Source organism: Clostridium sp., assembly GCF_050717545.1.
GTDB lineage: Bacteria > Bacillota > Clostridia > Clostridiales > Clostridiaceae > Clostridium_AD.
The window spans coordinates 115,343-173,013 of sequence record NZ_JBOITN010000017.1 but is presented as its reverse complement, the minus strand read 5'-3'; the positions used below and the strand labels follow the sequence as shown (position 1 = coordinate 173,013).

The 57,671-nt window shown below is 30.3% G+C and carries 59 protein-coding genes and 1 pseudogene (2 of these 60 running past the window's edge); 8 read left to right on the top strand and 52 right to left on the bottom strand.

The annotated features are described in order from the left end of the window. Window positions 1-738 carry the 5' portion of a phosphate acetyltransferase gene (pta, locus tag ACREVX_RS04050; RefSeq protein ID WP_431542883.1) on the bottom strand. 264 nt of this gene lie to the left of the window's left edge, so only the first 738 of its 1,002 coding nucleotides appear in the window; it begins with the start codon at window positions 736-738; its stop codon lies off the left edge, out of view. Between the two features lie 363 nt (window positions 739-1,101). On the opposite strand from pta, the gene ACREVX_RS04045 reads away from it, so the two are divergent. Together ACREVX_RS04045 and spoVV are read left to right on the top strand one after the other, a co-directional pair. Then, window positions 1,102-2,325 (top strand): nucleotidyltransferase, encoded by a 1,224-nt coding sequence (locus ACREVX_RS04045; protein ID WP_431542882.1) that lies wholly within the window; start codon window positions 1,102-1,104, stop codon window positions 2,323-2,325. A gap of 160 nt (window positions 2,326-2,485) precedes the next feature. Beyond that, on the top strand, window positions 2,486-3,628 hold the full coding sequence (gene spoVV / locus ACREVX_RS04040; RefSeq protein ID WP_431542907.1) for a dipicolinic acid transporter SpoVV: 1,143 nt from the start codon (window positions 2,486-2,488) through the stop codon (window positions 3,626-3,628). On the opposite strand, the gene ACREVX_RS04035 is transcribed toward spoVV, so the two are convergent. The 6 genes from ACREVX_RS04035 to ACREVX_RS04010 form a co-directional block, all read right to left on the bottom strand. Continuing rightward, a complete protein-coding gene (locus ACREVX_RS04035) occupies window positions 3,611-4,135 on the bottom strand; it encodes an ATPase (protein WP_431542881.1) in 525 nt (174 codons plus the stop codon). The genes spoVV and ACREVX_RS04035 overlap by 18 nt on opposite strands. A gap of 9 nt (window positions 4,136-4,144) precedes the next feature. Continuing rightward, the gene (gene coaD / locus ACREVX_RS04030) at window positions 4,145-4,627 is read right to left on the bottom strand and encodes a pantetheine-phosphate adenylyltransferase (protein WP_431542880.1); all 483 of its coding nucleotides are present in this window, start codon (window positions 4,625-4,627) and stop codon (window positions 4,145-4,147) included. 99 nt (window positions 4,628-4,726) lie between these two features. Continuing rightward, window positions 4,727-5,278 (bottom strand): 16S rRNA (guanine(966)-N(2))-methyltransferase RsmD, encoded by a 552-nt coding sequence (gene rsmD / locus ACREVX_RS04025; RefSeq protein ID WP_431542879.1) that lies wholly within the window; start codon window positions 5,276-5,278, stop codon window positions 4,727-4,729. 77 nt (window positions 5,279-5,355) lie between these two features. After that, window positions 5,356-7,392, bottom strand: a complete 2,037-nt coding sequence (recG, locus tag ACREVX_RS04020; RefSeq protein ID WP_431542878.1) for an ATP-dependent DNA helicase RecG — start codon at window positions 7,390-7,392, stop codon at window positions 5,356-5,358. Between the two features lie 97 nt (window positions 7,393-7,489). Next, the gene (locus ACREVX_RS04015; protein ID WP_431542877.1) at window positions 7,490-9,133 is read right to left on the bottom strand and encodes a DAK2 domain-containing protein; all 1,644 of its coding nucleotides are present in this window, start codon (window positions 9,131-9,133) and stop codon (window positions 7,490-7,492) included. 13 nt (window positions 9,134-9,146) lie between these two features. Continuing rightward, the gene (locus ACREVX_RS04010) at window positions 9,147-9,497 is read right to left on the bottom strand and encodes an Asp23/Gls24 family envelope stress response protein (protein WP_431542876.1); all 351 of its coding nucleotides are present in this window, start codon (window positions 9,495-9,497) and stop codon (window positions 9,147-9,149) included. Window positions 9,498-9,693: 196 nt separating this feature from the next. Between ACREVX_RS04010 and rpmB the strand changes: the two genes are divergently transcribed. Further along, on the top strand, window positions 9,694-9,885 hold the full coding sequence (gene rpmB, locus ACREVX_RS04005; protein ID WP_165413696.1) for a 50S ribosomal protein L28: 192 nt from the start codon (window positions 9,694-9,696) through the stop codon (window positions 9,883-9,885). Between the two features lie 343 nt (window positions 9,886-10,228). Here the strand turns inward: rpmB and ACREVX_RS04000 are convergent, their stop codons facing one another. The 22 genes from ACREVX_RS04000 to ACREVX_RS03895 all read right to left on the bottom strand — a co-directional run bounded on the left by ACREVX_RS04000 (window position 10,229) and on the right by ACREVX_RS03895 (window position 30,036). After that, entirely contained in the window at window positions 10,229-10,399 is a 171-nt protein-coding gene (locus ACREVX_RS04000) for a hypothetical protein (protein ID WP_431542875.1), read from the bottom strand. Window positions 10,400-10,511: 112 nt separating this feature from the next. Beyond that, window positions 10,512-11,147, bottom strand: a complete 636-nt coding sequence (locus tag ACREVX_RS03995) for a thiamine diphosphokinase (RefSeq protein ID WP_431542874.1) — start codon at window positions 11,145-11,147, stop codon at window positions 10,512-10,514. A 1-nt stretch (window position 11,148) separates the two neighbouring features. Further along, a complete protein-coding gene (gene rpe / locus ACREVX_RS03990; RefSeq protein WP_431542873.1) occupies window positions 11,149-11,799 on the bottom strand; it encodes a ribulose-phosphate 3-epimerase in 651 nt (216 codons plus the stop codon). Beyond that, window positions 11,796-12,665, bottom strand: a complete 870-nt coding sequence (gene rsgA, locus ACREVX_RS03985; protein WP_431542872.1) for a ribosome small subunit-dependent GTPase A — start codon at window positions 12,663-12,665, stop codon at window positions 11,796-11,798. Before rsgA ends, rpe begins: the two co-directional genes overlap by 4 nt. Window positions 12,666-12,701: 36 nt before the next feature. Further along, window positions 12,702-14,660: a Stk1 family PASTA domain-containing Ser/Thr kinase gene (gene pknB, locus ACREVX_RS03980; protein ID WP_431542871.1), complete on the bottom strand. Its 1,959-nt coding sequence runs from the start codon at window positions 14,658-14,660 to the stop codon at window positions 12,702-12,704. Continuing rightward, window positions 14,635-15,381: a Stp1/IreP family PP2C-type Ser/Thr phosphatase gene (locus ACREVX_RS03975; RefSeq protein ID WP_431542870.1), complete on the bottom strand. Its 747-nt coding sequence runs from the start codon at window positions 15,379-15,381 to the stop codon at window positions 14,635-14,637. The genes pknB and ACREVX_RS03975 overlap by 26 nt, the downstream gene beginning before the upstream one ends. Before the next feature lie 12 nt (window positions 15,382-15,393). Beyond that, on the bottom strand, window positions 15,394-16,431 hold the full coding sequence (gene rlmN / locus ACREVX_RS03970; RefSeq protein WP_431542869.1) for a dual-specificity RNA methyltransferase RlmN: 1,038 nt from the start codon (window positions 16,429-16,431) through the stop codon (window positions 15,394-15,396). Window positions 16,432-16,443: 12 nt separating this feature from the next. Further along, a complete protein-coding gene (rsmB, locus tag ACREVX_RS03965; protein ID WP_431542868.1) occupies window positions 16,444-17,772 on the bottom strand; it encodes a 16S rRNA (cytosine(967)-C(5))-methyltransferase RsmB in 1,329 nt (442 codons plus the stop codon). A gap of 34 nt (window positions 17,773-17,806) precedes the next feature. Next, a complete protein-coding gene (locus tag ACREVX_RS03960; RefSeq protein WP_431542867.1) occupies window positions 17,807-18,484 on the bottom strand; it encodes a zinc metallopeptidase in 678 nt (225 codons plus the stop codon). 80 nt (window positions 18,485-18,564) lie between these two features. Beyond that, window positions 18,565-19,494, bottom strand: coding sequence for a methionyl-tRNA formyltransferase (gene fmt / locus ACREVX_RS03955; protein WP_431542866.1), 930 nt, complete (start codon window positions 19,492-19,494; stop codon window positions 18,565-18,567). 1 nt (window position 19,495) lies between these two features. After that, on the bottom strand, window positions 19,496-19,948 hold the full coding sequence (def, locus tag ACREVX_RS03950) for a peptide deformylase (protein WP_431542865.1): 453 nt from the start codon (window positions 19,946-19,948) through the stop codon (window positions 19,496-19,498). A gap of 63 nt (window positions 19,949-20,011) precedes the next feature. Continuing rightward, the gene (gene priA, locus ACREVX_RS03945) at window positions 20,012-22,213 is read right to left on the bottom strand and encodes a primosomal protein N' (protein ID WP_431542864.1); all 2,202 of its coding nucleotides are present in this window, start codon (window positions 22,211-22,213) and stop codon (window positions 20,012-20,014) included. A gap of 55 nt (window positions 22,214-22,268) precedes the next feature. Beyond that, complete coding sequence (gene coaBC, locus ACREVX_RS03940) at window positions 22,269-23,459, bottom strand: bifunctional phosphopantothenoylcysteine decarboxylase/phosphopantothenate--cysteine ligase CoaBC (protein ID WP_431542863.1); 1,191 nt, start codon at window positions 23,457-23,459, stop codon at window positions 22,269-22,271. Window position 23,460: 1 nt separating this feature from the next. Then, entirely contained in the window at window positions 23,461-23,679 is a 219-nt protein-coding gene (gene rpoZ / locus ACREVX_RS03935; RefSeq protein ID WP_431542862.1) for a DNA-directed RNA polymerase subunit omega, read from the bottom strand. Then, complete coding sequence (gmk, locus tag ACREVX_RS03930; RefSeq protein ID WP_431542861.1) at window positions 23,672-24,283, bottom strand: guanylate kinase; 612 nt, start codon at window positions 24,281-24,283, stop codon at window positions 23,672-23,674. Before gmk ends, rpoZ begins: the two co-directional genes overlap by 8 nt. Beyond that, the gene (remA, locus tag ACREVX_RS03925) at window positions 24,283-24,555 is read right to left on the bottom strand and encodes an extracellular matrix/biofilm regulator RemA (RefSeq protein WP_216104699.1); all 273 of its coding nucleotides are present in this window, start codon (window positions 24,553-24,555) and stop codon (window positions 24,283-24,285) included. Before remA ends, gmk begins: the two co-directional genes overlap by 1 nt. Before the next feature lie 14 nt (window positions 24,556-24,569). Next, window positions 24,570-25,448, bottom strand: coding sequence for a YicC/YloC family endoribonuclease (locus ACREVX_RS03920; RefSeq protein ID WP_431542860.1), 879 nt, complete (start codon window positions 25,446-25,448; stop codon window positions 24,570-24,572). Between the two features lie 222 nt (window positions 25,449-25,670). After that, the gene (locus ACREVX_RS03915; RefSeq protein ID WP_431542859.1) at window positions 25,671-26,825 is read right to left on the bottom strand and encodes an aminotransferase class I/II-fold pyridoxal phosphate-dependent enzyme; all 1,155 of its coding nucleotides are present in this window, start codon (window positions 26,823-26,825) and stop codon (window positions 25,671-25,673) included. A 146-nt stretch (window positions 26,826-26,971) separates the two neighbouring features. Next, window positions 26,972-28,327: an NCS2 family permease gene (locus tag ACREVX_RS03910; RefSeq protein ID WP_431542858.1), complete on the bottom strand. Its 1,356-nt coding sequence runs from the start codon at window positions 28,325-28,327 to the stop codon at window positions 26,972-26,974. A gap of 90 nt (window positions 28,328-28,417) precedes the next feature. Continuing rightward, a complete protein-coding gene (locus tag ACREVX_RS03905) occupies window positions 28,418-29,419 on the bottom strand; it encodes an asparaginase (RefSeq protein WP_431542857.1) in 1,002 nt (333 codons plus the stop codon). A 218-nt stretch (window positions 29,420-29,637) separates the two neighbouring features. Beyond that, window positions 29,638-29,838, bottom strand: coding sequence for a hypothetical protein (locus ACREVX_RS03900; protein ID WP_431542856.1), 201 nt, complete (start codon window positions 29,836-29,838; stop codon window positions 29,638-29,640). A gap of 54 nt (window positions 29,839-29,892) precedes the next feature. After that, complete coding sequence (locus ACREVX_RS03895) at window positions 29,893-30,036, bottom strand: hypothetical protein (RefSeq protein ID WP_431542855.1); 144 nt, start codon at window positions 30,034-30,036, stop codon at window positions 29,893-29,895. Between the two features lie 306 nt (window positions 30,037-30,342). Here ACREVX_RS03895 and ACREVX_RS03890 point away from each other — a divergent pair, with 306 nt between their 5' ends. Next, window positions 30,343-30,786: a MarR family winged helix-turn-helix transcriptional regulator gene (locus ACREVX_RS03890; protein WP_431542854.1), complete on the top strand. Its 444-nt coding sequence runs from the start codon at window positions 30,343-30,345 to the stop codon at window positions 30,784-30,786. 74 nt (window positions 30,787-30,860) lie between these two features. Here ACREVX_RS03890 and ACREVX_RS03885 read toward each other — a convergent pair whose 3' ends face one another. Genes ACREVX_RS03885 through ACREVX_RS03875 form a run of 3 tightly spaced genes read right to left on the bottom strand, consistent with a single transcriptional unit; the run spans window position 30,861 to window position 33,559 of the window. Then, window positions 30,861-31,283, bottom strand: a complete 423-nt coding sequence (locus ACREVX_RS03885; protein ID WP_431542853.1) for a putative ABC transporter permease — start codon at window positions 31,281-31,283, stop codon at window positions 30,861-30,863. Window positions 31,284-31,322: 39 nt separating this feature from the next. Continuing rightward, window positions 31,323-32,600: an FAD-dependent oxidoreductase gene (locus ACREVX_RS03880; RefSeq protein WP_431542852.1), complete on the bottom strand. Its 1,278-nt coding sequence runs from the start codon at window positions 32,598-32,600 to the stop codon at window positions 31,323-31,325. Next, window positions 32,597-33,559 (bottom strand): sulfide/dihydroorotate dehydrogenase-like FAD/NAD-binding protein, encoded by a 963-nt coding sequence (locus ACREVX_RS03875; protein ID WP_431542851.1) that lies wholly within the window; start codon window positions 33,557-33,559, stop codon window positions 32,597-32,599. The genes ACREVX_RS03880 and ACREVX_RS03875 overlap by 4 nt, the downstream gene beginning before the upstream one ends. Before the next feature lie 153 nt (window positions 33,560-33,712). On the opposite strand from ACREVX_RS03875, the gene ACREVX_RS03870 reads away from it, so the two are divergent. Continuing rightward, window positions 33,713-34,369 (top strand): phosphatase PAP2 family protein, encoded by a 657-nt coding sequence (locus ACREVX_RS03870; RefSeq protein WP_431542850.1) that lies wholly within the window; start codon window positions 33,713-33,715, stop codon window positions 34,367-34,369. A gap of 55 nt (window positions 34,370-34,424) precedes the next feature. Here the strand turns inward: ACREVX_RS03870 and ACREVX_RS03865 are convergent, their stop codons facing one another. Further along, on the bottom strand, window positions 34,425-36,770 hold the full coding sequence (locus tag ACREVX_RS03865; protein WP_431542849.1) for an ATP-dependent Clp protease ATP-binding subunit: 2,346 nt from the start codon (window positions 36,768-36,770) through the stop codon (window positions 34,425-34,427). Window positions 36,771-36,994: 224 nt separating this feature from the next. Further along, window positions 36,995-37,147 (bottom strand): hypothetical protein, encoded by a 153-nt coding sequence (locus tag ACREVX_RS03860; protein WP_431542848.1) that lies wholly within the window; start codon window positions 37,145-37,147, stop codon window positions 36,995-36,997. 121 nt (window positions 37,148-37,268) lie between these two features. Between ACREVX_RS03860 and ACREVX_RS03855 the strand changes: the two genes are divergently transcribed. Then, a complete protein-coding gene (locus tag ACREVX_RS03855) occupies window positions 37,269-38,861 on the top strand; it encodes a recombinase family protein (protein WP_431542847.1) in 1,593 nt (530 codons plus the stop codon). 233 nt (window positions 38,862-39,094) lie between these two features. On the opposite strand, the gene ACREVX_RS03850 is transcribed toward ACREVX_RS03855, so the two are convergent. Continuing rightward, window positions 39,095-40,222 carry a D-alanyl-D-alanine carboxypeptidase family protein gene (locus tag ACREVX_RS03850; protein ID WP_431542846.1) on the bottom strand — a complete coding sequence of 376 codons (1,128 nt, stop codon included), beginning with the start codon at window positions 40,220-40,222 and terminating at the stop codon, window positions 39,095-39,097. Window positions 40,223-40,378: 156 nt separating this feature from the next. On the opposite strand from ACREVX_RS03850, the gene ACREVX_RS03845 reads away from it, so the two are divergent. Next, on the top strand, window positions 40,379-40,996 hold the full coding sequence (locus tag ACREVX_RS03845; RefSeq protein WP_431542845.1) for a DUF2953 domain-containing protein: 618 nt from the start codon (window positions 40,379-40,381) through the stop codon (window positions 40,994-40,996). Continuing rightward, window positions 40,989-41,441, top strand: coding sequence for a GerW family sporulation protein (gene ytfJ, locus ACREVX_RS03840; protein WP_431542844.1), 453 nt, complete (start codon window positions 40,989-40,991; stop codon window positions 41,439-41,441). The genes ACREVX_RS03845 and ytfJ overlap by 8 nt, the downstream gene beginning before the upstream one ends. Before the next feature lie 221 nt (window positions 41,442-41,662). Here the strand turns inward: ytfJ and scpB are convergent. From scpB to ACREVX_RS03755, 17 genes and pseudogenes are all read right to left on the bottom strand, one after another. Next, window positions 41,663-42,262: pseudogene (scpB, locus tag ACREVX_RS03835) on the bottom strand (SMC-Scp complex subunit ScpB); the annotation flags it as partial. Then, window positions 42,263-43,003, bottom strand: a complete 741-nt coding sequence (locus ACREVX_RS03830) for a segregation/condensation protein A (RefSeq protein WP_431542843.1) — start codon at window positions 43,001-43,003, stop codon at window positions 42,263-42,265. Window positions 43,004-43,191: 188 nt separating this feature from the next. Continuing rightward, window positions 43,192-44,373: a serine hydrolase gene (locus ACREVX_RS03825; protein ID WP_431542842.1), complete on the bottom strand. Its 1,182-nt coding sequence runs from the start codon at window positions 44,371-44,373 to the stop codon at window positions 43,192-43,194. 215 nt (window positions 44,374-44,588) lie between these two features. Beyond that, complete coding sequence (locus tag ACREVX_RS03820; RefSeq protein WP_431542841.1) at window positions 44,589-45,467, bottom strand: tyrosine recombinase; 879 nt, start codon at window positions 45,465-45,467, stop codon at window positions 44,589-44,591. Between the two features lie 21 nt (window positions 45,468-45,488). Continuing rightward, a complete protein-coding gene (locus tag ACREVX_RS03815; RefSeq protein WP_431542840.1) occupies window positions 45,489-45,716 on the bottom strand; it encodes an endonuclease III in 228 nt (75 codons plus the stop codon). Further along, window positions 45,713-46,363 (bottom strand): stage II sporulation protein M, encoded by a 651-nt coding sequence (gene spoIIM, locus ACREVX_RS03810; RefSeq protein ID WP_431542839.1) that lies wholly within the window; start codon window positions 46,361-46,363, stop codon window positions 45,713-45,715. The genes ACREVX_RS03815 and spoIIM overlap by 4 nt, the downstream gene beginning before the upstream one ends. 321 nt (window positions 46,364-46,684) lie before the next feature. Then, complete coding sequence (gene spo0A, locus ACREVX_RS03805) at window positions 46,685-47,500, bottom strand: sporulation transcription factor Spo0A (protein ID WP_431542838.1); 816 nt, start codon at window positions 47,498-47,500, stop codon at window positions 46,685-46,687. A gap of 193 nt (window positions 47,501-47,693) precedes the next feature. Further along, window positions 47,694-48,917 carry a SpoIVB peptidase gene (spoIVB, locus tag ACREVX_RS03800; protein ID WP_431542837.1) on the bottom strand — a complete coding sequence of 408 codons (1,224 nt, stop codon included), beginning with the start codon at window positions 48,915-48,917 and terminating at the stop codon, window positions 47,694-47,696. Between the two features lie 296 nt (window positions 48,918-49,213). Then, window positions 49,214-50,902: a DNA repair protein RecN gene (recN, locus tag ACREVX_RS03795; protein WP_431542836.1), complete on the bottom strand. Its 1,689-nt coding sequence runs from the start codon at window positions 50,900-50,902 to the stop codon at window positions 49,214-49,216. 11 nt (window positions 50,903-50,913) lie between these two features. Beyond that, entirely contained in the window at window positions 50,914-51,366 is a 453-nt protein-coding gene (locus tag ACREVX_RS03790) for an arginine repressor (RefSeq protein WP_431542835.1), read from the bottom strand. Beyond that, window positions 51,335-52,216: an NAD(+)/NADH kinase gene (locus tag ACREVX_RS03785; protein WP_431542834.1), complete on the bottom strand. Its 882-nt coding sequence runs from the start codon at window positions 52,214-52,216 to the stop codon at window positions 51,335-51,337. Before ACREVX_RS03785 ends, ACREVX_RS03790 begins: the two co-directional genes overlap by 32 nt. A gap of 54 nt (window positions 52,217-52,270) precedes the next feature. Further along, complete coding sequence (locus tag ACREVX_RS03780; RefSeq protein ID WP_431542833.1) at window positions 52,271-53,083, bottom strand: TlyA family RNA methyltransferase; 813 nt, start codon at window positions 53,081-53,083, stop codon at window positions 52,271-52,273. A 40-nt stretch (window positions 53,084-53,123) separates the two neighbouring features. Beyond that, a complete protein-coding gene (gene dxs, locus ACREVX_RS03775; RefSeq protein ID WP_431542832.1) occupies window positions 53,124-54,986 on the bottom strand; it encodes a 1-deoxy-D-xylulose-5-phosphate synthase in 1,863 nt (620 codons plus the stop codon). A 156-nt stretch (window positions 54,987-55,142) separates the two neighbouring features. Next, window positions 55,143-56,012 carry a polyprenyl synthetase family protein gene (locus tag ACREVX_RS03770; RefSeq protein ID WP_431542831.1) on the bottom strand — a complete coding sequence of 290 codons (870 nt, stop codon included), beginning with the start codon at window positions 56,010-56,012 and terminating at the stop codon, window positions 55,143-55,145. Window positions 56,013-56,116: 104 nt separating this feature from the next. Further along, window positions 56,117-56,350 carry an exodeoxyribonuclease VII small subunit gene (locus ACREVX_RS03765; protein ID WP_431542830.1) on the bottom strand — a complete coding sequence of 78 codons (234 nt, stop codon included), beginning with the start codon at window positions 56,348-56,350 and terminating at the stop codon, window positions 56,117-56,119. Further along, window positions 56,350-57,567, bottom strand: a complete 1,218-nt coding sequence (gene xseA, locus ACREVX_RS03760) for an exodeoxyribonuclease VII large subunit (RefSeq protein WP_431542829.1) — start codon at window positions 57,565-57,567, stop codon at window positions 56,350-56,352. Before xseA ends, ACREVX_RS03765 begins: the two co-directional genes overlap by 1 nt. Next, window positions 57,557-57,671: the final stretch of a bifunctional 5,10-methylenetetrahydrofolate dehydrogenase/5,10-methenyltetrahydrofolate cyclohydrolase gene (locus ACREVX_RS03755; RefSeq protein WP_431542828.1), read on the bottom strand. Its footprint extends 734 nt past the window's final position; 115 of the gene's 849 nt are visible here — the last part of the coding sequence; its start codon lies beyond the right edge, outside the window; the stop codon is at window positions 57,557-57,559. Before ACREVX_RS03755 ends, xseA begins: the two co-directional genes overlap by 11 nt.

Sequence of the window (57,671 nt, the reverse complement as noted above, 5' to 3'; positions counted from 1 at the left end):
TAACTGAAGTTCGCCATCAATTTGTAAATCTGGTCTAGCAGCTCTTGCAATTTCAGTAGCTTCCACTACTTTATCAACAAATTCATGTTTTGCACTTCCTCTAGTAGAAAAAGATAACAATGCAACCTTAGGTTCAAAATCACATAATGATTTTGCATTATCTGCAGTACTAATAGCTATATTTGCGAGTTCTTCTGCATTAGGGTTTATATTAACAGCAGAATCTCCAAATAAAAGTAGTCCGTTTTCTCCAAAATGATTGTAAGGCAATTCAATTATAAAGAAACTTGAAACAATCTTCATTCCCGGTGCTGTTTTAATTATTTGCATTCCAGGTCTAAGTAAATCGCCAGTATAATGCACAGCTCCGGAAACCATTCCATCGACTTCTCCCATTTTAAGCATCATGGTTGCAAAATATACAGGATCTTTTACTATCTCTGCTGCTTTCTCTATAGTCATACCTTTCTTTTTTCTTAATTCATAAAATTCTTTTGCATAAATTTCAGCTTTATCAGAAGTTTTTGGGTCTGCAATTTCTATACCTTCAATGTTAACTCCGAATTTAACTGCTTTTGCTTTAATTACACTTATATCCCCAATTAATACTACGTCAGCCAATGATTTGTTTTTGATGATCTCACTAGCTCTTATAGTTCTCTCCTCTTCACCTTCTGGAAGTACTATTCTTTTTTTATCTGCTTGTGCTTTTTTACATATTTTCTCTATAAATGTCATTCTTATTTCTCCTCTCAGTTATTATTAACTTATAATCATCAATAATATACAATATTATTATATTACACCTATTCACCTACACATTTCAACTTAAAAATCAAAATGATTTGTATATAATATATTCTATATATTCATAATTTTCATTCTTTTTCACTTTATGCCTTGGTACATCTACTTTCAATAATTTATTTTATGCATATAATAGATTTATAGATATATTTTTAACAATATTCGCAAAGTATATTTACTAATATATTCACTTAAAATATCAAGTATTTTTAATAATGTCTTTTTATACATAAATTATTAGCTTATACTTATTATATGTTATCATATTAATATTAACTTACGCGAGGTGAATTAATGAACATTTCTGGAATAATTGTTGAATATAATCCATTACATAACGGTCATGTATATCATATTAATAAAACCAAAGAGATTACAAACTCCGACGCCTTAATTTGTGTCATGAGTGGAAATTTTGCTCAACGTGGAATTCCATCAAGTATAGACAAATGGACAAAAACTAGAATGGCATTAAATAATGGTGTAGATTTAGTAATAGAACTTCCATCTATTTACAGTATATCCTCAGCAGAATTTTTCTCATTCGGAGCTGTGAGTCTTTTAAATAGTCTGGCAGTAGTAGATAACATTTGCTTTGGTAGCGAACATGGAGATATTAATGATATATCTACTATATCTAATCTACTGTATGAAGAGCCCCATCAATTTAAATCATTGTTAAAAACTTATCTGGATGCTGGTAATGGCTACCCTGTAGCAAGAGCTAATGCCCTTTCTGATTATTTTAAAAATGCAGACACCAACATATCAAACTTATTATTAAGTGATTTTTTAAAGTCATCAAATAATATACTTGGCATTGAGTATTGCAAGAGTCTAATTAAATTAAATAGTTCTATCTCGCCCTACACTTTAAAAAGAGAAGGAGCCTCTTATGATAGTAATCTACTTGGCAATAAATTTTCAAGTGCTAGTGCCATAAGAAAGTTTTTGAAAGATAATGGTTCTTTGACAGAACTTGAGGCCTACGTTCCAAGTTCTGTGTTATATGAAATTCAAAAGTTGTACTCAAAAAATGAAAAATTTATATTTGAAGATTCTATGTTTCCATACATTAAATATAAATCGGCTTGTTCCAAAAACACTTTAGTAAATTTACCAGATGTGTCTGAAGGCCTTGATAATAGAATTATTAAATCTTTGCAAAATAATAACAGATACTCTACTGCAATTGAAGGTATAAAAAGCAAGCGCTACACTTATAGTAGAATAAGTAGAATATTATGCCAATATTTTATAGGGTTTGATAACTTTAATACTAAAAAATTAAGATCTATGCCTTGTCCCTATGCTAGAATTTTAGGTTTTAACTCAAATGGGAAGTCAATTCTAAAATCTATAAAATCTAACAGCAGCATTCCACTTTACACTAAAATTCCAAAAAAGTTAAATGACATTATGCGTTTGGACATTCAGTCCACAAGAGCTTACAGCCTTCTAAATAGTAATATAAATCCAAACAGCGATTATTTAATATCCCCTATTATTATAGATTAAAATAAATGCTACTTTCTTTAAAAGATAGTAGCATTTATTTATTTAAAATTAGTGCTTTCAACACATAAGTTTATTAAGATTCAAATATATTTAAAACAGTAATACTATAAAAAGGGGCTACTCATTGAAATTATTATTAGTCATATTATTAATTTCCATAATGTTATTGTTATATAAGCTATTTAAAACTTTAAAAATGAATCTATCTGTAACAATAATTTGTTCCCTTATTATACTTCAAATAATATTAGAGCCAAATATATGTATCGAATATACTATATCAGGTGCAAAATTATTTTTCAACGCTATTTTCCCTTCTCTTTTCCCATTTTTAGTTGTAATAAACATTATAATAAGCTACGATGGCATTAATATTTACTCTAAATTATTAGGTAGCTTTATCTGCACACCATTGAAATTACCAAAAGAATGTAATTTTGCACTTTTAATTAGCCTATTATGTGGTTATCCCTTAGGCGCAAGGTATGCTTGCGACTTGTACGAAAAAGATATAATTGATTTAAACACCTGCGAAAGATTGTTAAACATTGCATCTAATTCTAGTCCTCTATTTATTATAGGTTCAGTTGGTGCCTCTATGATGCTAAGCAATAAAATAGGTTATATATTATTACTATCTAATATTCTCTCATGCACCCTTATGGGATTTATTATTCCATCAAAAAGTTCTTGTTTTAAAATTAAAAATAGGAGTAGCAATTTTTCAAGAAATACTAAATCTAATGAAAATATTGGTATGATATTAAAAAGTAGCATTGAAGATGCCTTGAAAAATTCTTTAAACATAGGTGGTTTTATCGTAGTGTTTTCTGTAATAACAGGAATGATTAAGGACAATGTCTTATTTAACATTGCCCTTAATAAGTTTTCTTCAATTATTGGCTCTTCCAGCAATTTTGTAGAAGGCTTGCTCTTAGGTATGCTTGAGATGACCAATGGGTGTTATTTAATAGCATCTAGTAATTCAAATCTGTATATAAAACTCCCAGTTTTGAGTTTTTTAATTGCTTTTAGTGGTTTATCTATAATTTCTCAAGTTTATAGCTATACCTATAAATATGATGTCTCAATAAAAAAATACATATCTCGAAAATTCATTCAAGGTATAATCTCATCAATTCTAACAATAATTTTATATTATGTTTTTCTACATACTTCATCTGTTTTTACTTTTAATACTATAGGTACATATAAAAGTGGTAATTTATATTTTTTAATATTATTGATTTTATTTGTACCGATATTACTCATAAATATAATTAAACTATTTCATACTTCTTAATTCTTTTACATTCTCTCTTATTGAAGTTGTTGTGTCCGTAACCTCTCCCTGGAGAGATATTAAAAATTCTTGAACGTCACCTTTAATTTTATGAAGCATTTTCTGACCCTTAAGTTCAATCTCTTTATCTAATTGTGATAATGTTTCATCAGCATAGTCCTTAGCCCCTAGTCTCATGATTTTAGCATCTCTCTGAGCTGATGCAATAATTTCTTCAGCGCGAGTCTGCGCTTCTTTAACTAAGTCTTGCTTTTCAACTCTTCTTCTTATTTTGTCAATTGTCTCATCTTCAAAAATTTTAGCCTGTTTTTTTGCATCACCCATAATTCGTTCTTTTTCATCACATATCCACTGAGATTTTTTGAACTCATCCGGCAAATGATTTATAATTTGATCTATTATATCTAGTATTTCTTTTTTATTTATAACTGCCTTTCCTGTAACGGGTATCTTGGAAGAACTCTCAATAATTCCTTGAAGATATTCTAAAAGTTTAATTATATCCATATTTCCCCCTTATTTAAAATTAATTTTTTCAATAATATCTGGAATAATTTCTTCTGGCACCAATCCTTTAATACTTCCTCCAAGCATAACAACCTGCTTAACTGAAGAAGAACTTATATAACAATACTCAGTTTTTGTCATCATAAACACAGTTTCCTTACTTGGATCCAATTTATTATTCATTGATGCCATTTGAAACTCATATTCAAAATCTGAAACACTCCTCAGCCCTTTAATAATTACCGTAGCACCCTCTTCATTCATTAGGTGAACAAGTAGCCCACTAAACTTCTTAACGCGAACGTTAGACAAATTTTTCACAGCGTTTTTTATTTGCTCTACTCTCTCATCTGCAGTGAAGAGACATTTTTTTTCAGAATTTACAAGTACTCCTACGATTAATTCCTCAAAAACTCTAGAAGCCCTTTCGATAATGTCTAAATGTCCATTTGTTATTGGATCAAAACTTCCAGGGCAAATTGCTTTTTTCATGTTATGCCTCCATATTTTGCCATTGGATATGGCAACAATTATAAATTGTTATTATCCACGTATTTCATCTATTTAGGTCAATAATTCTTTACTACTTAATTACTTGTATTCATAAAACAATACACGAGTGTTACCATATTTTCTTGAACTCGAAAGGTGAATAATTGAATTACCCGAGTATATTTCTTCAGATGAATCTATTTTACAAATAATTAGCCCCTCTTTGCTTAAGAGACCATTTGAACCAATTATTTCAATCGCAGGTGGAATCATATCTTTAGCATATGGCGGATCTATAAAAATTAAGTCAAACATAATTTTTTCATTTGCAAATCGCTTCATGTATTCATATGTATCACCTTTTAAGCATTCACATTTATCATTAAACTTTAAATTATCTACATTTTTTTGTAACATCTCAAATGTAGTATCACCCATATCAATTAAATAACATTTTGAAGCGCCCCTACTCACTGCTTCAAGTCCTAGGCTACCCGTGCCTGAAAACATATCTACGACAACAGCTCCAACTAGTTTATTTTGAATTATACTAAACATAGACTCTTTAATTCTATCTAATGTTGGCCTTGTTCCCATGCCAACAGGTGACAATAATTTTCTTCCTCTTGCATTTCCTGCAATAATTCTCATATGTTTATTCCTCCATCTAAGCAAGTTTCGATAATATTTTAACATATATACTTAATTTATACAAAGATATTTTTTACCTAATTAAAGCAAATATAACTAGAGCTTTTCTTGATTTTTTCTAATATTTCATTCTTTACGCGCACGTCGTAAGTATTATCACTCCGCAATAACATTTTAGCTTCATTATTTGCAAGCTTTAAAATATCTATATCGGAAATTATATCTGCCAATATCAGACCCGATTCACCAGACTGCCTAATTCCAAATAATTCCCCTGCACCTCTAGTTTTTAAATCTTCTTCTGCAATAAAAAAGCCATCATTGCTTTTTATAAGTACTTCTAACCTTTTTCTCACTACATTATTTGTAATTTTAGCTAGAAGTATACAATATGACTTATGCTTTCCTCTCCCTACTCTTCCCCTAAGTTGATGAAGTTGTGCTAGTCCAAATCTCTCTGAGTTTTCAATTATCATAACTGTGGCATTAGGAACGTTTACTCCAACTTCAATTACAGTAGTAGAAACTAGTGCTTTAATTTCACCTGCCTTAAATTTATCCATTATTTCGATTTTAAGTTTACCTGGCATTTTACCATATATCATTCCTATTTCTATAGATTTAAATTGTTCTTTTTTTAATTTTTCATAAAGCATCTCAACTGAGCTTAACTTCATTTCTTCATTTTCTTCTACCAGTGGACAAACTATATAAACTTGTCTTCCCTTATTAATCTCATCTAAAGCAAAGTTATATACTCGCTCACTTGATTCCATATCCTCATAACTTGTGTCAATTACTTGCCTACCAGGTGGCAATTCATCTATTATAGAAACGTCTAAATCACCATATAAATATAATGACAATGTTCTAGGAATAGGAGTAGCTGTCATTACAAGAATATCTATGTTTTTGCCTTTACTCGATAACCTATTCCTTTGTGATACTCCAAATCGATGTTGCTCATCAGTAACAATCATGCCTACATTTTTAAATTCTACATTATCTTCAATAAGAGCATGAGTTCCAACAATAATATTAATAGTTCCTCTTTTTAATTCCTCTTTGATTAATTGTTTGTTTTTAGGAGTTGTGCTTCCACTTAACAATTTTATGTTTAATGAAAAATCTTTTAATACACTTTGAATTTCTGCATAATGTTGCTTTGCTAAAATCTCAGTTGGTGCCATTATAGATGCTTGATACCCATTTTTTACCACATTAAACATAGTAATTATTGCAACTATAGTTTTACCGCTACCAACATCCCCTTGTAGCAACCTGTTCATACCTTTAGCTTTTTTCTGATCTATTAGGATTTCTCTTATAACTTTACTTTGAGCATTGGTGAGCTCAAATGGCAATTTTTCCTTTAATACTATAAGTTCTGGCGCTATTTTAAATTGAATACCATCATTATTAAATTTTATAAACTCTTTTAGCATTAATATTTTTAATGAATACGTAAATAACTCTTGGAATTTAAGCCTTCGTCTTGATTCATCAAGACGTTTTAAGCTTACAGGGCTATGTATATTTCTCACCGCAGCCTCTAAAGAGCAGAAATCATATTTATCCACAATCCACTTTGGTAAATTTTCTGTAATACTAATATCACTTAGCAATCCAGATATAATTTTATTCAAAAAATTATTTGTAATATTATTTTTAAGTGGGTATTTTGCAATAATAGTATTTGTATCCATTGATGTATTCTTCATGATTTTAGGATTCATAATTATTATCTCTTCTTTGAATTTGCTAACTTTCCCTGTAATAATGTATTCATTTGAAATTTTAAAACTATTCTTTGCATATATCTGATTAAACCATTTACCTTTGAATTTGTTGTCACCTTGAAAAAAAACTATGGTAGAAAGAGTTTTATTATTCTTTAATCTAACATCTTTTAATATATTTAAAACGCTACATTCTATAATAACTTTTTCATTCTCCATGCATTCTAGGATACTTTTATGCGCTGATACATTCTCATAATCTCTCGGAAAATATAATAATATATCTAACACATTATAAATACCACATTTATTCAAGTTTTCTGCCATTTTAGGGCCAACACCCTTTATATATTTTATATCACTATAAATATCCACAAATACCACTCCAAGAATAAAATTTTACTAATAAATTCATTTGTTGTATTATGCTCATCACGGACGCACCGCTACAAGAAAAAAAGCCCTAGGGCTTTTATTCTACTGACGCAATAAAATAATATAACGGTTGTTTGCCATTATAGTGTTGTATGTCTATATCTGGGTATTTTTGTTCTATCTTAGAAATAAATTCTTCTACTTCACTTGTTACACAATCTTCACCATAAAAAATTGTAATAAGCTCACTCTCACTTGTAATCATACTACCAATAATATCTGTACAAACTTTATAAATGTCTGTACCAACTTCTTTAATATCTTGCTCAACTAAACCTAATATATTGCCCTCTTTTATTATAATTCCGTCTGTTTGAGTATCCTTAACTGCGTATGTTACAGAGGCTGTTGCAACATTTTTTATTGCTTCTTTTAATGTGTTCTCATTCTCTTCTACACTAACTTCGTTGTTAAACATTGTTACAGCGGTTATCCCTTGCGGTATAGTTTTAGACTCAATTACAATTACATTTTTTTCTGATAGTTCAACCGCTTGCTTTGCAGCCATAATTATATTTTTATTATTAGGTAATATAAATATGTTTTCTGCGTTAATTTCATTGATACTATCTAATATGTCTTGTGTGCTTGGATTCATAGTCTGGCCGCCTTGTATTACAACATCCACACCCAAATCCTCAAAAATATTCTTAATCCCTTCTCCAAGTGCAACAGATATAAATCCATATTTCTTATTTTCAGAAACATTTTCTTTTACAGGTTTCTCAACTTTCTCATCTATTATGCCTAATAAATTTCTATGTTGTTCCCGCATATTTTCAATTTTCACTTTAGAAAGTTCTCCTAATGTTACTGCTTTTGAAAGTACTAACCCCGGATCATTTGTGTGTATATGAATTTTAAGGAACTCATCTTGAGAAACCACAACCATTGAATCCCCAAACTCTTCTAGATATTTTTTTAGTTTATTAGTATCAACATCTGGAGCTATTACTAACAATTCGGTGCAATATGCAAATTTTATGTTAACAGGTATATGTTGAGTTGCAGATGGTGATGGCACTGCTATATTACTCTGCTTATCACCCTTATTAATTGCTGCTTTCATGTCACTCTCTAATGCTTCATGCATGCCTTTAAGTAATATTAAAAGTCCCATGCCACCTGCATCAACTACTTCTGCCTCTTTTAATGCTGCAAGCATATCTGGAGTTTTATCCAGCACTATTTCACTATGCTCACAAATCTCTTGCAAAAGAGAAACAATGTTTTCCTGCTCGCTACTCACTGCGCATTCCCCAGCAGCTTTAATAATAGTTAATATAGTTCCTTCAGTTGGCCTCATAACAGCCTTATACGCAAATTTTGAGCCTTCCAAAATACTTTTAGAAAATTCCTCGCAAGTTGCATCTGATTTGCCTTCTAGCCCTTTTGCAATGCCCCTAAATATTTGTGATAGTATAACGCCTGAATTGCCTCTTGCGCCCATCAGAGCGCCTCTAGCTATCTTCTTTGATATCTCACCAATTGACTTATCTTCGATATTTTCAATTTCTTGAACTGCTGACTTAAATGTCATTGACATATTAGTCCCTGTGTCACCATCTGGAACTGGAAATACATTTAGCGAATTCACGTACTCTTTTTTTTCTTCTAACCTATTTGATGCATTTATTACCATATTACGGAAATGCTGTCCATTTATTTTAAAGTATTCCACTGTTTATTCCCCCTTAGACCCTTACGCCTTGGACATTCACTGTTATTGCTCCAATCTTCAGCCCTGTATAATTTTCAACATTATATTTTGTTTTTTGAATTATATTATTTGCTATTACAGATATTTTTGTTCCATATTCAACTATTATATATAATTCAATAAATAGTTTATTTTCCTTAGAATTAATCTTAACTCCTTTGTTTAAACTATCATTCTTAATTAATTGCCAAAACCCATCTTTAGCATCTTTGAGTGCCATGCCTACAACTCCATAACATTCAGTTGTAGAAATGCCAACTATATTAGCTAATGCTTCCTCTGAATAATATATAGTACCATTCTCGTTTATAATGTTACCCTTCATTGTAATTCCTCCTTATAGTTCTATATAGATTATTTTATATTATAATAGTAATTTATTCAACAAATTTAATATAATAATTACTTTTATTGCTAATACTTTTTATTTTTGCTTGCACGCGTAGCAGTATATATGTTACAATAATGCGTGTTTCAATTGAGAAGATTTTGTTCTTCATAGTCTTAAGGAGGTGTTTTCATTGTCAAGAAAATGCGAAATATGCAATAAAGGTGTTATTTCAGGTAGCCAATATAGTCACTCACACCGTGAGTCAAAAAGAAAATGGGCTCCAAATATCCAAAAGGTTAAAGCTATAGTTAGCGGAACGCCTAAGTCTATACATGTATGTACTAGATGTCTTCGTTCAGGTAAAGTACAACGTGCTATATAATTAAGAAATGAAAATGCAGCCTAGTAGCTGCATTTTTTATTTAAATCCAACCTATATTTACATCTTATCTAAACCCACTTACAGTTGAATTTTACCTTAAAATTCTAATCGTCAAATTTTTATATGTTATTTTCTTAAGAAAAATCTGATTATTCGGGACATAAATCTCGGTAATTTAATAGCCATAATTCTCATTTTCTTACCTCCCAAATATTTTATATACAAAACCATTTAATTATAATCCCTATATAATTAAAAAGTTACTAACTTTTATGATGCCCTAAAATACATAAGTAAATTCTTCTGAACCTACTTTTTTCTATAAATTACTAACAACTAACAATTAACAATGATTATTGTGATCCATTATACTAAAACCAAAATAAACGATTCCTCCTCCCACAACAATTATCCACCACCAAAACGGAACTATTACCACTGTTATTATTCCTATACCTAAACACACTATGATTACCCCAAGTTGCCTCTGTAAATATCTAAACCACCTTTTCATAAGTTATTCCCCCTCAAAGTATTCCAGTATTATTATATGATTCATTTTAAGCAATGTTGACAAAATAAAAAAACTATTTTTTATTGATGATCTCAATAAAAAATAGTTTAAATTAATCTGTTGCTAGTATTACCAAAAGGGTTCCAGATTTAAATTTAAGCTTGACTTGGTGGCCTTCAAATTCATTAGAAATTGATATACTCTGTCCAATTTTTAAATTATAGTTATTTAATGGATATTTGGCACCTTCAATTGTTAATCCAATTACTTCATCACCATATGACGCAAGTGAGAATATCTGGCCTCTAACGCCTTTTAAAGAAGCCCCTGTATCAATTAACCTAATATTGTTGTTTTCATCCACAATACACGCGTCAACGCCTTTTTCAAGGCATATTTTTAGCATTCCTATGTTTCCAAGTATATGATCAATTCTACTTCCAATGCACCCTAAGAGTACTATTTTATCAGGTTTCATGAGTAAAGCCTTTTCAACTGCAATCTCAGTGTCAGTAAAATCCTTTTCTGTTGGATAAGTATCGACTTTGCAATTGTTTTGTTTAAAATAATTAAGCACTTTTTTATCAATCGAATCAAAATCCCCAACAAGCAAATCAGGTTTTATTTTATAATCAAACAAGCAATTTGCACCACTATCTGCCCCAATTAAAAATGTGTCCTTAATAATTTCTTTTTTAAGTACTTCTTTTGAGGGCGGATTACCTCCTGATATTATTATGACCTTCATGTTAAATACCAGCCCTTAGTGCCTTTATATTTTTCTCAATTTCATTATTCTTAAATACTGCAGAGCCGGCTACAATTACATTCGCACCACTACTCACAACATCGTGAATATTAGTTTCATCAACGCCACCGTCAACTTGAATCATGATGTCTTTATTATAAATATCTGCAAGATCTCTAACTTCTTGGATTTTATTTGAACAATATTTAATATACTTTTGACCTCCAAATCCTGGGTTTACTGACATAATAAGTACCATATCAAGATTACTTATTATCTCTTTAAGTAATGCCACAGGCGTTGCAGGATTTAATGCAACACCTGCTTTAATTCCAAAACTTTTTATATAATTAATAGTTCGATCAATATGCCTATCAGTTTCATAATGAACTGTTATAATGTCTGCACCTGCTTTTGCAAATTCCTCTACATATCTAGAAGGATCTTCTATCATAAGATGTACATCAAAAGGTAATTTAGTTATTTTTCTAACACTCTTAATAATAGGGGTTCCAAAAGAAATGTTAGGTACGAACATGCCATCCATTACATCGATATGAATCATATCAGCCTCGCATTCTTCTAACTGCTTAATGTGCTCCCCTAACCTTGAAAAATCTGCTGACAATATTGATGGTGCTATTTTTATCATCTGTTATTCCCCCTAGCAATAATTTCTTCTAATGTCTTTATATAAAATTTATATCGGTCCTTGTAAATTTCATTAGCCTCTACTGCCTGCTTAACCCTACAATTGGGTTCTTTGTAATGCATACAATTAGAGAACCTACATTCACATCTATGTTTTTCAAACTCAGGAAAACATTCCTGTAATTTCTCTTTTTCTATGAAGTCTAAACTAAGAGATGAAAATCCAGGGGTATCAAGCAAAAAACCTTCTTCATATTCAATAAGTTCACTGTGACGAGTTGTGTGTTTACCTTTTTGAGATTTCTTGCTTATATCTCCAGTTTTCATAGCTTCTCTACCAAGTAAATTATTAAGTATAGTTGACTTTCCAACTCCAGATGGTCCACAAAAAACAGAAATATTATCTTTTATTTTTGTCTTAAGCTCCAAAAGTCCCATTCCTTCTTTTGCTTTTAAAAATATTATATCACATCCAACGCTTTTTAATTCTTTTACAATATCTTCATCAACCTCGGTAACTAAATCTAGCTTATTTAGACATAGAACTATCTTTAATCCATAATGTTCACAAAGCACTAGAAATTTATTAAGTAGTTCCATATTTAAGTCAGGTTTTTTGAAAGAAAAAACTACAAATGCTTGCGTAACATTAGCAACTACTGGTCGTATCATTTCTGTATCTCTTGGAAAAATCTTTTCAATTACGCCTTTGGTAATATCTTTCTCTAACATTATTTCCACTTTGTCACCAATAACGGGAGAAAGCCCAGTATACCTGAACTTTCCTCTCGCCTTACATTCTATGACTTTGTCTTCAGCTTTTACAAAATATAATCCACCTATACCTTTTATGATTACTCCTTGCATATATACTCCTTCATTAAAATATTTTCAAAGATATAATTATTTGTTTTTATTAGGGGTTGCTGATTCTGGTGGTGTTGGTGTTTCAGTAGTTACTGGAGCAACCGCCACCTTACTTGTTAAAGTTATAACATCTCCAACATTCGCCTTAGTCCCTGCTAACTTATCTTGCGAATCAACAATATCTTCATCATTTCCTGGAGCCACTATAGTTATATCCTTTTGCGATGCTAAATCTTTCGCCTCTTTAATAGTTTTGCCTTTAAAGTCCGGAACATCAAATTGCTCTTTTACAGGTTCCTGATACTTATAATAGCTAATTCCTACAGAATAACCCTCTGGAATTGGCGTACTTGCCTCAATAGTTTGATTAAATATTTTGCCATCCTGTAATTTATCCTCTGTTATCTTTTCTTGTTTATCACCCAATGTTAATTTTTTAGTTTTTAATGCTTGCTGCGCTGCATCTATTGATAAACCCATTAAGTCTGGAACCTTAGCTGTTTTAGCTTCCGCCCCCCTACTTATTACTAAATTTACCATATCGCCCTTTTTAACTAAACTGTCTTCACTAGGATCTTGCCTTATTACATTTCCACTCTCCACAGAATCACTAAATTCTTTTGTAACATCACCGACAATCAATCCATTTTGCTTAATACTAGCTTCAGCCAAAGATTCATTACTCCCTTCAACAGAAGGAATTTTAAAACTTTCAAGCCCTTTACTTACCGTAACTCTTACGTTGCTATTTGCCTCAACTTCTGTTCCCGCCTCTGGGAAACTTACTATAACAGTACCTTCTGGCTTGTCGCTATTTTCTTCAGTTATAACAATCTTTAAACCTTTGGCTTCAACTGCATCCTTTGCCTCTGCCTTATCTAAACCAATAATTGTAGGCACTAATATCTTGGCTACAACAGCCTCCTGCTTGTTTGTAATATAGTTTCTAAGTAAGAGTCCAGCAGCACTACCTAAAAGAATCAATAAAATAAAAGCAATAATAACTATTATCTTAGTTTTATTGTTTTTATTGTTTTTAACTTTAGGCTTTAGATTTTCATTTTCATTTTTATTTTTATTTTTATCTTCATCTTCGTTTTTATGATCTTCTACATTTACAGGTGCCATAACTCTTGTGTATTCATTTTCCATGCTACTAGTTGCGATAGAATATGAACTATTATTTTGTATTCTTTGTAAATCTAAAAATATTTCTTTCGCAGTTTGATACCTCTTTATAGGCTCTTTTTCTATGGCCTTTAATATTAATTTATTTAAATTTTCAGGAACATTCCCGTTTATTTGTTTAGGTGGTACAACGACTTCTTGTATATGTTTTAATGCTACTGAAACAGGGCTATCTGCATCATAAGGCACTCTGCCTGTAACCATCTCATAAAGGACTATACCAAAAGAATAAATATCCGTTCGAAAATCCACAAAACTTCCTTTAGCTTGTTCTGGCGAAAAATAGTGAGCTGATCCCATAACTGTACTAGTATTGGTTATAGTTACAGAACTGGCAGCTTTTGCTATCCCAAAATCTGTAACTTTAACTGTTCCATCCTCAGTCACTAAAATATTATGCGGTTTTATATCTCTATGAATAATGTTATTTTTATGAGCACACTCAAGTGCTTTGGCAATTTGCATACCGTAGTCTAACACCAAATTATAATTCATACTACCATTTTGAACTATAATTTCCTTTAATGTTTTTCCTTTTATATATTCCATTACTATATAGTTTATATCTCTTTCTTGCCCAACATCATAAATATTAACTATATTATTTGATGAGAGGCTAGCTACAGATAAAGCTTCTTTTTTAAACTTTTCCATAAAATCTATGTTATTAGAGAATTCTTCTTTTAGTATTTTCACAGCAACATAACGATTGAGTAATTGACACCTAGCTTTGTAAACTATTGCCATACCACCCTCTCCAATTTTTTCGAGGAGTTCATATCTACTGCCTAGTATGGTTCCTATCATCTCTGCACCCTCCTTCAAACACTATAACTGATATGTTATCACGTCCACCCTTAGATTTGCTTAACTCCACTAACATTTTGCAGCTAGATGCATTTTCATTTTTGATAATAATATCATACATTTCAGAATAAGTCACATCATTGGTAAGCCCATCCGTACACAAAATACATTTAATTACATTATCTAAATCAACCTCAAACAAATCTACTTCTACAACCTCATTTGTTCCAAGTGCTCTCGTAATAATATTTTTATTTGGATGAGTTCTAGCACTTTCTTCCGTTATAGAACCGTTATCTAAAAGCTGTTGCACAAGAGAATGATCCCTTGTGATTTTCAATAACTTTCTGTTATTATCAATAATATAACAACTGCTATCCCCTACATTTGCAACGACCATTTTATTTTGTTTTTTTAAACATATTGTTATAGTTGTCCCCATTCCTTTAAGTGAATCATTACCACTTGCAACATCATAAATTTCTTTATTTGCACATTTTATTCCGTCTGAAAGAACCTCTTTTAGGTCTAAGCCCTCGTGATTATTTTTTATATACTCCATTATACTCTTAATGGCAAGTTCACTTGCAACCTCTCCCGCATTATGCCCTCCCATACCATCAGCTACTGCATAAATATCAAAATCACTAGTTTCAAAATAACCTACAGAGTCTTCGTTTGTTTTTCTAATATTTCCAACATCAGACAAAACACCCAGCATTGTTACACCCCTTTATTTAAGTTCTTCACATTTAATGTAGCTTCTCCGAAGTTGACCACACGCTGCATTAATATCAAGTCCCATTTCTCTTCTTATCGTTACTTGAATATCATTGGTTTCAAGTATCCTCTTAAATTCAGAAACATTATCGTTTGAAGATCTTTTAAATTTATTTTCTTTTATCTCATTAATAGGAATTAGATTAACATGGCATAACATGCCTCTAAGTAAATCACTTAATTTTTCTGCATCTACCCGACTATCATTAAGCTCCTTCACAAGCGCATATTCAAAAGTTATCCGCCTATTAGTCTTATTTATATAATACTTAGAGACTTCAATAATTTCTGCAATAGAATATTTGTTTGCAATTGGCATACTTTTCATTCTAATTTCGTCAGTAGATGCATGGAGCGAAATAGCAAGTGTTGTTTGCATGTTCATATCAGCAAACTCTTTAATTTTTGGTACAATCCCACATGTAGATAAAGTTATATGTCTTTGACCAATATTAAGTCCATTTTCTGAATTTACAATCTCAAGAAACTTCATTACATTATCAAAATTGTCAAATGGCTCGCCACTCCCCATAAGTACTACATTAGAAATTCTCTCTCCTATTAGCTGCTGAGCCCTCATTATTTGTGCCAACATCTCTCCTGGCGTTAAATTTCTAACCATTCCACCGATTGTAGATGCACAAAACTTACATCCCATCCTACATCCAACTTGAGTGGATATACATATTGAATTTCCATGTTTATATTTCATAATAACGCATTCAATTAAGTTACCATCCATAAGCGTAAACAAATATTTCTTTGTATCATTAAGTTTTGAACTGTACTGCTCTATCAGCTCTGGTATTCCTATGTAAAAATTACTTTTTAACTTTCCCTTTACACCTTGAGGAATATTATTCATTTTTTCAAATTCCCAAATATCCTTATAAACCCAATCTGATACTTGTTTTGCTCTAAATTCATTTTCCCCATTATCTTTCATCCATTTTTTCAGCTCTACTAAATTAAGATCTAATATATTTATCATTTTATTCCCCTATTATAACTTTCTAATTTTGGCTATAAAAAACCCATCCATATATTCATTTGGAAATATGGTAACATAACCTTTATCGTTATAGTTTATATTATCAAGTTCTCCCAAGGATACAGGTTCTATCTTAAATTCTGGATGAGACTCCATAAACCAATCAATGTTATTTTCATTTTCCTCTTTGTTAAGGGTGCAAGTTGAATATAAAATTACTCCACCTTTTTTTACATACTTTGAAGCATTTTCCATTATATTTCTTTGCGTATCTATTAAACTTTTTATATCCTTTATATGTTTACTCCACTTTATCTCAGGTTTTTTTCGAATAATCCCAAGTCCAGAACACGGAACATCTATTAGTACTCTATCAGCAGATTCAAATAAATACTCAGAATACTCCGTAGCATCCATAACATCACAAGTTGTATTTGTAATTCCTATTCTATATAAATTTTGTTTAATTAATGACAATTTATTTTTATGTATATCAAACGCACTCACATGACCTGTATTTTTCATAAGTTCAGCAATGTGTGTTGTCTTTCCTCCTGGTGCGCTACAAAGATCTAGAACATTTAAGTTTTCAAGTAGATCCATAGAAAGCGCTGTAAGCATTGCAGACTCATCCTGAACTGTTATGCTACCTTCATTAAATAAAAGGTTATTTTCTATATTTTTACCTTTAATTATTCGTATTGCATTTTTACATGCATAGCCTGCTTCTATATTATATCCATTATCTACAAGTTTTTCCCATATCTCCTTATATGTTAATTTTAAAGTGTTAACTCTAACTGTAACATCAGGTTTATAATTTAGGCCTTTAAGAATTACTTCAGCACTTTTGGGCCCATATTGCCTTATAAAGAGTTTAACTAAAGACTTACTAAATGAATACTCAAAACATAATCTTTCAATATTATCTTCTTCGTTGTAATACTTTGCTCCGGAATCTCTTAGATAACTTCTAAGTACTCCATTAACAAGTTTTGATGCCCCTACATTCGACTTCTTTTTAGTTAAATTTACTGCCTCATTAACAGCTGCAAAACCAGGAACTTTATCTAAAAATCTAATCTGATAAATTGAAATCCTTAGTATATTTAAAACGAAACTCTCCAATTTATCCAATCCATTTTTAACATATTTAGACAGTATTTTATCTATAGTATATTTATATTTTAGCGTTCCATAAACTATTTCTGTAACTAGTGCCTTATCTTTATCACTCAGGTCTGATTTGTTAAGTTCAAGTCCTAAAACTATATTAGAATAAGCATTTTCATTTAATACTTTTTCTATAACTGCAATTGCTACAAGCCTACTGTTATTCATACTGTCACCTCAATTTCCCATTTTATTTATTTATTTATCTATTTCGACCTATAAGAATAAGACGTGTAAGCTGCGAAATTGCCATTAATGTTGCTGCTACATATGTCATAGCTGCTGCACTTAATACTGATTTAGCGCCTTTTATTTCATCTCCATATAAGATACTTCTAGATTCTAAAACCTTAAGTGCTCTACTCGATGCATTAAATTCAACAGGTAGTGTAATTAGCTGAAATATTACAACTGCTGAAAATAGTATAATACCAATATTTATTAGAGAATTAATACTTAAAATTATACCAATTATAAATAACACCCATGATACATTAGAACTAAAGTTAACAACAGGAACTATAGCATTCCTAATCTTTAACGGAGCATATCGCTGTTTATCCTGAAGTGCATGGCCAGTTTCATGAGCAGCAACTCCAATAGATGCTACTGAAGTTCCATTATACACCTCTTTTGAAAGTCTCATAACCCTTTTAGACGGATCATAATGATCAGTAAGCTTTCCAGGGGCTATCTCCACAGGTATATCAAAAAGTCCATTAGCATCCATAATCATCCTAGCTACTTGAGCCCCAGTATACCCATTTGAACTATTCACCTTAGAGTATTTACTAAATGTTGACTTGATTTTCATCTGTGCAAATGCTGCTATAATTATAGCTGGCAATAATATTAGTATAGTGCTATCAAAAAAAAACATATTCATTCTCCTCCAATATTTAAATTATAATAAATTCATAGATATAATAATAAACTTATACCTAAGCAGTTTTTTATTTCTTAATTTAAAATTACGCCTACATTTATTTTGTTCCCTATTATATAATCCTTTACTTTTAATGGCTTTTTACCTGGAAATTGTATTTCTTCAATAAGTAAAACGCCATTTCCTGTAACTACCTTTATTCCCTCTTTTGAAACTTCTAAAATAGTCCCAATCTTTTTATCTGATACCAAGCTAGTTACTTTAGATTTATATATTTTCATTACCTTATCCTCATAATGAGTATATGCAATTGGCCATGGATTTAACCCTCTTATAAAATTGTGAATATTAATACTACCAGTTTCCCAATTTACATTAGCCATTTCTTTCCCGAGTTTAGATGCATATGAACTAAATTCATTTTCCTGTTTAACAGGTTTTATAACGCCACTTGCTATACCGTTTATTGTTTCAACTAAAAGCTGTGCACCACTACTGCTAAGAATATCATGAAGCTCACCTGCTGTAATATCGCTTGTAAGCTCTACTTCCTGTGAGAGAAGTATATCACCTGTATCAAGGCCAACATCCATGAACATTGTTGTATTGCCGCTCTTGCTATCGCCATTAATTATAGACCAATTTATAGGAGCTGCGCCTCTATATTTTGGTAACAATGATGCATGTAAATTTACACATCCATATTTAGGTATATCCAAAATATTCTTTGGAAGAATTTGACCAAATGCCACAACTACAATAAAATCTGGTTTTATATTTTTTATTATTTCTAACATTTCTTCATTATTTTTAAGTTTTATCGGCTGATATACTGGTATATTATAGTTTAATGCCACCTCTTTTACAGCTGACATTGATAAATTCTTACCTCTTCCCTTTGGCCTATCTGGCTGAGTAAAAACAGCTTTGACTTCAAATTCATTAATAAGACTAGATAAAGAAGGCACCGAAAATTCTGGTGTACCCATAAAAATTATCTTCATATTATTTTCCCTCACCTTCCATAGCTTTATCTATAAATAATATACCATCTAAATGATCAATTTCATGACATATTGCTCTTGCAAGAAGTCCTTGCGCGTCAATTATCATCTCTTCTCCGGTTTCATTTAATCCCTTGGCTTTTACAAACTCCGGCCTCTCTACATTTTTTTGTACTCCTGGTATACTTAAACAACCTTCACTTGAGAGTTGTGATCCTTGCATTTCTATAATTTCCGGATTAATTAATGTTATAGGTCCCTCTCCAATGTCAATAACTACTATTCTTTTTAGTATACCAACCTGTGGAGCTGCAAGACCAATTCCTTTAGAATTATACATAGTCTCTTTCATATCTTTAATTAATAATAAAACTCTTTGGTTAATGTCAACTACAACCTTACTTTTTTTTCTTAATATGTCATCGCCGTTGGTTCTAATTGTTCTCATAGCCATGCCTTAACCCCCTCATCACTTATCATTTTGCTCCAAATGGTATAATAATCACCTTTTGCATTATCAAATCATATTGCTTGGATTCATATCTATACTAACTCGAATACTTGTATAAACCTTTTTAACTAGTTCATAAACTAAATTCTTTATTTCTAACGCAATTGTTTGCTGAATATTTCCTTTAATAATAATTTGCCATCTGTAAAAATTTTTAATTTTAGAAACACCACAAGGACACGGTCCTAGTAATGTAATTTTATCATTATTTTGAATCTTATATTTTAAATTTTCACCAACATTTTGTATACTTTTTATTAATAAAGCCTCATTTTCAGAGCTCAAATTTATAACTAGAATACTTGTAAAAGGTGGATAGTCCATAGCACGTCTCATCATGATTTCATTTTTATAAAAACTAGCATAGTCGTTTTCTGCAGCATATTGAAGGGTCAAATTGTCTGCATTATATGTTTGAATAACTACATTTCCTTCTTTACTACCTCTGCCTGCACGTCCTGAAACTTGGGTAATTAGTTGAAACGTCCTCTCAAAAGCCCTGAAATCAGGTAAATTAAGTGATAAATCTGCAGCTATTACCCCTACTAAAGTAACATCCTTAAAATCTAATCCTTTAGCAACCATTTGAGTTCCAATTAAAATATCTGCCCGTTTATTTTTAAAGGTATTATACATATATTCATAAGAATTTTTTTTCCGTGTTGTATCAAAATCCATTCTTAAAGTTCTTGCACTTGGAAAAATCCTATTAACTTCTTGTTCAATTTGTTCTGTTCCAACTCCAAAATATTTTACATAAGTGCTTCCACAACTAGGACATACTTTACTAATTTTTTCTTTCTCGCCGCAATAATGACAAGTTAGATAATCAGATGAACTATGATAAGTTAATGAAATATCACATTTTTTACATTTGAAAACATATCCGCATTTTCTGCAAGATACAAATGTTGAAAACCCTCTTCTATTTAAAAATAAAATTACTTGCTCGTTTTTTCTTAAGGACTGCGTAATTCCCTCATGTAATGATTTACTAAATATCGAACGATTGTTATTCATAAGCTCTTCACGCATATCAACTATTTCAACTTTTGGCATAGCAGCACCATCAGCACGCGCGTCTATAGTAATTAATTCTAATTCATTTATGGTTGCCCTATAATAGCTTTCAACAGAAGGTGTAGCTGACCCTAATATTAACAGACAATTTTCTAATTCACACTTCATATATGCAATTTCACGTGCATCAAATTTGGGGTCGCTATCAGATTTATAACTTGATTCATGCTCCTCATCAATAACAATTAATCCTAAATTTTCAAATGGAAGAAAAATAGCTGATCTTGCCCCAATAGCAATTTTAACGTTCCCCTCCTTTACTCTCATCCATTCGTCATACCTCTCACCATCAGATAACCTACTATGAAAAACTGCTATATCACGCCCAAATCTGCCTTTAAATCTTTCAACCATCTGAGGCGTTAAAGATATCTCAGGTATTAAAATTATGGATTGTTTATTATCTTTTAACATAGAGCTAACTAAATTCATATATATCTCAGTCTTTCCACTACCTGTAACTCCATGAATAAGAAATTTTTTCTTATTAGAATTCATTATTAAATCTACTGATCTTTTTTGATCATCATTTAGTACTTTTTCTTCATACCTAGAATAGTTTTTTTCACTATACCTATTAATTATAACCTCTCGCGTCCCCAAAAACTCATGTTTAATCATTGTATTAATTGAAGATAATGACTTCTTAAAAAGTTTACTAAATTCATTTTTGTTATATTTCATATTATTTGATTGTATTAACTCATAAATACTAATATATGGCTGCTTTAGAAATTTACCTTCAAGATCTTTGCACGTAGTTAATAATAACGCAGTTTTCTTTTTTATACCCTTTGTAATGCCTCTAGGAATAATAACTTTTATACATTCTAAGTATGTACACAGATATTTCTTTTTCATAATCTTTACAAGTTTAATATCAGTTATTTTAAGAAGTGGTATTTCATCACAAATATTTGCTACCTCTTTAATATTATTCACGTTATCACACTGCTCATACAATTCTAAAACAAAAGCATCCAATGTCCTATTTCCTCTACCAAATGGCACTTTAACTCTAAATCCTAAATGAACGTTGCCTATTAAAGTAATAGGTATTTTATATGTGAAAATCTTATCCACTTGAACCGAATCGTTATTCACCACAACTCCAGCATACTGATACACTTAATCACCCTTTTAATTTTATAATTTTCATGTCCCTCTATAAATAAAAAGCGCATTAGCGCTTTTTATTTATTAAATTAAACAATTCCCTAGCAATTTCTTTTTTAGACATTTTGTCTATCGCTATTGGATCATTATCTTTGCTTAAAATAATCACTTTATTATCATCAGTTCCAAAACCAATATCTGTTTTTGTTATATCATTCGCAACTATGTAATCCAAATTTTTCTTTAGAAGTTTTGTTTTCGCATTTTGAAGTAAATCATTGCTTTCAGCCGCGAAACCTACGAGTATTTGATTCTTCTTAAGTGACCCTAATTCTTGTAGAATGTCATTATCACGAACAAATTCTAGATTTAATCCATTTTCACTTTTTTTAATTTTACTATTACTGTATATCTTAGTCTTATAATCAGATACAGCTGCTGCTTTTACAACTATATTACTATTTTCAAAATTACTTATTACAGCCTTCCTCATCTCATCATTAGTGCTTATTCTTATAATATTTACACCAGTAGGCACTTTTTCTGAACATGGTCCAGATATTAAAGTTACAAGTGCACCTCTATCTCTAGCTTCACTTGCAATGGCATATCCCATTTTTCCAGATGATCTATTAGTTATATATCTTACAGGGTCAATAGGTGCAATTGTAGGCCCCGCTGTAACTAAAACCTTAATGCCAACCATATCTTTTATTGGGTATAAATTACTCATAATTATTTCAAACACATCTTCAGTTTGTGCAAGTTTTCCTTCACCTATGTCCCCACAAGCGAGTCTTCCAGATATAGGATCAATAAACCCATACCCAAATTCCTTTAGCTTTTTAATATTGCTTTGCAATATTTTGTTATTATACATATTGACATTCATTGCTGGTGCAAAAATAACTGGTGCCTTTGTTGCCATAATAGTAGTAGTTAGCATATCGTCTGAAATGCCACCTGCAACCTTACCAATTATATTTGCAGTTGCTGGAACTATAACAAATAAATCCGCCTTTTTGGCAAGAGATATATGTTGTAGCTCCCATGCTTTAGGTTCATCAAACATATCACAAATGACAATATTCTGACTAAGTGTTTGAAAGGTTATAGGATTTACAAACTCTATTGCAGCTTTTGTCATAATAACATATACTTCAACATTTTCTTTTTTAAGTCTACTAATAACATCTAGAGCCTTATATACCGCTATTCCACCTGTTACACCAATAACTACAATCTTTTTATTTTCCATATTATTTTATTCCTTCATGTGTAGTAATTGCAACAATAGCTCCTTCATAAATTTCATGTATAGCTATAGTAACAGGTTTATTAGAATCCACATGTACAAGTGGACTTTGCCCCTCTATTATTTGTCTTGCTCTTTTTGATGTTGCCACAACTAGTGAGTACCTGTTATCTACTTTTTCTAATAAGTTTACTATTGATGGATTAATCATTTCATTATTCATTACATATTTCCTCCTTTAAAAAATCTCCGTTCATTCTATCAACTCTACACCTTTCTGCAATTACAATACTTTGAATTTTATCACAAGCATTATTTACAGTGTCATTTACAACTGCATAATCATATTTTGATACAAAACTGATTTCTTTATGTGCAGATGTAAACCTAGTAATTAGGGATTCCGGTGTTTCACTACCCCTATTTGTAATTCTATTTCTTAACTCCTCCATTGATGGTGGAAGAATAAAAATAAACAAACCACTTGGATAAGCCATTTTTACATTAAGGGCACCTTGAATGTCTATTTCTAGTATTACATCACGGCCACTATCTAATACTTTTATAACTTCAGATTTAGGCGTTCCATAATAATTTCCATAAACCTCTGCATACTCAAGAAAGTCTTTTGTCTCAATTTTCTCCTTAAATTCGTCCTTACTTATAAAAAAATAGTCTATACCATTTTTTTCAGCATCTCTTGGGCTTCTTGTTGTAGCTGATACCGAAATCCAAAAATCATTTTTTTCAAGGAGAGCACTGCATACAGTACCTTTACCGGCACCGGAAGGTCCTGAAATAACAATCAACTGTCCCCTACATTTCATTATTCTTCAACCTCATCTAGATGTTCATCATCCTTAACAGATAACCTATGTGCAACAGTTTCAGGTTGAACAGCTGACAATATAACATGGTCACTATCAGTGATAATAACTGCTCTGGTCCTTCGTCCATAAGTAGCATCAATAAGCATGCCTCTATCTCTTGCTTCTTGAATTATTCTTTTAATTGGAGCTGATTCAGGGCTTACTATAGCTACCAATCTATTTGCTGAAACAATGTTTCCAAATCCTATGTTTATAAGCTTTATACTCATCTTGGGCCTCCTGTTTATTCTATGTTTTGTATTTGTTCTCTAATCTTTTCTATTTCGCTTTTCATACTTATTACTGTATTTAAAATTTCTAAATCATTTGCTTTTGAAGCTATAGTATTTGTTTCTCTATTCAATTCTTGAATAATGAAATCAAGTTTTCTACCAACAGGTTCTCCAAGAACTAGAGTTTCTCTCATTTGCTCTATATGACTATTTAGCCTCACAAGTTCTTCATCAATTCCAACTTTATCAGCAAAAATTGCGATCTCCATAGAAACCCTATTCTCATCAAATTCAACTTCCTTATTCAAAGTATTTAATCTTTGGTTTAGTTTCAACTTATACTCACCAACTACAAGAGGCGCTCTTTTCTTAATATTTTCAACTAGATTATCAATTAAATTACACTTAAGCTTAACATCTTCAAACAATTTTTCGCCTTCTCTTTCTCTCATAAAAAGAAGAGATGCAAGTGCCTTGGTTAATGCTTCTTCAATCTGATCAAATGTCAGTGCAACATCTTCTTCCTTTTGTTTAAGTGTTATTACCTCAGGTAACCTTGCTATAGCATCAACTGATATATCACCATATAATCCATGTTTTTCTTTTAAAGTTCTAAAACAGTTTATATAGCTTTGTGCTAATTTTTCATTTAAATAAGCTTCTACATCTTCCTTATCATTACTACCTTGAGTTACAAAAACATCAAGTTTTCCTCTTTTTACTTTTTCACCAATTATCTTCCTAATTTTATCCTCAAAAGATATTAATACTCTAGGCATTCTTATATTAGTTTCAAAATATCTATGATTAACACTTTTAATCTCTATGGTAAAGCTATTACCGTCTTTTTCAGAGTTTCCTCTCCCAAATCCAGTCATACTCCTAATCATAACAACGCATCCTTTCCATGTTCATTTTGAGCACTTTATAATTATACATAAACTATAACCCAAGTTTCAAGCTTAAATTATAAATTTATGCTTTTATTACGATTTTTCTTTTAAAAACAGCGTAAACCGTAAATTAATGTATTTAAAATTACTCATACTTATAATAAAATATTTCCAATATAATTAATATTATACCAATAATATTATTATATCAATAATAATTTAGCGAATATATTTTTTTAGAGCCATTAGTGCTTCCTCGATAATAAGCTTATCTTTTGTAAGTGCAATACGGAAATAATCATATCCTAGTTTTCCAAAAACATTTCCAGGAGTAACCACAATTCCATAATTAATCAATAATTCCTCGCAAAACTCATTAGTCGTATAGTTTTTAGGTGTTTTACACCATAAATAAAAAGTAGCATCAGCATCAAAAAAATCTATGTTTTTTTGTAACAGGACACTTTTGACCGCTAAACGCCTATCATCATATATTCTTCGCGTACTTTGGACATAGCCACGGTCTAAATTAAGAGCAGCAATAGCCGCCTTCTGAACTGGAATAAATTGACCGGAGTCACAATTACTTTTTATCTTAAGTAGAGCATTTATTACCTTAGCATCCCCTACTGCGTACCCTATTCTATATCCTGTCATATTGTAAGTTTTAGATAAAGTTCCAAACTCTACGCAATGCCTATTAACATCATATTGCATAAGACTAATAGGTTGTTTATTTACTTGAATTATTTCATTATATGCTGAATCATTACATAAAACAATATTATTATCATAAGAAAACTTAACAATGCGTTTATAAAACTCACTACTCGCTACTGCACCTGTTGGATTATTAGGATAATTCACAAACATAAGCTTGCATTTGTTAACAATTTTTTCAGGGATAATATCTAGATTTGGCATATATCCATTACTTTGCGTGAGCGGCACAGTATATGGAATGCATCCCCATAGTTTGGAACAAATTTTGTACACAGGATATGCCGGTTCAGGTACTATTACGCAATCTCCAACATCACAAACAGCCGGTATAATATTGCTTATACCTTCTTTTGACCCTATAAGAATTATTATTTCATCCAACTCTAAACTCACACTGTAAACATCGTAATAGTATTTTTTAACTGCCTTTTTAAGTTCAATTAAACCATCATAGGTAGGGTAATTGTTATATCGCGGATAATTTAATCCTTCAATTAATGCATCTGTAATATTTGAATGAACTTCTAAATCTGGATCTCCAATGCTTAGGTCTATTATTTTTTTACCAAAAAGTGTTGATTCATTCTTTATATCATCAATTTTTTTAAAATGGTATTCATCAACATTAGACAATCTATTATTTATTTTCATAATATCACCCTTTTTACATTTTTATATTATGTTATTCAAGTGATATTAAATTTGTTACACCACTTTTGTAAATAATAAAAAAATACTATAGCATGATAAGTTCTCTCCCATGTCATAGTATCTTTCTAATATCTCTATAATTATTTTTAGCCAGTAATAATTAATTTAATTATAAATAAGAGTGCCAAAACATAAATTACAGCTGAAACTTTTGTTTTCTTACTTGCATCCTTAGTAAATATATTGTTTATAAGGTTTAATACTGCGTAAGAAAGAATTCCTATTGTTAATCCATCTCCAATACTATATGTAAGTGGCATTAGAGCAATTGTTAAGAAAGCAGGTACTCCCTGAGTAAAATCAGTAAAATCTATCTTAACTATGTTCTCCATCATGAAAAAGCCTACAATTATCAGTGCAGGTGCAGTTGCACATGTTGGTATTGCAATGAACAAAGGTGAAAAAAACATTGCTATTAAAAATAATATTCCAGTTACCACTGAAGCAAGTCCCGTCCTAGCGCCTTCAGCAACTCCAGCTGAACTTTCTACATAAGTAGTTACAGTTGAAGTTCCAAGGAACGCTCCCAAAGTAGTAGAAACTGAATCTACAAGCAATGCACGTCCAGCATTTTTCACCTTACCATCTTTATCAACCATTCCAACCTTTGAAGCAACTCCTACTAATGTTCCTATAGTATCAAAAAAATCTACAAATAAGAATGTTAGAACTATTGTTATAAATCCCCATACTTTGCTGGGATCAGTTAGATATGAGAAATCTAATTTACCTGCAATTGGTGATATTGATTCAAATTTAAATATTCCCGTTGGTGTGCTTATATTATAAGTTGCTGCGACTTCTGGTGAAATTATTGCAAATAACCAAGATAATATAGTACTTGCAACTATTCCCCATAATATAGCTCCTTTTATATTTTTCTTTGATAAAATTACAATTATAATTACACCTGTTACAGTTATTAGTACCGTAGGGCTTGTAAATTTACCCATAGCAACCTTTGTTGCATCGTTGCTAACAACAATACCTGAGTCTACGAAACCAATGAATGCAATAAAAAGTCCAATTCCCGCTGTAACCGCCAATTTTAAAGTCGTCGGTATTGCGTTAACTACAGCTTCTCTAACATTTGACAATGATAATATAATAAATATAATTCCTTCTACAAATACAGCTGCAAGAGCTACTCGCCATGGAACTTTCATTCCAATTACTACAGTATACGCAAAAAATGCATTTAGTCCCATTCCTGATGCTAATGCAAAGGGAAGGTTTGCGTATAAGCCCATAAAGATAGTAGCGAATGCTGCTGTTAAACAAGTTACTGTTACTACTGCTGGTGCTGGCATTCCTACAGCAGGATCACCTAATATGTTTGCATTAACTGCAATAATATATGCCATTGTCAAAAATGTAGTTATGCCTCCAATGACTTCTTTTTTTACGTCACTTCCATTTTCTTTTAACTTAAAGTATTCCATTTATTTCTCCTCCATAATGTTTGTTATACAAACATAATAACAAAAGTCTATAGTTGAGTCAATACCATTACGAATATTAAAAATTATTCTTCATCTAAAATTCGTTTTTTTATAACTTCCACTTTCAAACATATATTGTATTTTATCCCTATTTGATGTACTAGAAAGTGCAAGCATAAGCTTGATTCTAGCTTTTTGACCTGGCAAACTATCTCCAAAAATCACACCAGCATTTCTAAGTTCTTTTCCACCTCCTGGGTATCCATAAGAATCTAACACTCTTCCTTTATAACATCTAGATACAATAACTACTATTACTCCACCTTTTATAGCCTCTTTTACTCCCTCTGCCATATCCGGCGGAATATTACCTCTTCCCATTGCCTCAATTACAAGTCCCCTTGCGCCACTACTTACGCAAAAGTCAATTAACTTTGAATCCATTCCTGCACAAGCTTTTATTAAATCTACTTTAGTTTCTACTGTCTGCGTTATTATATGTTCTTTTTTTAAACTATCCCGGTAAAATATTGCTTCGTTGTTATCAATGAGACCTATTGGTCCAAATTGTGGACTTTGAAAAGTATTTAGATTCATCGAATGTGATTTAGTAACCTCACTTGCACAATTAAGTTCATCATTTAAACACACAAGCACCCCTCTATTACGTGCCTCATCTGAAATAGCAGTACAAATAGCAGCTGATAAATTTGCAGGCCCATCGTAGCCAAGTTCCGAACTATTTCTCATTGAACCAGTAATAATTACAGGTTTTGGACTATCAATAGTCAGATGTAATAGATATGCTGTTTCCTCAAGTGTATCAGTGCCATGAGTCACTACAACCCCACATATGTCATCCCTAATTAAAAATTCTTGTATGTAAATAGATAAATCCATCATTAGCTTAGGCGTTACATGAGGACCTGGCAAACTTGAAAAAGTATATGCTTCTATCTGTGCATAGTTTTCAATTCCTGTAACCATAGACATTATTTCTTCTCCACTTAGAGTTGGAACAGCAGCCCTTATTCTTGGATCAACACTCATAGAAATTGTACCACCATTAAAAATGACCACAACCTTTTTCATTCAAACCCCTCCTACATCATTTCTCTTAAACTCAAATAACAACTACTATTCTACAATATATCCCCCTCAATTACATCCTTATTTAAACTTAATTTTCATGTTAATAGAAAAGAATAAGATATACTCATTTATGTGAGCATATCTTATTCTTTTCTTTGGTTTATTATTCTTTGTCCCTTTATATATTTCATATATAATTCTTCATTATATCCATCAAACTATTTGATTTTTAAATATTTAAACAAGGACTTTTCTATTTCATCAGCATCATTATCATCTAAAGTTATAAACTGCCTGTGGCCATCAAGTGCCTTAACTTCTATTTTTCCTATCTCTTGACCAGTAACTTTATCAATATCACGTTCAAACTTCATTATCTTATAACTTTCATCTATAAATTGTTCCCCTTTGTTTACCATCAAATCGCACTCCCTTTCTATTTATGAATGTATATAAAAATCCAGGTTTATTATCTATTCAAGGGTTTCTCCATTGAAATTTTTATATAAAGGTGGTTTTTCTTTAACCCCTTTAGTTTTCTTAGGACTTTTAATATTATCACGTTTAATATCAATGTTACTATTTTTGCTACCTCCAATATGTTGATGATCAGGCATACTTAAAACTCCTTTCAAATTAAATTATGTTGTATTTATTCTTCTATTTTCTCACCATACAATAATTATTATACCTATAATTAATTTAAAATTTGTATTAACTAAGATTGTGATTATATTGTAATAGCTAGGATATTATTACAATATAGTCACAATGTATTTATATAAAATTATTCTTGCAATTAAATAATCAACATGATAAAGTGAATTGTATTCAATTTAATTAAATATAATTTACTTTAATTAAAATATAAACAAACACTAATGTAATAAAATTTAGTTTTAAAATTAAAGGATGTGCTAAAGATGAATTATGACGCTCTTAAATTAGATAATCAATTGTGTTTTGCTTTATATGCTTGTTCTCGTGAGATAACAAAGTTATATAAACCCTTCCTAGATAAATTAGGTTTAACCTACACTCAATATATTTCTCTTTTAGTATTATGGGAAAAAGACAATATAACTGTCAAAGACATGGGAAAAAAGTTGCATCTTGATTCTGGTACTTTAACCCCATTACTAAAGAAACTAGAAATCATGAGTCTCGTGAAAAGAATTAGAGATACTGTAGATGAACGTAATGTATATGTTAGTTTAACACCTAAGGGCATTGCCCTTAAGGAATTAGCTATTGAAATACCCCCTAAAATTCTTTGTAGCACTGGCATTCCACTCCAAAGTGCCATATACCTTAAGAAAAATATTTATTCACTATTAGTAAACTTAACTCCAAGTCATAACAAATAAAAATGATGTTGCACGAAGAATGTATATATTACATTCTTCGTGCAACATCATTATTTTATAATCTTCAATTTAACCTAAGTAGCATTACTACCAAGACCTCTTTCAATACGTTTTATAATGCCCTGTACTTGCTCGAGCATAATCCCATAGGCAAACCACACTGGTGCATAGGTCAATGTAATTATTCCGTATATTGATAATGTTCTATTAACATAGTTCCATGGGCACTCTCCTAACACCAATCTAAGCAGTAGTCCGCTAACTAATTCTACTGCAAATATAAGAAGCATGTATATTCCTCCCCTCACAATAAGCGGAAGATGTTTTATCCTATAATGCACAGGTTCAAGCAATACAGCAAGCCCATATATAGGAAACATCCAGATAGAGGTAGTGCCCCTAAGGAGCACATCGCCCTTAATCATTGATCCAAACCCAGTCCACAAAACCTCTACTAAGAGACCTAAAACACCATATAAAACAAATTTTTTCCACATAAATGTATTATGTGTACTAATTAGTAAAATATACTAGTTTTATATAAGTTTTTCATTAAATATATCAGTTAAATTTAATTTCTCAACTCTCCCCTTAATCTCACCCTTGTCTAAAGTAAAAAGTCCAAGTTCCTGCATCCGATTAAAATACTCAGCTCCAGCAAAAGTATATCTATTTCTCCTTCCCTCCTTAGACTTCATTTTTTCATTTGCATAAGCTATTATATCCCCAACGGCAAGGGTCCTTGGTAATATCAAAAGAGGCATTCCTAAATAATTTCTTATTGCATTGTGCCCCGCTAGTGCTCCCGTTACCATGGCTTCTGTGTGGCCTACAAATAAACCAGACTTCTCACCTGCACAAAACAAATTATCCAGCCCTACGACCTTCATACTGTTTGTTCTTGGGGCCACTGATAAATATCTTATAGAGTTTCCCTTTCCCCCTGCAATTGGATCTATATATTTTGCATTTTCAAGTCCTTCTATTTTCCTTAACTTATCTAAAGGATAATATGAAGTCATAAGTTTTGCATCACCCGTATCTAGTAAAATCATATTTTCTGCAAACTCCTTTAGAGCATATTGCTGGCACACCTTAACTTTAAGCTTATCTAGATTAACATCTTCCTCCGGCACTTTTAAAACGACTACTCCTATTTCATCAAGTTTCCGCTTAACCTCTTCTCCTAAAGAACTCTTAGCTAATTTACATGAACCACTAAAAGCTCCATAAACATCTTCTTCTCTTTCTCCTTTTAGGTCTTCGACACCAGCTCTGTAACTTATGCTTACTCTTGGCCCAAAAGCTGGACACCTTAATACACACATTGAGCAACCATTACCATATTTTAAGCAGTTACCCATTGGACCTGTTGACCCTGTGGTTTCTATAAATATATCTGCCTCAACATACTTGCCATCTGATAAATATATTCCTTTTATGGTATTGCCTTCTTTTTCAACATCTACTACTCTTGTTATCATGTTTAATTCTATATCCATCGCTTTTAAACATTTTACCACAGCTGGTTCAATTTTATTTACATCGTAAAGCCAAGCATTTTTATGCGCTGGAAAATCAATGTTTTTATGTCTGCTGTTCTCATCAGTCACATGTATTAAATCACCTGCGCCTAGTGCTATTAATTCTTCTGCCGCAGTATATCTTCCATTATTTCTCATTATGCCGCCTGCATTTCCAAGCCCTAAAAGCATATCTGTTTTTTCATATAATGATACCTCTGCTCCTGCTTTTTTTGCTGTGATTGCTGCGCTGCAACCAGACCACCCACCACCAATTATAATCACCTTCAAAATATTCTCCTCCCTTCCAATACATATTTAGGTTCTGTCTGCATCTTGCAGAGCCGCCTTAATTTAAGATCATTATTTACCCTTGTACAACATCCGCATACCCCTTCTCCACAACACATTTTAGCATTATTACAACAAGCGTATTTAATATTCTTGTCAGCCTCCTCTACGACCTTCATAAGCTCATAATTTAGAACGTCTGCGGCATCGCAGTTAACTAATGTTATATTATTATTACTAATAATATCTTTCAATACATCGTTAAATCCCGGTGTTATTTTCCCATTATCAATAGTAGTACACTCTATTACTTTAGACGCATACTTTTGTAAATACTCACTAGTAAAGCTTCTTTTAAAAGGTGAATTATCAAGTACAACAGTAATTTCATTATTATTTGAGTGTAGATATTTAAGTACCGGGATCATCGGTGCTTGACCTATACCTCTAGCTACAATTAAGCATTTACTATTTTTAGTTTCATATATGTTTTTGAGACCCATAGTACCATTCCAAAATGGACCTTTCACAAGTAATTCCTCACCTGTCTTTAAAACATCTAATGCCTTTGTTTTAACACCTTTAAGTTCTATAGCTATAGTTATTGTATTGCTTTTCGTGTCTGTATCCAATATTGATATTGGAGTATCGAACCTTGCCTCAGCGCTGGGCTTTCGCACAAAAATATAGCTTCCAGGATGAACCAGTTCACTTACCAATTTATCACTTGCGGCAATAGTCAATATAAGAAGATTATCCTCGAATTTGTTTTTCTCTAATATTTTGCAATTATAATATTTCCTACTCTCCTTAGCTTTGTAGTTGTTTGTAGCATATTCTTGGTAAATACAGACTCCATTAAAGTTACAGCAGTCGCAGAAATCTTCACCTGCAAGCTGCGAACATAATATACAGTCTCCCGTTTCTGCCAGATGGCAAGGACATGGTTGATACGTCAAACTGCGATATTAAAAGCGCAAATATGTAATTTTCTATTATTTATGATATTTTATTATAATTATTACATTATATTCTTGTTTATTTTTCTATAAAAACTATTGAAAATATTGTAATTTTCCGTTAAAATAGTCTTTGTAGAAAGGACTGATTATTTGAAGAATCTTTTTAAAAAGTTATTACCATTAGTATTTATTGGCTGTGTTCCTTTTTCTAATTTATTTTATTGGACATTAAACAGTACGCACAGAGGTGTCTATAATTTAACTACTGATTTGGATAGAGCTATGCCACTTATAAAAATTTTTATAATACCCTATATGACATTATGGTTTTTTTTAGCATTTTGTTATGTTTATTTGTGTTTTAAAAACAGAAAAATGTATTATAGGATTATGATTACTTTATTTCTATGTTATATTGTTGCTTTTATCACTTATTATTTTTTCCAAACCACCGTTTTAAGACCTATTGTTACAGGCGATGATATATTTTCAAAACTACTTTTGTTTACTTATAATTCTGATGCTCCATATAATTGTTTTCCTAGCATACATGTAATTACTGCATACCTCGCTATTAAAGGTATTAATGCTACTAATGCTAGAAAATCAATAAAGATTCCAGTTAATATTATAGGGTTTCTCATTATTATATCTACTGAATTTGTAAAACAACATGTAATAATGGATATATTTTTCGCAATATTTATATGTCAATCTATTTTTAGTCTTACTGTTTATGTAGAGAACCAGTACAAGCTTTATAATTCCAAAAAAACTTATAAAACACTCAATCAAAATATCGAATAATAATATAACAAAAGATTAAAAAGCTGCTGAATAAATTTCAGCAGCTTTTTAATCTTTATACTATAACAACTTTATCATCTTTTAATTCTATAGAAATTTTTGATCCCTCACCAAACTTATTCTGGAGATAATGCTCTGCAATTTCGTCTTCAATATATTTTTGTATAGTACGCCTAAGTGGCCTTGCTCCATATTTCTCATCGTACCCTTTTTCCAATATAAAGTCTCTTACCTCATCCGAAATGTGCAATGTGATTTTCTTTTCCCCTACCTCTTCAACAACTTCCATAACCATTAAATCTACTATTTTGCGAAGTTCTTCCTTTTCTAGTGGCGTAAATACAATAATTTCATCAACTCTATTTAAAAATTCCGGCTTAAAAGCTTCTTTTAAAGCATCCTTTACTTGAGCTTCTAAAACATCATAATTACCATTAACAAAACCAATACTGCTTGCCTTAAACTTAGTACCCGCGTTAGATGTCATTATAATCACAGTATTTTCAAAGAAAACAGTCCTACCTTGGCTATCTGTTAATATCCCATCTTCAAGAATCTGTAGTAACATGTTAAATACATCTGGATGAGCCTTCTCTATTTCATCTAAAAGAATTACTGAATATGGCTTCCTTTTAACTTTTTCTGTTAACTGTCCACCTTGATCATAACCTATATAACCCGGTGGTGCACCAATTAACTTTGAGACTGTATGTTTTTCCATGTACTCAGACATATCAATACGTATTAATGCCTCTTCACTTCCAAAAAGCTCACATGAAAGTGCTTTAACGAGTTCTGTTTTACCAACACCTGTTGGCCCTACAAAAATAAAAGAAGATGGTTTTTTCTTTTTTCTAAATCCTGAACGATTTCTCCTAATTGCTCTAGATAAAGTTTTTATAGCTTCATTTTGACCTATAATCCGATTGTGCAATTTATTTTCTAAATTTAAAAGCTTACTAGCTTCCTTTTCTGTAATTTTTTGAATTGGAATTTTAGTCCACGTCTCAATTACAAAAGCAATATCCTCTAAAGTAATTTGAACTTGACTACATTGTTTTTGGGTTTTATTAATATCTTCTTTTATTTTACATGATTTTGTTCTATATTCAGCAGCTTTTTCAAAATCTCCAGAAACTTCTGCTTCTTTTTCATCATTTTGAATTTTCTCTGATTGTTCTTTTAATCCTACAAGTTCCACAAGTCCCTTATTTTTTAAGTTCGCTCTAGACCCTGCTTCGTCAATAACATCAATTGCTTTATCTGGTAAGAATCTGTCAGTTATATATCTCTCTGATAAATTTACAGCTTCTTCAATAACTTCATCAGATATTTTAACTTTATGGTATTCTTCATAATAACCTCTTATTCCTTTTAAAATTTCTATTGTCTCTAGAATACTAGGCTCTTCAACTAGAACTGGTTGAAATCTTCTCTCAAGTGCTGCATCTTTTTCTATATACTTTCTATACTCCTCAAGAGTTGTTACTCCAATAACCTGTATTTCTCCCTTAGCTAGTGCTGGTTTTAATATATTTGCTGCATTCATTGCACCGCCTTGAACTTCACCTGCACCCATAATATTGTGAACCTCGTCAATAACCAATATTATATTTCCATTTTCTTTAGCTTCTTCAATAATTGACTTCATACGACTTTCAAATTGTCCCCTAAATTGCGTACCTGCAACCACCGCTGTTAGGTCAAGTAAATAAACTTCTGAATTAAATAATTTTTCTGGAACTTGTTTTTCAACGATTCTAACTGCAAGTCCTTCTGCAATAGCTGTTTTACCAACTCCAGCTTCCCCAATTAATATAGGATTATTTTTACCTCGTCTATTTAAAATTTGTACCACACGATCGATTTCTTTATATCTTCCTACAACCTTATCTACCCCACCATGCATAGCTTTATCTGTTAGATTTATGCCATATGTATCTAAATGCTTTCGTTTCTTTTTAAACCATTTCTTTTTAGATTTATCTTCAGATGATTCCTTTATTTTTGAAAAAGTTTCACTTTCATCTTCATCTTCGCTTTCTAGTAAGTCATTGTTTTTATCATCCGGTGAGAATAACCCATTAAAAATATTACCAATGATATTTTTACCATCACCACTTTCAATATTCAAATCTTTTGGATTCATATCCCCAAGATTCATATCTTCAAGGTTCATATCTTCTAAATTCATATCCTTAAACATATTTCCCATTTGCTCATTTAAACTTTCAATGTCCTCAGGTGATAATCCAGCTTGTTGCATTAATTGATCCATAACTGGAATTCCCTGTTTTTTAGCACACTCCACACATAACCCTATAGTCTTCGTTTTTCCATTTTCTATTCTTGTTGTTAATATCATTGCTATATTTTTTTTGCATATTTCACATAACTTCATATAAATCATCTCCATATTTTATGTTGTATTAAATATTATATCATTCTTCAATGGGATTTTGTCAATATATTCAGATTGTTTATTTTCATTATTAAAATACAACTAAATATTACTTCAAAACTAACTCTTTTCATCTTAATTGTTTCTCTTTTATAATTTATTCTACTCTTATCTTTTTATTCCTTTTTTAACTAGTAATACTTTTCGAAATATTTGTATATGTTTTAGATAATCAATAAATTTTCAATCATCTCACTTATCTGCTGTAATGAAAGTTCCGAGGTTACTATTTTAACAACGTTCCTTGTGTATTGTTCATTCAAAAGATCTTGTTCTGTTTGATTTAATTGTGAAAGAATTATGGAATTTACCTTCATGTATATTCCTCCAAACAAGCTATTATCTTATATTATGCCATCTAAGTCTTAGTGTTACAAAAATATATTTATTTATATAAAAAGTTAAATTTTTATAATCAATAATTAAGGGGTAGATAATTTGAAAATTGCTGCTATATACTCCCGAAAATCAAAATTTACAGGAAAAGGTGAATCTATAGTAAATCAAATTGAATTATGCAAACGTGAATGTTCTCATTTAGACATAAATCAATTCACTATATATGAAGATGAAGGTTTTTCAGGTAAAAATATTAAAAGACCACAATTTCAAAAAATGCTTAACGATGCAAGGCAAAAAAAATTCCATGTGCTAATCTGCTATAGGTTAGATAGGATCAGCAGAAATATCTCTGATTTTACTTATCTTATAAATGAATTAGATAGTCTTCATATTAGCTTTATAAGTGTTAATGAACAGTTTGATACGTCAACGCCTATGGGCAGAGCTATGATGTACATTGCCTCTGTTTTTGCTCAACTCGAACGTGAAACTATTGGTGAGAGGGTTCGCGACAATATGCTTGAACTGGCTAAAAGTGGACGATGGCTAGGAGGTCAAACACCTTTAGGATATAGCAGTAAAAAACTATCATATTTAGATGCACAGTTTAAAGAAAAAACAATGTATACATTATCCCCTATAAAAAAGGAGCTGGATGTCGTAAAAATAATTTACAATAAATATTTACAATACAAGTCAATTAGCCAGGTCTTTATTTATATATTCCAAAAAAACATAAAAACTAAAAACGGAGTTGACTTTAATAAAAAAAGAATTCAACTTATATTAAGAAATCCTCTGTATGTTAGAGCTGATGAAGTCGTTATGAATCATCTTAAATTTATTGGAATGAATGTAATGGGAAAAGCTAACGGTAAACAGGGCGTTTTAACTTATAATAAGAGTAAAGGTGCTAGGATCAAGCGCGACATAACACAGTGGATTGCTGCAGTATCAACCCATGAAGGAATTATTGATGCTCCCGCCTGGCTTAAGGTCCAAGAGATATTAGATGTTAATAAAAATAAGGCACCAAGACTGGGTACTTCAGCAGCAGCATTACTTACCGGAACTTTAAAATGCTCCAAATGTGGTAAAAGTATGATTGTAAAACATGGTCATATTAGTACAGTTTCTAACAAAAAAATTCAATATTATGTTTGTAGCACCAAAGATTATTCAAAAGGGGTCAGATGTAACAATCCTAATATAAGAGTGGATGAACTTGAAGCTGTTGTTATGGATAACTTAAAAAATACCTACCTTTCCAAAGATATTTTATTAGAAGAGTTATATAAAATTAAATCTGAAAAATCCAAAGATAATTTAATGTTATCTGAAAATGAAAATTTAAGAACTCAGATAAATACAAAACAATCTCAAATAGATACATTAATCAACCAATTATCTTTAAACAATGATATATCCAGATATATAAAACCTCAAATTTCTAAATTAGGAGATGAACTTGAAAAATTAAATATGAAATATGAAAATATAAAATGTATATCAGGTAAAACCAATAATCTACAAATAACGAAATTTACAAGCCCTTTAAATACATTCCAAGAAGTTATCAATAGCTTAGATTTTATTAATAAGAGATTATTAATTAATGATATTGTAGAATCCATATATTGGGATGGTGTCAAAGGTATAGTAAAAATCAATAGAATAACTCTAAAATAAGATTGTTTTAAAAAAACGCAAACTGCTTATCGCAGTTTAGCGTTTCAAGGACAAAATTCACTTCCTACATCAATACAATCGTAGGGTTCATAACTCATCAATATAACCTCCTTAAGTCTATACTATTAAAATATTTAAAAATATAGATATTGTTACAAGTTATATTATAGAACTTATACTCTGTTAAATAATTTAAGTATATTAACGGTTACCTAACCCACGACTTCTTATTGTTAATTGTTAACAAACAAATTTTTAATTTCATCAAACTTTATTTTAAATTTATTTTTTTTAACAATCACTTCTTTAGATACTAGTGCTTGCGTCAATAGAAGTTTGTCATTTGCATATACATCTATCCTACCTACATTTTCTCTTGCGCTTATTGGTGCAGAAACCTCATATAAAGGCTTTTTAATTTCAAACCTAATCTTTTGATTCTTTTTAACCGGAATTATAATATCTTTAGTACTTACTATATCAACATCATGAGTTCCGTTCTTTATTTTAAGATGATCTAAAACCTCACCCTTACTTATTATTTTTTCATACTTATAATTCTCTTTCACATAATTATTTATCTTTTCAGTTTCTTTCCATCTAGGGGTACAGTTTAAAGTAATAATAATAACATCTCTACCTTGAATTTTAACAGAAGTTACTAAACATTTACCTGCTTTTCCAGTGAACCCAGTTTTTACTCCAGTTGCATTTGGTAAAAGATATAAAATCTTATTTATATTATGGTAACTTCTTGTAAAATTATTCGCACTAGCATCAATATCCTTAGAGCTAACTATTTCATTAAAGAATTTAACCTCTTTTGCCTTTGCAGTAATTAACGCTAAATCATATGCTGTACAATAATGATTAGTACTATCTAAACCATGAGGAGATTCAAAATTACTATTTAATAATCCGGCCTCTAATGCATATTCATTCATCAGCTTTAAAAACTCATCCACGCTTCCACTTATTCCTTCTGCAATGGCAATTGCAGCATCATTCCCAGATCTTAGAAGCAGTCCATATAATAATTCTTTTAATGTTATTACTTCTCCTTCTTTAAGCCCTATTTCAGATCCACGTATAGTTGCAGATTTTTTTGATATTGTTATTTTTTTATCTAAATCTCCACATTTAATAGCAACTAAAGCAGTAATTATCTTTGTAGTACTGGCAATTTCGATTGGTGTATACGCATTTTTCTCATATAAAACAAGTTTTGAATCACAATCTAGTGCTATAGCACTTATAGCATTAACATACAAATCATCAGCATACACATTTTGAACAAATAATGTAAATAATAAAAATAAACTTAGAAATAAAGATAAATTGACTTTACACTTTTTTATCATGATATCACCTCTTTTAATATTTTTGTAACTAAAAATATTTATATTTTTCTATCTGTAAAATTTTTTTATCTGTAAACTGAATATTAGACTAATTAATTGATTTTTTTTGTTATTTTTGGGTATAATACCAGTTATTAGATATATTTGGAGGTTAAGATGTTTACATTTATAATTGTATTCTTTTTTATGTTAATAATTATATTATTTCCAATCCCTATAAAAATAACTCTAAAATACTCAAGCAAAGTTTTGGAAATTTTTATATACAACAAGAAAATAGATTTGAAAAAATCCTTGGAAAATAATAGGAATAAAAGAAACCGAAAAAATAATAAAACAGGCCAAACAAATAATACAACTACTAAATCAAAAAAAAGTTCTTTTAAGCTCTTAATTATAAATAATATATATGATATAAAACTAATTTTTTATAAAATTAAAACCTTAAAATTCAAACCAACTTTAATTTTAAATACTAAAGTTGAATATGGATTAGACGATGCTGCTTTGGTGGCTGTTTTATTTGGTATTATGCATTCAACCTACAGTTCTTTACATATAATATTATTAAATTTTGTTAAAGTTAAAAATATGTTTTTTAATGTTATTCCTCATTTTGAAGAAAATGATTTATATATGAAAATTTCAAGTACAATTTATATCAATTTTGCAACTGTTATTTATATGGCATTTAAGTTACTTCCTTGCCTTATAAACATAATGCACAACAAATCGAATTTCAAAGAATATAAAGGAGGAAATGTACATGGATAACCATCCAATTGAAAATTTAATGAAAAGTACAATGCAAAGTATAAAAGATATGATAGATGTGAACACCATTGTAGGTGATCCTATAAACCCAATAGCGGGCACTACTATTATTCCAATTTCAAAGGTATGTTTTGGTTTCGCATCTGGGGGAAGTGAATTCGATAGTGTTAAGGCCTCTGATTCAAGTAATAAATTCCCTTTTGGAGGTGGTTCTGGCGCTGGCGTCACTGTAAAACCTGTCGCATTTTTAGTAGTTAAAAACGACTCAATAAGACTTTTATATGTAGATCAGCAAAATCCATATGATAAAATCATCGATACAGTCCCACAGGTTATAGATACTATTAAGAACATTTTTAAAGAAAAAAGTGATAAAGAAGATCTATATAAAGGTGCAGAGAATGAAGATAAATCGTGTTACGATACAGAAGAATGTGATGAATAGTTAATTTTGCTTTTTAAATACATTTATAAAAATAGTAATAATAAAATTTCAACAAAATATAAGCCTCATCATAATAGTGTTTTCATTTAGAAAAACATTATTTTGATGAGACTTTAAACTTGTATTTTTTATTCATCCTAAATAGATATCTAATCTATTTCTTCTATATCAAGCTTTGGTTGTATATTTTCTTTATTGAAATCATCTCCTGCGGAGCTGAAATCATCTCCTGCGGAGCTGAAATCATCTTCTTTTATTTCTTCCTTATTAAACTCTTCTATAGAAGGCATTTCATTAAGGCTATGAAAATCAAAATGTTTAAGAAATTCATCGGTGGTAATATATATCATCGGTCTTCCCGGAACGTTTTTTCGCCCATTTTGCTCAATTAGTTTTTTTTGAGATAAAGTATAAATTGCCCTATCACTTTTGACACCCCTTATATCCTCAATCTCCACCCTTGTTATAGGTTGCTTATATGCAATTATTGCTAAAGTTTCAAGTGAAGCCTGGGACAGCGATTGCCTAATATTAGTCTTTAATAGTTTTTGAATATATTCACTATTACATGATTTTGTAACAAATTGATATTCATCATTGATTATTATAATTTTTATTCCTCTATACTCTTGTTCATACTTTATTTTTAACTCATCTATTAGCTCACGCGTAAAATCAATACTACACTCTAATATATTTGCAATTTCAGTTAGCTTTAATGATTCCCCAGCAACAAACAATAATGATTCAATAATAGAAAAGTATGTGTTTTTAGTAGAATTCTCTTCAATATCTAATTCCTTAATTTTAAACTTATTCATTTAATTTACCCTTTCTAAATATATATCTTCAAAATTGCTTTCTTGAATTACGGTAACACTCCTGCTCTTGATTAATTCAAGTAAAGCTAAAAACGTAACAATAACTTCTAATTTTGAAGAATACCCGTAAATTAGATTTGTAAAATGGATTTTCTCCAAAAAATCAATCTTTTGCTGTAATTCGTTCATTTTATCTTCTATTTTATATTCATCAACTAAAATTTTCTTATTTATTATATTATTAGTATTCATTTTATTTATATAATCTAACATTAAATTATTATATGAATTGTACAAATCAAAAATTGAAATATCTTTAAGAAAATCAATTTCTTGTGCATTTTTGCTATCTTCCTCAATTATTTCAGGTTTTTTACTGATCATTATACCAACGCCTTGTTCCATCATCTTCAAATTTTCAGCTATTACTTTGTATTTTCTATATTCAATTAATTTATTTAATAATTCTTTTTCAACATCAATATCATCATCAGGGGTATTCTCCTCTTTTACTTTAGGCAACAAATATTTAGATTTAATTTCGATTAAAGTTGCAGCAATAACAATAAATTCCGATGTCACATTTAAGTCCATTTCCTTCATATTTTTAAGATACTCTAAATATTGATTTGTTATTTCAATAATATTAATATCATAGATATTCATCTCATTTTTCTTAATAAGATGTAATAACAAGTCAAATGGACCTTCAAAATTAGTTACTTTTATACTTAACGGCATGTACATTCGCTCCTAAACACATAATTAATTATAAAGAAATATATTTCTTTATAATTGGTATAGTTTAAGTATAAAGCATCTTTAAATAAATAACTAGTCAACATATTATAAAAACTATAGCTTATAATCAATTTCTTGCTTATAAGCTATAGTTTACATTTAAATAGATGTTTATGTTTATATTATTATTAAATTGCTTTGTCAAATAAGTCTACAAAGTTATTTTTTAAATTATCCCAAATTTTAGATTTTTTAATATCCCTATCGCTGTATATGTTAATCTTACCAGATAATTTTTTATCAACATATATCTCACAGAATCCCATCACAACTCCTTTCTTATATTCTTGCAACCCTTCCTTTATAACAACTTTTCTAGTGATTTCATTTTTCTGGCCTCGCTCAAGAGTTATAATGAATTCTTCTTGTGCTTTAGCAACTAAAAATTTGTCACCCTTTTTATTCATAATCACCTTTTCTATATCTTGATCTTTTACTATTACTTTTTTAGTTTCAAATTTTGAAAATCCATAGTTCATTAACATGCTAGCATCACTATTTCTTTTCGTATACGTTGGTGCACCCATAATTATAGCAAGCATTCTTACATTACTTCGTTTTGCGGTAGCTGACATACAATACATAGCCTCATTAGTAAACCCAGTTTTAAGTCCATCACATCCATCAAAAAATCTAACAAGCTTATTATGGTTTACAAGACCAATAGGTGCTTTTCTACCCTCAGAAATAGTTTCCATATAGGTTCCAGAATACTTTAATATCTGAGGATGTTTTAATAACTCTCTAGACATAATTGATATATCATATGCTGTTGTATAGTGTCCTTCTGCACTTAGTCCAGTACAATTTTTGAATGCTGTATCTTTCATACCAAGACCTTTTGCTTTTTCGTTCATCATAGTTACAAAAGCATTTTCGCTGCCCCCTAAATATTCTGCCATTGCAACTGCTGCATCGTTTCCTGATGCAATTGCAATTCCTTTTAATATTTCTTCCACGGTTCTAACTTCACCAGTGTCAAGTATCATACTACTTCCGCCCATCTTTTTAGAGTTTTCACTTACAGTTATTTTATCTTGTAACTTAATCTTATTAGAGTCTATGGCCTCCATAGCTAGTAACATAGTCATAATTTTAGTTACTGATGCTGGTGCAAATTTTTCATGGGAATTTTTTTCATATATTATTTTTCCACTTGATGGTTCCATTAATAATGCTGACTTCGCATCTACTATAATCCCTTTATTGTCTTTATTTTCCACTTCTGCTTTAGCTGAAATACCAAAAAACTGTGAACTAAAAATCAATGATAAAATTAAACATAATACGTTTCTAAAGTTTCTTTTCATATAATCCTCCTCATATTTCTTTACGCTAGACAACACTAATATAATATCATCTGCTTTACTTAAATTTTATAACATTATTTTTACCAAATTTCATTAATATTATCACAGTTTCAAAAAATAATTTAAATATATAATAAATGAAAATTTTCATTATAAATTAAGCAAAAATAAAACCCACCTTCATAATTGCTGAAAGTAGGTTTATATTATATATGCTATGCTCTAGGATGAGTATTTTTATAAATTTCTGCCAACTTATTTTTTTTAATTACTGTTGAATAAATTTGAGTTGTAGACATACTGTTATGACCTAATAATTCTTGAACTGATGTTATACCAGCACCATTTTGCAATAAATGCACAGCAAATGAGTGTCTTAGTGTATAACAGTTTATTCCCTTTTTTATATTTGTCATTTTAGCATATTCTTTAATAATTTTCCAAAACCCTTGCCTTGTCATTTTGTCTGATTTTGTATTTAAAAATAGTAGACTTAAACTATTTAAATTAATTGTTGATCTAATTTTCAGATATTGCGATAGACAATTAACCGCATGTGACCCTATAGGAATTATTCTCTCATTTTTCCGTCCATTATTACATGTTATATATAACATTTCTAAGTTAATATCATATATCGTCAGATTTAGAAGTTCTGATACCTTTATTCCCGTAGCATACATTAATTCTAGCATTGCTTTATCTCTACACCCTTTAACAGTTAACCCATCTGGCTTATTTAATAATTCATCTATCTGTGCAATTGATAAGATTTGAGGTATATTCCGTTTAATTTTAGGAATAGAAAAGTAAGTCGTGGGATTATCATCTGCAAGATTGTTTTTAATAAGATATTTATAATAATTTCTAATAGAAACTATACTTCTTGCTATTGAACTATTTGCTTTGCCTTCTTTTTTAAGGTACTCAGCATATGCCATTATCGTTATGTTATCAACTGTTTTTACAGTTTCACTTCTGATTTTTATAAATTTAATAAAACGTTTAACATCCCTGGCATAAGCTTCCACCGTGTTTTTAGTCAACTTATTATTGTTTAAACTTTCAATATATATTGACAATAAATCATTCATAATTTCTCTCCTATGTTTAGGTTATAATCTAAAAAATAAATAAAATGTAAGAATATAATTATAAACCAATTTATAGTTATTATCAACTAAATTGTAAACTACAACGCTATTTTTGTAAATTCTAGTATTAGTAATAAGATTTTGAAGCAACCAATCTACTGCCTTAGGCAGTAAAATGCCCATTACTATCAAAATAACAAAACATTTTATTGTAAGCAGCACAAATTTTCTTATGTCCTTATAGTTCATTTAGCTATACTCCCCATATTATTAATTAGATTCTTGACAAAATATGGCGCAATATAGGATTCGATAACTATTCCTATAAATAATAAAACAATTATTACAATAAATATTACACTATAATATAATAACCTGCTAGATATACTACTTGTCCATTGTTTATTAAATTTGCTCTTAAGCAGCATTATGGAAAATTCCATTGATACTACTGATGCAAAAATAATGCATGGAATGTAAATCAAATTTTGAGGAAGAACCCCCAGCATTGCAATGCCAATGCCGCTATTCCCAAGCCCACTAATCATGAAACTAAATGTAAATCCAATTGTAAATCCTTTTAATAAATCAATTATTATTATTATTGGTATGCCAACAATCGTTAAACCTAAAAACCAAAGAAAAACAATAATAGGTAAATTATTTTTAATTGACTGAAAAAAAATTGATTTATAACTAATTCCACTTGTATTAGAAGGATCAACGAAATTCATCAAATAATTCACTAAATCATTTCGTTCAATTGTCCCCATGTATCTAACACTATAAATTCCTAAAATAATACCTGTAAATACACAAAGAATACTTATAATATATAACCAAAAGTTTTCTTGAATATGCTTGTTTATGTTACTTATTATTGTATTAGGTACCATAATTTTCTCCCCCTTTGTTTATCGCTCTTTTATCAAATTTATTTTAATATGTTTATTTAACTTGTATATGTAAAAGCTAAGCAAACACAATATAAATATTAAAACTTAATTTATATTTATGATAATTGAGGGGGTAATATGCATGCTTAATTAAAAACTTTAAATAACAATGAATTATACTTTATAAATAAAGCACATAAAAAATCCTCCTTATGTTTACTCAACAAATAAGAAGGATTTTTAATGTTTAACAATTAACATAATTATGAAGCTTTAAAGAATAATATAATACCCTATACTTCAAAACCTATTTAATGCTACTTAACTAACTCTGTTTTGTAATCTTAACTTATCAGCTACCATTGCTATGAACTCACTGTTAGTAGGTTTACCTTTAGCGTTATGTATAGTATAACCAAAGATTTTATTTATAGTTTCAACTTGTCCACGTCCCCATGCTACTTCTATAGCATGTCTTATTGCTCTTTCTACTCTACTAGCAGTTGTATTAAATTTCTTAGCAATTGATGGATATAATTCCTTAGTTACAGCAGATAGAAGCTCAATATCGTTTACTACCATAGTAATTGCTTCTCTTAAATACATATAACCTTTAATATGAGCTGGCACACCAATTTCATGAATTATATTTGTAATTTCAGCTTCTAGATCCATTGGTTCGCTACGACTACTTTTTCTAGGTTCAGTTGTATCAATAAATGAAATTGATCTTTTAGTATTATCACTAGAAATTGTATTGTTAAACATTTGTCTTATTCTCTTTGTAAAAACCTCCATATCAAAAGGTTTTACTACGTAGTAATCTGCCCCCAAAGCAATAGCACGTTGTGTAATTTTATCTTGACCTACTGCAGATAATACTATTATCTTTGGAATTGGATCAAGATCCATACTTCCCAATCTTTCTAGTACTCCAAGACCATCTAAATGTGGCATTATTATATCTAATACTACTAAGTCTGGTTTTCTCTCTTTTATTAACTTAAGAGCCTCTATTCCATCCTTTGCAATTCCTGTAACAATTATATCTCTTTGGCTCAGCAAATAATCATTTAGAATATTACAAAACTCCTTATTATCATCTGCAATAAGTACACTAATTCTTTCTTCTTCCATAATATAACTCCCCTTTATAAATAAATTCCCATATCTTAACAAATATTAATTCGACAAAAGAATTATAATTCCTTTTTATTTTAAAATTATTTACAAAAAAACATTTTTCTATCATTTATTATAAATAAAGGATAGCATAACTATCCTTTATCACTTAATACCTATTTTACCTCTTTTTTTTAAATAATACTAGCTATTTTGATAAAATACCAGCATCCTTTAACATCCATTCTATATATATACCATAACCAACATCTGGTTTATTTATTAAAACATGAGTCACAGCACCAATAATTTTATCGTTTTGAATTATTGGGCTTCCACTCATACCTTGAACTATGCCACCAGTTTTTTCTAGGAGCTTAGGATCTGTAATTTTAATTACCATACTTTTTGATCCAGATGTATTTTGAGGTAATAATTTTTGTATTTCTATGTCAAATAGTTCCGGCTCACTACCTTCTATAGTTGTTAAAATTTGCGCTTTACCTTCTTTAATTTCGTTTCTTAGACCTATTTTCATAGGTTTATTAAATTTACTATTTATAAGACTCTTAGTTCCATCTCCAAATATTCCACATTCTGTATTATTAATTATTTGTCCTTTTATAATATTTTCATCTACAAAAAGCCCTCTTAACTCCCCTGCGCTACCTCTTGTTCCTTTTTTTATAGATACTATATTAGATGATATAATTACACCACTGTTAACGTTAAGTATTGTTCCAGTATCAGAGTCTGTAATAGGATGACCCAGAGCAGCAAATTTTTTAGTTTTAGCATCATATAAAGTTAATGTTCCTACACCAGCCGTTGAATCCCGTACCCATAACCCGATTTTTTGTTTCCCATCTGCAGCATCAATAGCAGGAGTAACTTTAACCTCGAAAAAATTAATTTCATTTTTACGTTGCAATTTAAGTGTAATCTCAGATTTTTTTTGTTTATTTATAAATAAAGCTACATCCTCGGCACTATTTATTTCATTATTATTAATACTTACTATACTATCTCCTATTTGTACTCCTGCCTTAGCAGCAGGACTTGGTGTTTTGCCACTCTCACTTTCAATATCAGATAAAGCTACTACTAAAACACCCTTAGTAGTAAGTTTGACACCAATTGGTTGTCCTCCTGGATAAACCATTATTTCTGACTTATTTTTTATAAAAGTTTCTTGAACATTTAACAACCCTTGCAAATTAATTTTAAATCCTTTAATATTTTCAATTATAAAGGATTTATTAATACTATTAGTTTTATTCTCATTTACTATTGTACTACTACTGTTGTATGAACTTTCAATTGGTTTATCAAATATACCCACAACTTTATTTTGCATTTTAAAGTAGGTGCTTAAAGCAAATATTATTAGAGGTGTCATAATCCAACATAATATATTAAATTTTTTTATCATAAGTTTTACCTCCTTTTCGTATAGTATGACTTTAAGTTCCCCTGGATTTATAAGTATTATGCTATTAGATTAATTCAAAAATAGTCAATAAAATAGATTGAAAACTAATTTATGATAAATTAAGTTATTTTCACTTTATTTATATTATTTTCAGAATTTCTATAAATTTTACAACCTTAGATTATTTTACTTCACGTTAATATTAAAAACAAAAAAAAAGATAAAATCATGACTCATGACTTTATCTTTTCCTATATTCTAATTTTTTATTACTAAATTCACTAAAAAAATTAATATTAATTTTTCTTCTTATTGTTTGCCATATTTATCATTTCTTTAGAATTTTCTAAAGTTAATTTAGTAACCTCAGTCCCACCTATCATTCTAGCTATTTCACTTTGTTTTTCTTCATCATTCATTTTTATAATGTTAGTATACGTTTTGTCCTTAATGACGTTTTTCGATATTAAATAATTTATATCCGCCATGCTAGCTATTTGTGGCAAATGAGTTACACAAAAAATCTGATGATTTAATGATATTAAATACATTTTCTCTCCAACACATTGCGCAATTCGCCCACTTATACCCGTGTCTATTTCATCAAATATAACTGTAGGTATTTCATCCTTATCAACGAATACAGTCTTAAGAGCAAGCATTATACGTGATAATTCTCCCCCTGACACAATATTCTCTAGAGGGCTTAGTGGCTCTCCAGGATTTGTAGATATACAAAATTGAACCTTATCACATCCATTTTCATAAAATGTACTTTCAAGTTTCACTTCTATGTAGAATTTACTTTTTTCAAGTCCAATATAATTTAATTCCTCTTTTATTTTATTTTGAAGTTTTTTTGCTGTAACACATCTTATCAAATGAATTTCGTCCGCTATATTTTTCATTTCACTCTCTAGACCTAGCTTTTCTTCTTTAAGTTCAATAATAATTTCACTACTATTAGTTAATTCTTCATATTCAAGTTGAATTTTATTTCTATACTCATAGATTTCTTTAATAGTAGGTGCATATTTTTTCTTACAGCTATTAATTTGACTTATTCTACTGTTGATAAACTCCAATTCTTTTTCATCATAATAAATGTTCTCTTTTAAGTCCCTAAGTTGTGAAATATTTTCCTCGATATTAAAATAGCTTTCTTCAATAGCATCCGTAATTGTTTTTATTTTATCCATGTGTTTTTCGATACCACGAAGTTCCTTAATGGCAATAGCTAAATTATAAAAAACAGAGGGATTTTCTTCTTCACTACTATACAATAGTTGATAACTTTTAGATAAATGTTTCTCTAAATTTTCTGCATTACTGATTATTGCATATTTCTCTAAAAGCTCTTCATCTTCGCCAATTTTCAAATGTGTATTTTTAATTTCTTCTAACTGGTAATTTAAGAAATCAATTCTTTTTTCTCGCTCACCTTCGTTTCCTTCTAGTTTTAAAATTTTATTCTTAATAGTTGTCATTCGTGCAAACTTTTCCTTATACCCAAGAATAATTTTATGGATTTTGTCCGTACCAAATGAGTCCACATAAAATATATGATTAGCTTTATCTAATAAATTATGATTATCGTGTTGACCGTGAATATCTAATAAATTTTTGCTTATATGTTTGACCTTTGAAAGTAGCATAGATTTACCATTAACTTTAGCAATACTTTTTCCTGATTGAAAGGTTTCGCGACTTATAAATACCGTATCCTCATAATCAATTTCCATCTCATCTAAAACACTTTTGCTGTTTTTAGTATCAATAGTAAATATAGCCTCAACATAAGTTTTGTCTTCACCTGTCCTAATTAGGTTCTTATTAAATTTCCCACCTAACACATAATTTATAGCATCAATTAAGATTGATTTTCCTGCTCCTGTTTCACCAGAAAACACATTAAATCCCCGTTCAAAATTAATACTTAATTTTTCAATCAGTGCAAAATTCATAATATTTAATTGTAGGAGCATACTAATTCCTCCTATTCATTTATCATCTTTTTAATCTTTTGAATTATTTCTTTTGTATCTTCTTCTTTTCTAACTAAAATAAAAACAGTGTTATCTCCAGCTATAGTTCCTACAATTCCATTAAATTTCAATGAATCTAAAGCTTCGGCAGCAGCACCACCGGCTCCTGATATAGTTTTGAGCACTATAAAATTATCCACATGATCAACATAAAGAACTGTTTGAGAAAAAATATTAACCAACTTATTTGATAAAAAACTATCCCCTGGTGAACTAGTAGCATATTTGTGGGTCCCATATGCATTCATAACCTTAATTAATTTTAGTTCTTTTATATCTCTAGATACAGTCGCTTGAGTAATTTCAAAACCCTTATTTTTAAGTTCCTCTGCTAACTGCTCTTGGGTTTCAACCTCTTTTTCCTGAATAATTTCAATTATCTTTGCATGACGTGCAATTTTCATCTTTTTCTCCCTCACAGTCCATTGTTCTAGAAATTATTTTTTTTCTAAGTATACTAAAATAATTATAATCATTAAATTTAATAAGTCTACATTTTTTATTTGAAACACTTACTAATATTTTTTCATAGTTATTAAGCTTTATTGCTCGTTGGCCATCCGGGGTTAGGAATATACTTTCATGTTCACTTTTTATGTTAATAGATATTTCACTTTTAGAATCTACCACTATAGTCCTCATAGATAAAGATAATGGACAAATAGGTGTTAAAGCTATAACATCTAGATTCGGATAAATTATAGGCCCCCCTGCAGATAATGAGTATGCTGTAGACCCTGTTGGAGTAGCTATTATAAGTCCGTCCCCTGTAAAATCAATATAAAACTTATTATCTATGTGAAGTTCATATTTAACAACCCTTGCTAGCGTACCTTTTGATACAACTATATCATTTAATGCAATATATTCTTCAGTATCCTGCCTAAGTGGCAGAGTACACTTTAGCATCATTCTCTCCTCTACGTAATAATCATTTTTAATATACTTTTCCATAGCATTTTCAAATTCTAGTAGCTCTACACTAGATAAAAAACCTAAATTACCTATATTTACCCCTAATATTGGAATATTATAATTTTTAATATTCCGTGATGTCCTTAAAATAGTGCCATCTCCACCTAAGGCAATTATAATATCTAAATCGTTAAATTTATCGTTATCAAGCCCAACTGCATCTTTAAATGTAAATATATTAATATCATCAACATATTTACTAACGATATCCTTAACATATTTAATTATCTTTCCATCTTTATCCTTAGTTGTATTTATATTAATGCCTATTTTTTTCATATTACCTCCTTATCGCCCTCTATAGCAGACATTAACTATCAACAGCCTTCTAACCTAATTTAAATCTTTATGAGCCTGACTAACTAATTGTTTTATATTGTCTTCAATAAGATTGTCGAATTGATTACTATCTTTTGTAAAATAAATTAAATACTCAATATTACCATTAGGTCCCTTTATGCATGAATAATCAATATTAATAACCTTTACATCAAGATATTTAAGAAGGTTTAAAACATTGATTATTACCTTCACATGATCACTTGGATTTTTAACTACACCTTTTTTATTAACTACTCCTACACCAACTTCAAATTGAGGTTTTAATAGTGCTACAACGCTACCATCCTCTTTTAATAGATTAAGTAAATTTGGAATAACCTTTTCAAGAGATATAAATGATACATCAATACTAGCAAAATCTGACAACTGTCCGATACTATCTGAAGTTAAGTATCTTATGTTTGTCTTCTCCATTGAAACTACTCGGGGATCGATCCTTAACTTATTATCTAACTGATTTGTCCCAACATCTATAGAGTATACCCTAGATGCCCCATACTTAAGCATACAGTCTGTAAACCCTCCTGTAGATGCACCTATATCAAGGCAAGTTTTCGCCTCAAGGTTTATACCGAAAGAGTCTATAGCTTTTTTTAGCTTTAACCCCCCCCGACTTACATATGGAATATCTTCTCCAAAAAATTGAATCATAGATGATAAATCAACTTTTTTCCCACACTTAGTAATCTTAATACCATCCACAAATATGTTTCCAGAAATTATATTTTCCTTTGCCCTTTCTCTTGATGCTATAATCCCTCTTGAAACTACAATTACATCTAATCTGTCTTTATCTTCCAACATAGAAAACTCCTTATAAATCCATTCATTATAAAATCTTATTTTAAACTAATTTTAATATACTTTCAAAAATCCCATCCACATCTAATTTATGTAATTTATATAATATATCAACTTTTCCGTGGGTAATAAATTCATCTTTAAATCCTAAATTAACGACCTTTGTTTTTGCATTCAGTGAGTTTACATATTCTAGTACTAAAGAACCTAGTCCTCCATGCACAATATTATCCTCTATGGTTACTAATGAATATTCTTTTGAGACTAGCTCAGAAATTAGAACTTTATCAATAGGCTTAATAAAACAAGCATTAATTACAGTAGATGCAACCCCCATGTTCTCTAATTTTTCTCTAACTAAAATAGCATTTTGAACCATCTTACCAGTAGCTATAAATGCTATTTTACCGCCACTAAATAAAGTTTCCCATTTTCCATTTTTAAAATTTTCCATAGGAACCAATTTAACATTGCTATTGTCCCCACCCCTAGGGTATCTTATAGCAATTGGATAATTTTGCTCTACTGCAAACGTGAGCATTGTCTTAAGCTCACCTATACATTTTGGGGCCATTATTGTCATATTTGGAATATGAGATAAATACGATAAATCAAATACTCCTTGATGGGTTTCACCATCAGCACCTACTATGCCGGCCCTATCTATTGCAAAAATAACAGGCAAATTTTGAATACAAACATCATGTAAAATTTGATCATATGCCCTCTGAAGAAAAGTAGAGTAAACTGCAAAAATAGGTTTTAGGCCTTGCGTCGCCATTCCTGCCGCCATCGTAACTGCGTGTTGTTCTGCAATTCCTACATCAAAAAATCTATTCCGGAACTCTCTTGAAAATGTTTCTAACCCTGTGCCTTCACGCATTGCCGCTGTTATTGCTACTATATTTTTATTCTCCTTTGCAAGGTGAACAATCTGCTCTCCAAATGCATCGGAGTAACTTTCTGTATGAGCGCCATATACATTTCCAGTTAAGGGATCAAATGGTGCTATCCCATGGAATTTGTGTGGTTCCCTTTCAGCAAATTTGTACCCTTTACCCTTTTTAGTTATAACATGGATAATAACTGGACCATCCATTTCTTTAGCTAGCTTTAAAACCTTACTCATTTCTTTAATATTATGTCCATCTATAGGTCCTAAATATTTTATACCCATATGCTCAAAGAGCATTCCAGGCACAATAACTTGCTTAATTCCGTTTTTAAGCTTTTGTATGGAATTAACCATACCATCACCTACACTAGGGATTTTTCTAAGTGTAGAGTTTATCTCTTTTTTTATTCTATTATAGGTTGGATCAATTCTAAATTGACCTAAATATTTAGACAATCCTCCAACATTTTTTGAAATAGACATTTGATTATCATTGAGCAAAATAATCATTTTAGTTTTTCTAAATCCTGCATCATTTAAAGCTTCAAATGACATGCCTCCTGTGAGTGCACCATCACCAATTACTGAAATGACATTATAATTTTCTTTCTTTAAATCTCTAGCTCTTGCCATGCCAAGGCCTGCCGAAATAGATGTACTACTATGTCCTGCTTCAAAAGAATCGTATTTGCTTTCTTCTCTTTTAGGAAAACCACTCAGACCACCAAAACTTCTAAGAGAATCAAATTGATTCTTTCTGCCTGTAAGGATTTTATGTACATACGATTGATGCCCTACATCCCATATTATTTTATCTTTATCCAAATCAAACACATTATATAAACTTAATGTTAATTCTACAACGCCTAAATTAGAAGCTAAATGGCCTCCAGTTTTAGAGACTTCTTCAATTAAAAACCTTCTAATTTCTCCTGAAAAAATATTAAGTTCTTGTATTGTCATTTTTTTTACTGCATTTATATCATCAAATTCATCTAAAATCTTACTCATATATATCTATCCTCTTTTATTAAACATATTATTTTACCCACATTTATGGAAATATTATATCATATAATATTATTTAATTCAAAAGCTATTTCGACTAAAAAGACAGCCTTATGACATCTAAAACACTAGCAAATATTATTAAATCACTAATCTATTTTAGTATTGCCTTTCAAGTAAAAATTCTGTAATTTCTTCTAACTGAGTTGTATTTCCCTTAAGTCCCTTTAATATTTCAAAACATTGCTGAGTTAAATCGTTGCATTTTTTTTTGCATTCTTCTAATCCATACATGGTTATAAATGTAGTTTTATTATTACATTCATCACTATTTACATTTTTACCTAAAATAGTTACATCACCAATTATATCTAATATATCATCCTTTATTTGGAACGCTAACCCCAATTTGTCACCATACACCTTCAAATTGCTTAAATCCTCGTCACTTGCATTTGCTAAGATAGCACCACATAATATAGCAACTTTAATTAACTGTCCTGTTTTATTTTTATGCATATACAAAAGTTCTTCCTCAAGTATGGTTATACCTTCACTTAAAATATCACAAATTTGTCCGGCAATCATACCATCTGCGCCGGAAGCTTTTGCTATAAATGAACTTGCCTTTATTTTATTTAAGCTTCCATCTAAACATTCATTTAGCATTATTATCATAGCCTCATTTAAAAGCCCATCACCTGCCAGTATCGCGATTGCCTCACCATATATTTTATGATTTGTAGGTTTTCCACGGCGCAAATCATCATTATCCATGCTGGGCAAATCATCATGAACAAGAGAATATGTATGAATCATTTCAAGAGCTGCCGCAAAGGGCATTATACTCTTGTAATCTTCTTTATACATATTGTAGGTAAGAAGCATTAAGGCTGGTCTGATTCTTTTCCCTCCTACTTTTAAACTATAAATCATTGCCTCGAAATTTCTACTATTAATTTCTGGCTTATTATCAAAATAATCACTTATCCATTGTTCAACTTCATCTTTAAGCAACTTTATATCCATTTTATCCCTCTTCCTATTAATTGTTATAAAAATAAGATTTCAGCGTAAGTCTAACTCCACTCAGAACTCATTATTATAGTTAGCCTTCAGAACTGCAGTAATCATTACACTTTAGATTCATCTGCAAGTTCAATAAAATCTTTTTCACCATCATCTGTTAATATTTTTATTTTACCTTCTGTATCATTCAAAATTTTATATAAGTTATTACATATTTTTATGCCCTCTTCATAACTTGCCATAGTTCCTTCGAGAGTTACTTCATTACCATCCATAATATCTACGATTTCTTCTAGTCTTTCCATCATGCTTTCATAAGTTTCTTTTTTCTTAGCCATTAAATCATCTCCTTCGGAGCTTTAGTATTACTTAGTTTAAATAACGCACTACCATCTTTAAGCGTTATCTTTACGTCTTTGATATTTTTAAGTTCATTAATTTCACTAATAACTTCATTTTCATCATTTTGCAAAACTGCATAGCCCTTGGTCAACACATTTAAGGGGTTGTGTGCATGCAAAAGAGCATTTAATTTTGAAAGTTTCTGCTTTTCTAATAAGATTTTTGAATTAAATTTATAATTTAAAGTATCTTTTAGATTATCTATACGAGTATATTGATTAACTATAAAATTCAAAGGGTTATTAACTTTCAAAGTTTTGCTTAATAAATTAACTTTATTGTATTCTTTAGTAACCTTATATTCCACAGTTCTTAGCAAGAGTTCTCTAAGTGCTTTAATTTCATTATTTAGATCTTTTAAATTTCTAACTGCTATTTCAGCAGCAGCTGATGGAGTAGGCGCTCTATGGTCACTTGCAAAGTCGGCTATAGTAAAATCCGTTTCATGACCAACCCCTGTAATTATGGGTATCTTAGAATTATATATAGCATATGCTAAATTCTCTTCATTAAATGCCCATAATTCCTCTATTGACCCTCCTCCTCTTGCAATAATAATCATGTCAACACTTTTTGATAAATTAAAATATTTAATTCCTTGTTCAATTTCAGAGCTAGCATTTACACCTTGAACAAGTGCTGGATATATGAGAATGTTAACATTTATATTACGCCTTGTTGCAACGTTAATAATATCTTTAATTGCAGCTCCTGTTTGTGCTGTAATAACTCCTATTCTCGTAGGGAATGAGGGAATGATCTTTTTGTGTTTTTCATCAAATAATCCTTGTTTTTCTAACTTTTCTTTTAATTTCTGAAAAGCTAAATATAGTTGACCTTCGCCATCTGTCTCCATAGAGTCACAATAAACTTGATATGCACCGCCCTTCTCATAAACAGAAACTCTACCACGAATTATAACATTCATCCCATCTCTAGGCGTAATTGCCAGTTTAGATGCTTGTGATTTAAACATTACACAATTTACTTTTCCAAATGCATCTTTAAGCGAAAAATATATGTGTCCACTACTATGTAATTTTACATTAGATAATTCTCCTTTAACATTAGCATTATTTAATATAAAATCACTATCAATTATTTTTTTAATGTACCCATTAAGGGCAGTTACGGTTATTACTTTAATAAACATTATCCCTCCACGCAGCGCAAGCATTTTTTATAAGCATTGTTGTAGTCATTAGTCCCGTTCCACCTGGCACTGGCGTAACATAACTTGCACGATTTATAACATCG

What these genes read in the sequence shown, in the direction of transcription:
- ACREVX_RS03905 (WP_431542857.1), bottom strand. Translation starts at nt 29,419, where the DNA reads ATGAAAAAGGTTGTGGTCATTTTTAATGGTGGTACAATTTCTATGAGT.
- def (WP_431542865.1), bottom strand. Translation starts at nt 19,948, where the DNA reads ATGGCTATGAGAACAATTAGAACCAACGGCGATGACATATTAAGAAAA.
- coaBC (WP_431542863.1), bottom strand. Translation starts at nt 23,459, where the DNA reads ATGGAAAATAAAAAGATTGTAGTTATTGGTGTAACAGGTGGAATAGCG.
- ACREVX_RS04045 (WP_431542882.1), top strand. Translation starts at nt 1,102, where the DNA reads ATGAACATTTCTGGAATAATTGTTGAATATAATCCATTACATAACGGT.
- ACREVX_RS03815 (WP_431542840.1), bottom strand. Translation starts at nt 45,716, where the DNA reads ATGAACTATAAGGACATAAGAAAATTTGTGCTGCTTACAATAAAATGT.
- ACREVX_RS03995 (WP_431542874.1), bottom strand. Translation starts at nt 11,147, where the DNA reads ATGAAGGTCATAATAATATCAGGAGGTAATCCGCCCTCAAAAGAAGTA.
- ACREVX_RS04000 (WP_431542875.1), bottom strand. Translation starts at nt 10,399, where the DNA reads ATGAAAAGGTGGTTTAGATATTTACAGAGGCAACTTGGGGTAATCATA.
- ACREVX_RS03845 (WP_431542845.1), top strand. Translation starts at nt 40,379, where the DNA reads ATGTTTACATTTATAATTGTATTCTTTTTTATGTTAATAATTATATTA.
- ACREVX_RS03780 (WP_431542833.1), bottom strand. Translation starts at nt 53,083, where the DNA reads ATGTTGGAAGATAAAGACAGATTAGATGTAATTGTAGTTTCAAGAGGG.
- rsmD (WP_431542879.1), bottom strand. Translation starts at nt 5,278, where the DNA reads ATGAGAATTATTGCAGGAAATGCAAGAGGAAGAAAATTATTGTCACCT.
- fmt (WP_431542866.1), bottom strand. Translation starts at nt 19,494, where the DNA reads ATGAAGATAATTTTTATGGGTACACCAGAATTTTCGGTGCCTTCTTTA.
- ACREVX_RS03885 (WP_431542853.1), bottom strand. Translation starts at nt 31,283, where the DNA reads ATGTGGAAAAAATTTGTTTTATATGGTGTTTTAGGTCTCTTAGTAGAG.
- spoIVB (WP_431542837.1), bottom strand. Translation starts at nt 48,917, where the DNA reads ATGATAAAAAAATTTAATATATTATGTTGGATTATGACACCTCTAATA.
- dxs (WP_431542832.1), bottom strand. Translation starts at nt 54,986, where the DNA reads ATGAGTAAGATTTTAGATGAATTTGATGATATAAATGCAGTAAAAAAA.
- coaD (WP_431542880.1), bottom strand. Translation starts at nt 4,627, where the DNA reads ATGAAAAAAGCAATTTGCCCTGGAAGTTTTGATCCAATAACAAATGGA.
- ACREVX_RS03770 (WP_431542831.1), bottom strand. Translation starts at nt 56,012, where the DNA reads ATGGATATAAAGTTGCTTAAAGATGAAGTTGAACAATGGATAAGTGAT.
- ACREVX_RS03825 (WP_431542842.1), bottom strand. Translation starts at nt 44,373, where the DNA reads ATGAAAAGAAACTTTAGAAACGTATTATGTTTAATTTTATCATTGATT.
- ACREVX_RS03865 (WP_431542849.1), bottom strand. Translation starts at nt 36,770, where the DNA reads ATGAAGTTATGTGAAATATGCAAAAAAAATATAGCAATGATATTAACA.
- rlmN (WP_431542869.1), bottom strand. Translation starts at nt 16,431, where the DNA reads ATGATAAATATATTAGATCTTAATTTAGTAGAGCTGAAAAAATGGATG.
- ACREVX_RS03975 (WP_431542870.1), bottom strand. Translation starts at nt 15,381, where the DNA reads ATGCTGGGTGTTTTGTCTGATGTTGGAAATATTAGAAAAACAAACGAA.
- ACREVX_RS03785 (WP_431542834.1), bottom strand. Translation starts at nt 52,216, where the DNA reads ATGAAAAAAATAGGCATTAATATAAATACAACTAAGGATAAAGATGGA.
- ACREVX_RS03765 (WP_431542830.1), bottom strand. Translation starts at nt 56,350, where the DNA reads ATGGCTAAGAAAAAAGAAACTTATGAAAGCATGATGGAAAGACTAGAA.
- ACREVX_RS03900 (WP_431542856.1), bottom strand. Translation starts at nt 29,838, where the DNA reads ATGGTAAACAAAGGGGAACAATTTATAGATGAAAGTTATAAGATAATG.
- xseA (WP_431542829.1), bottom strand. Translation starts at nt 57,567, where the DNA reads ATGTTTATTAAAGTAATAACCGTAACTGCCCTTAATGGGTACATTAAA.
- ACREVX_RS04035 (WP_431542881.1), bottom strand. Translation starts at nt 4,135, where the DNA reads ATGGATATAATTAAACTTTTAGAATATCTTCAAGGAATTATTGAGAGT.
- rpe (WP_431542873.1), bottom strand. Translation starts at nt 11,799, where the DNA reads ATGATAAAAATAGCACCATCAATATTGTCAGCAGATTTTTCAAGGTTA.
- ACREVX_RS03910 (WP_431542858.1), bottom strand. Translation starts at nt 28,327, where the DNA reads ATGGAATACTTTAAGTTAAAAGAAAATGGAAGTGACGTAAAAAAAGAA.
- pknB (WP_431542871.1), bottom strand. Translation starts at nt 14,660, where the DNA reads ATGATAGGAACCATACTAGGCAGTAGATATGAACTCCTCGAAAAAATT.
- rsmB (WP_431542868.1), bottom strand. Translation starts at nt 17,772, where the DNA reads ATGAATAACAGTAGGCTTGTAGCAATTGCAGTTATAGAAAAAGTATTA.
- ACREVX_RS03890 (WP_431542854.1), top strand. Translation starts at nt 30,343, where the DNA reads ATGAATTATGACGCTCTTAAATTAGATAATCAATTGTGTTTTGCTTTA.
- ACREVX_RS04010 (WP_431542876.1), bottom strand. Translation starts at nt 9,497, where the DNA reads ATGAAGGGTAACATTATAAACGAGAATGGTACTATATATTATTCAGAG.
- ytfJ (WP_431542844.1), top strand. Translation starts at nt 40,989, where the DNA reads ATGGATAACCATCCAATTGAAAATTTAATGAAAAGTACAATGCAAAGT.
- ACREVX_RS03895 (WP_431542855.1), bottom strand. Translation starts at nt 30,036, where the DNA reads ATGCCTGATCATCAACATATTGGAGGTAGCAAAAATAGTAACATTGAT.
- gmk (WP_431542861.1), bottom strand. Translation starts at nt 24,283, where the DNA reads ATGAAATGTAGGGGACAGTTGATTGTTATTTCAGGACCTTCCGGTGCC.
- ACREVX_RS03790 (WP_431542835.1), bottom strand. Translation starts at nt 51,366, where the DNA reads ATGAAAATTGCACGTCATGCAAAGATAATTGAAATTATTCAGGAAAAA.
- ACREVX_RS03915 (WP_431542859.1), bottom strand. Translation starts at nt 26,825, where the DNA reads ATGAAAATAAATAATAGATTGTCTAATGTTGATGAATACCATTTTAAA.
- ACREVX_RS03860 (WP_431542848.1), bottom strand. Translation starts at nt 37,147, where the DNA reads ATGAAGGTAAATTCCATAATTCTTTCACAATTAAATCAAACAGAACAA.
- ACREVX_RS03830 (WP_431542843.1), bottom strand. Translation starts at nt 43,003, where the DNA reads ATGCCGTTAAGTATAAAAGTAACTAATTTTGAAGGTCCATTTGACTTG.
- remA (WP_216104699.1), bottom strand. Translation starts at nt 24,555, where the DNA reads ATGAGTATAAAGCTTATAAACATAGGATTTGGAAACATTGTTTCAGCA.
- spo0A (WP_431542838.1), bottom strand. Translation starts at nt 47,500, where the DNA reads ATGGAAGAAGAAAGAATTAGTGTACTTATTGCAGATGATAATAAGGAG.
- ACREVX_RS03920 (WP_431542860.1), bottom strand. Translation starts at nt 25,448, where the DNA reads ATGATTAGGAGTATGACTGGATTTGGGAGAGGAAACTCTGAAAAAGAC.
- recN (WP_431542836.1), bottom strand. Translation starts at nt 50,902, where the DNA reads ATGCTCCTACAATTAAATATTATGAATTTTGCACTGATTGAAAAATTA.
- rsgA (WP_431542872.1), bottom strand. Translation starts at nt 12,665, where the DNA reads ATGCAAGGAGTAATCATAAAAGGTATAGGTGGATTATATTTTGTAAAA.
- spoVV (WP_431542907.1), top strand. Translation starts at nt 2,486, where the DNA reads ATGTTATTGTTATATAAGCTATTTAAAACTTTAAAAATGAATCTATCT.
- ACREVX_RS03850 (WP_431542846.1), bottom strand. Translation starts at nt 40,222, where the DNA reads ATGATAAAAAAGTGTAAAGTCAATTTATCTTTATTTCTAAGTTTATTT.
- rpoZ (WP_431542862.1), bottom strand. Translation starts at nt 23,679, where the DNA reads ATGAATAATGAAATGATTAATCCATCAATAGTAAACTTATTAGAAAAA.
- ACREVX_RS03960 (WP_431542867.1), bottom strand. Translation starts at nt 18,484, where the DNA reads ATGTTTTTTTTTGATAGCACTATACTAATATTATTGCCAGCTATAATT.
- ACREVX_RS03820 (WP_431542841.1), bottom strand. Translation starts at nt 45,467, where the DNA reads ATGAATGATTTATTGTCAATATATATTGAAAGTTTAAACAATAATAAG.
- spoIIM (WP_431542839.1), bottom strand. Translation starts at nt 46,363, where the DNA reads ATGGTACCTAATACAATAATAAGTAACATAAACAAGCATATTCAAGAA.